General features: G+C 38.3%; 44 protein-coding genes (2 of these 44 cut by a window edge). 18 read left to right on the top strand and 26 right to left on the bottom strand.

Translation table 11 applies throughout. The features are described 5' to 3' along the window. The 3 genes from BGO84_RS16165 to kdsB all read right to left on the bottom strand — a co-directional run. A protein-coding gene (locus BGO84_RS16165; protein ID WP_291030758.1) for an acyl-CoA dehydratase activase crosses the window boundary here: on the bottom strand, nt 1-437 show its beginning. The gene continues 3,811 nt to the left of window position 1, outside the view; the window shows 437 of its 4,248 coding nt (coding positions 1-437); its start codon is at nt 435-437; its stop codon lies beyond the left edge, outside the window. A gap of 2 nt (nt 438-439) precedes the next feature. Next, on the bottom strand, nt 440-1,093 hold the full coding sequence (locus tag BGO84_RS16160; RefSeq protein ID WP_291030757.1) for a TetR/AcrR family transcriptional regulator: 654 nt from the start codon (nt 1,091-1,093) through the stop codon (nt 440-442). A gap of 102 nt (nt 1,094-1,195) precedes the next feature. After that, nucleotides 1,196-1,939, bottom strand: coding sequence for a 3-deoxy-manno-octulosonate cytidylyltransferase (gene kdsB, locus BGO84_RS16155; protein ID WP_291030756.1), 744 nt, complete (start codon nt 1,937-1,939; stop codon nt 1,196-1,198). 97 nt (nt 1,940-2,036) lie between these two features. On the opposite strand from kdsB, the gene BGO84_RS16150 reads away from it, so the two are divergent. Together BGO84_RS16150 and BGO84_RS16145 are read left to right on the top strand one after the other, a co-directional pair. Continuing rightward, a complete protein-coding gene (locus tag BGO84_RS16150; protein WP_291030755.1) occupies nt 2,037-2,408 on the top strand; it encodes a 2-amino-4-hydroxy-6-hydroxymethyldihydropteridine diphosphokinase in 372 nt (123 codons plus the stop codon). A 144-nt stretch (nt 2,409-2,552) separates the two neighbouring features. After that, entirely contained in the window at nt 2,553-4,688 is a 2,136-nt protein-coding gene (locus BGO84_RS16145) for a GH92 family glycosyl hydrolase (RefSeq protein ID WP_291030754.1), read from the top strand. Between the two features lie 42 nt (nt 4,689-4,730). Here BGO84_RS16145 and BGO84_RS16140 read toward each other — a convergent pair whose 3' ends face one another. From BGO84_RS16140 to BGO84_RS16120, 5 genes are all read right to left on the bottom strand, one after another. After that, on the bottom strand, nt 4,731-5,594 hold the full coding sequence (locus BGO84_RS16140; protein ID WP_291030753.1) for a beta-1,6-N-acetylglucosaminyltransferase: 864 nt from the start codon (nt 5,592-5,594) through the stop codon (nt 4,731-4,733). 89 nt (nt 5,595-5,683) lie between these two features. After that, nucleotides 5,684-6,826 (bottom strand): porin, encoded by a 1,143-nt coding sequence (locus BGO84_RS16135; RefSeq protein ID WP_291030752.1) that lies wholly within the window; start codon nt 6,824-6,826, stop codon nt 5,684-5,686. A gap of 98 nt (nt 6,827-6,924) precedes the next feature. Further along, nucleotides 6,925-7,578, bottom strand: coding sequence for an ElyC/SanA/YdcF family protein (locus BGO84_RS16130; protein WP_291030751.1), 654 nt, complete (start codon nt 7,576-7,578; stop codon nt 6,925-6,927). Further along, on the bottom strand, nt 7,578-8,444 hold the full coding sequence (locus BGO84_RS16125) for a nucleoside phosphorylase (protein WP_291030750.1): 867 nt from the start codon (nt 8,442-8,444) through the stop codon (nt 7,578-7,580). Before BGO84_RS16125 ends, BGO84_RS16130 begins: the two co-directional genes overlap by 1 nt. Nucleotides 8,445-8,697: 253 nt before the next feature. Continuing rightward, nucleotides 8,698-9,045 carry an MGMT family protein gene (locus BGO84_RS16120; protein WP_291030749.1) on the bottom strand — a complete coding sequence of 116 codons (348 nt, stop codon included), beginning with the start codon at nt 9,043-9,045 and terminating at the stop codon, nt 8,698-8,700. A gap of 141 nt (nt 9,046-9,186) precedes the next feature. Between BGO84_RS16120 and BGO84_RS16115 the strand changes: the two genes are divergently transcribed. Together BGO84_RS16115 and rlmH are read left to right on the top strand one after the other, a co-directional pair. Further along, the gene (locus BGO84_RS16115; protein WP_291030748.1) at nt 9,187-10,014 is read left to right on the top strand and encodes a sugar phosphate isomerase/epimerase family protein; all 828 of its coding nucleotides are present in this window, start codon (nt 9,187-9,189) and stop codon (nt 10,012-10,014) included. Nucleotides 10,015-10,093: 79 nt separating this feature from the next. Further along, on the top strand, nt 10,094-10,567 hold the full coding sequence (gene rlmH, locus BGO84_RS16110) for a 23S rRNA (pseudouridine(1915)-N(3))-methyltransferase RlmH (protein WP_291030747.1): 474 nt from the start codon (nt 10,094-10,096) through the stop codon (nt 10,565-10,567). Between the two features lie 4 nt (nt 10,568-10,571). Here the strand turns inward: rlmH and BGO84_RS16105 are convergent, their stop codons facing one another. Together BGO84_RS16105 and ruvB are read right to left on the bottom strand one after the other, a co-directional pair. Continuing rightward, nucleotides 10,572-11,816 carry an ABC transporter permease gene (locus BGO84_RS16105; RefSeq protein WP_291030746.1) on the bottom strand — a complete coding sequence of 415 codons (1,245 nt, stop codon included), beginning with the start codon at nt 11,814-11,816 and terminating at the stop codon, nt 10,572-10,574. A 12-nt stretch (nt 11,817-11,828) separates the two neighbouring features. After that, nucleotides 11,829-12,851: a Holliday junction branch migration DNA helicase RuvB gene (gene ruvB / locus BGO84_RS16100; protein ID WP_135106689.1), complete on the bottom strand. Its 1,023-nt coding sequence runs from the start codon at nt 12,849-12,851 to the stop codon at nt 11,829-11,831. A 150-nt stretch (nt 12,852-13,001) separates the two neighbouring features. Between ruvB and BGO84_RS16095 the strand changes: the two genes are divergently transcribed. Further along, on the top strand, nt 13,002-13,577 hold the full coding sequence (locus BGO84_RS16095) for a phosphatase PAP2 family protein (RefSeq protein WP_291030745.1): 576 nt from the start codon (nt 13,002-13,004) through the stop codon (nt 13,575-13,577). Nucleotides 13,578-13,584: 7 nt separating this feature from the next. On the opposite strand, the gene BGO84_RS16090 is transcribed toward BGO84_RS16095, so the two are convergent. The 5 genes from BGO84_RS16090 to BGO84_RS16070 all read right to left on the bottom strand — a co-directional run bounded on the left by BGO84_RS16090 (nt 13,585) and on the right by BGO84_RS16070 (nt 20,143). Then, on the bottom strand, nt 13,585-14,328 hold the full coding sequence (locus BGO84_RS16090) for a DUF3667 domain-containing protein (RefSeq protein ID WP_291030743.1): 744 nt from the start codon (nt 14,326-14,328) through the stop codon (nt 13,585-13,587). A 35-nt stretch (nt 14,329-14,363) separates the two neighbouring features. Then, nucleotides 14,364-15,134 carry an SDR family NAD(P)-dependent oxidoreductase gene (locus BGO84_RS16085; protein ID WP_291030740.1) on the bottom strand — a complete coding sequence of 257 codons (771 nt, stop codon included), beginning with the start codon at nt 15,132-15,134 and terminating at the stop codon, nt 14,364-14,366. A 4-nt stretch (nt 15,135-15,138) separates the two neighbouring features. After that, nucleotides 15,139-16,011 (bottom strand): YitT family protein, encoded by an 873-nt coding sequence (locus BGO84_RS16080; RefSeq protein WP_135106681.1) that lies wholly within the window; start codon nt 16,009-16,011, stop codon nt 15,139-15,141. A 13-nt stretch (nt 16,012-16,024) separates the two neighbouring features. Then, nucleotides 16,025-18,826: a leucine--tRNA ligase gene (leuS, locus tag BGO84_RS16075; RefSeq protein WP_291030738.1), complete on the bottom strand. Its 2,802-nt coding sequence runs from the start codon at nt 18,824-18,826 to the stop codon at nt 16,025-16,027. A 189-nt stretch (nt 18,827-19,015) separates the two neighbouring features. After that, the gene (locus tag BGO84_RS16070) at nt 19,016-20,143 is read right to left on the bottom strand and encodes an acyltransferase (RefSeq protein ID WP_291030736.1); all 1,128 of its coding nucleotides are present in this window, start codon (nt 20,141-20,143) and stop codon (nt 19,016-19,018) included. A gap of 124 nt (nt 20,144-20,267) precedes the next feature. On the opposite strand from BGO84_RS16070, the gene BGO84_RS16065 reads away from it, so the two are divergent. Continuing rightward, entirely contained in the window at nt 20,268-21,119 is an 852-nt protein-coding gene (locus BGO84_RS16065) for an AraC family transcriptional regulator (RefSeq protein ID WP_291030734.1), read from the top strand. Nucleotides 21,120-21,206: 87 nt separating this feature from the next. Here the strand turns inward: BGO84_RS16065 and BGO84_RS16060 are convergent, their stop codons facing one another. Continuing rightward, nucleotides 21,207-23,054, bottom strand: coding sequence for a 4-hydroxy-3-methylbut-2-en-1-yl diphosphate synthase (locus BGO84_RS16060; protein ID WP_291030732.1), 1,848 nt, complete (start codon nt 23,052-23,054; stop codon nt 21,207-21,209). A gap of 177 nt (nt 23,055-23,231) precedes the next feature. Between BGO84_RS16060 and BGO84_RS16055 the strand changes: the two genes are divergently transcribed. After that, nucleotides 23,232-25,184 (top strand): sialate O-acetylesterase, encoded by a 1,953-nt coding sequence (locus tag BGO84_RS16055; protein ID WP_291030731.1) that lies wholly within the window; start codon nt 23,232-23,234, stop codon nt 25,182-25,184. A 74-nt stretch (nt 25,185-25,258) separates the two neighbouring features. On the opposite strand, the gene xerD is transcribed toward BGO84_RS16055, so the two are convergent. Next, nucleotides 25,259-26,158 carry a site-specific tyrosine recombinase XerD gene (gene xerD, locus BGO84_RS16050; RefSeq protein WP_291030729.1) on the bottom strand — a complete coding sequence of 300 codons (900 nt, stop codon included), beginning with the start codon at nt 26,156-26,158 and terminating at the stop codon, nt 25,259-25,261. 132 nt (nt 26,159-26,290) lie between these two features. Between xerD and BGO84_RS16045 the strand changes: the two genes are divergently transcribed. Together BGO84_RS16045 and BGO84_RS16040 are read left to right on the top strand one after the other, a co-directional pair. Continuing rightward, a complete protein-coding gene (locus BGO84_RS16045) occupies nt 26,291-26,593 on the top strand; it encodes a septum formation initiator family protein (protein ID WP_135106667.1) in 303 nt (100 codons plus the stop codon). Nucleotides 26,594-26,609: 16 nt separating this feature from the next. After that, the gene (locus tag BGO84_RS16040) at nt 26,610-26,966 is read left to right on the top strand and encodes a hypothetical protein (RefSeq protein WP_291030727.1); all 357 of its coding nucleotides are present in this window, start codon (nt 26,610-26,612) and stop codon (nt 26,964-26,966) included. Nucleotides 26,967-27,073: 107 nt separating this feature from the next. Here the strand turns inward: BGO84_RS16040 and BGO84_RS16035 are convergent, their stop codons facing one another. The 6 genes from BGO84_RS16035 to BGO84_RS16010 all read right to left on the bottom strand — a co-directional run bounded on the left by BGO84_RS16035 (nt 27,074) and on the right by BGO84_RS16010 (nt 37,929). After that, nucleotides 27,074-28,318: a glycoside hydrolase family 5 protein gene (locus BGO84_RS16035; RefSeq protein WP_291030725.1), complete on the bottom strand. Its 1,245-nt coding sequence runs from the start codon at nt 28,316-28,318 to the stop codon at nt 27,074-27,076. Nucleotides 28,319-28,409: 91 nt separating this feature from the next. After that, entirely contained in the window at nt 28,410-30,800 is a 2,391-nt protein-coding gene (gene bglX, locus BGO84_RS16030; RefSeq protein WP_291030723.1) for a beta-glucosidase BglX, read from the bottom strand. 5 nt (nt 30,801-30,805) lie between these two features. Then, nucleotides 30,806-31,924: a family 16 glycosylhydrolase gene (locus BGO84_RS16025; protein ID WP_291030721.1), complete on the bottom strand. Its 1,119-nt coding sequence runs from the start codon at nt 31,922-31,924 to the stop codon at nt 30,806-30,808. Nucleotides 31,925-32,062: 138 nt separating this feature from the next. After that, a complete protein-coding gene (locus tag BGO84_RS16020) occupies nt 32,063-32,890 on the bottom strand; it encodes a hypothetical protein (RefSeq protein WP_291030719.1) in 828 nt (275 codons plus the stop codon). 29 nt (nt 32,891-32,919) lie between these two features. Next, a complete protein-coding gene (locus BGO84_RS16015; RefSeq protein WP_135106658.1) occupies nt 32,920-34,662 on the bottom strand; it encodes a RagB/SusD family nutrient uptake outer membrane protein in 1,743 nt (580 codons plus the stop codon). Nucleotides 34,663-34,671: 9 nt separating this feature from the next. After that, the gene (locus BGO84_RS16010; RefSeq protein ID WP_291030717.1) at nt 34,672-37,929 is read right to left on the bottom strand and encodes a TonB-dependent receptor; all 3,258 of its coding nucleotides are present in this window, start codon (nt 37,927-37,929) and stop codon (nt 34,672-34,674) included. A 1,260-nt stretch (nt 37,930-39,189) separates the two neighbouring features. Here BGO84_RS16010 and BGO84_RS16005 point away from each other — a divergent pair. The 9 genes from BGO84_RS16005 (at nt 39,190) to BGO84_RS15965 (ending at nt 51,695) form a co-directional block, all read left to right on the top strand. Beyond that, complete coding sequence (locus BGO84_RS16005; protein ID WP_291030715.1) at nt 39,190-42,048, top strand: triple tyrosine motif-containing protein; 2,859 nt, start codon at nt 39,190-39,192, stop codon at nt 42,046-42,048. A 181-nt stretch (nt 42,049-42,229) separates the two neighbouring features. Continuing rightward, nucleotides 42,230-44,218 (top strand): urocanate hydratase, encoded by a 1,989-nt coding sequence (locus BGO84_RS16000; protein WP_291030713.1) that lies wholly within the window; start codon nt 42,230-42,232, stop codon nt 44,216-44,218. Beyond that, complete coding sequence (locus tag BGO84_RS15995; protein ID WP_291030711.1) at nt 44,218-45,030, top strand: hypothetical protein; 813 nt, start codon at nt 44,218-44,220, stop codon at nt 45,028-45,030. Before BGO84_RS16000 ends, BGO84_RS15995 begins: the two co-directional genes overlap by 1 nt. A 112-nt stretch (nt 45,031-45,142) precedes the next feature. Beyond that, nucleotides 45,143-46,045 (top strand): glutamate formimidoyltransferase, encoded by a 903-nt coding sequence (gene ftcD / locus BGO84_RS15990; RefSeq protein ID WP_291030710.1) that lies wholly within the window; start codon nt 45,143-45,145, stop codon nt 46,043-46,045. Nucleotides 46,046-46,139: 94 nt separating this feature from the next. Further along, a complete protein-coding gene (gene hutI / locus BGO84_RS15985) occupies nt 46,140-47,387 on the top strand; it encodes an imidazolonepropionase (protein WP_291030707.1) in 1,248 nt (415 codons plus the stop codon). A 302-nt stretch (nt 47,388-47,689) separates the two neighbouring features. Then, nucleotides 47,690-48,220, top strand: coding sequence for a transglycosylase domain-containing protein (locus tag BGO84_RS15980; RefSeq protein WP_291030705.1), 531 nt, complete (start codon nt 47,690-47,692; stop codon nt 48,218-48,220). Nucleotides 48,221-48,239: 19 nt separating this feature from the next. Then, entirely contained in the window at nt 48,240-48,863 is a 624-nt protein-coding gene (locus BGO84_RS15975; protein ID WP_252637094.1) for a cyclodeaminase/cyclohydrolase family protein, read from the top strand. Nucleotides 48,864-48,867: 4 nt separating this feature from the next. Beyond that, a complete protein-coding gene (gene hutH / locus BGO84_RS15970; protein WP_283685657.1) occupies nt 48,868-50,370 on the top strand; it encodes a histidine ammonia-lyase in 1,503 nt (500 codons plus the stop codon). 191 nt (nt 50,371-50,561) lie between these two features. Continuing rightward, nucleotides 50,562-51,695 (top strand): acyltransferase family protein, encoded by a 1,134-nt coding sequence (locus BGO84_RS15965; protein WP_291030702.1) that lies wholly within the window; start codon nt 50,562-50,564, stop codon nt 51,693-51,695. A gap of 57 nt (nt 51,696-51,752) precedes the next feature. On the opposite strand, the gene BGO84_RS15960 is transcribed toward BGO84_RS15965, so the two are convergent. The 3 genes in view from BGO84_RS15960 to BGO84_RS15950 are tightly spaced (at most 37 nt apart) and all read right to left on the bottom strand, a layout consistent with a single transcriptional unit that may run on beyond the window. Then, entirely contained in the window at nt 51,753-52,979 is a 1,227-nt protein-coding gene (locus BGO84_RS15960) for a TlpA disulfide reductase family protein (RefSeq protein ID WP_291030700.1), read from the bottom strand. Nucleotides 52,980-53,016: 37 nt separating this feature from the next. Continuing rightward, nucleotides 53,017-54,555, bottom strand: a complete 1,539-nt coding sequence (locus BGO84_RS15955; protein WP_291030698.1) for a SusD/RagB family nutrient-binding outer membrane lipoprotein — start codon at nt 54,553-54,555, stop codon at nt 53,017-53,019. A gap of 14 nt (nt 54,556-54,569) precedes the next feature. Further along, nucleotides 54,570-57,671, bottom strand: the 3' portion of a protein-coding gene (locus tag BGO84_RS15950) for a SusC/RagA family TonB-linked outer membrane protein (RefSeq protein ID WP_291030696.1). Its footprint extends 96 nt past the window's final position; the window shows 3,102 of its 3,198 coding nt (coding positions 97-3,198); its start codon lies beyond the right edge, outside the window; it ends in the stop codon at nt 54,570-54,572.

Raw genomic sequence — 57,671 nt, 5'->3', positions numbered from 1 at the left:
ATATTCATCAGACTTGCCATCTGATCTATAAAAGCACCTGTCCCTCCGGCACAACTCCCATTCATCCGTATATCAGGGTGACGACCCTCGCTGAAGAATACCATTTTAGCATCTTCTCCTCCCAAGTCGATCAATGTATGAGCAGCAGGGTAAACATTCTTTACCACCTCCACGGCAGCAACAACTTCCTGCACAAATGAAATACCAACACGTTCGCCAATACCCATTCCCGCTGATCCTGATATATTTATTGTAAACTTTGCTTGGGGATATACTTCAATCACCTTTTGCAGTTCGGCTATCAGAGTCTGCTGTATATTCGCCTGATGCCTACAGTATGATTTGTAAATAATTGTATTATTATCATCCAAAACTACAATTTTCACGGTTGTTGACCCAACATCAATTCCCATTTTATATTGTTGTTCCTTACTCATAACTATTGTGTTAATTTATTTCGTTTGATCTCATTATCGCACGGTTTCAGTGCGTTTATAGTAAATTCTATCACATATTTTTCATGATTGGCTATCAGCTCATTGTAAACGCCTGACGGAATCTCCATCAATGTTTTGGCCAGATTTCCAAACATAAAAGGGAACATGCATAAAGACAATATATTCAATAAGAAATCAGCTGCCGGCGTTTCTCTTATTGTTCCCTTCTCCACTTCTTCTGCTATACGCTTTTCTATTTTACTGAAAGAACTATAAGGATTTTTATTCTTTATACGCTGGGTAAGTCCCTCCGGATTGAGGCTCACTTCATTTAGAATAAATGCTGCAATTTCAGGATATTGAAATAGAATTTCATAGTAAGTGTGTATCCATGTTTCGATTAACTCAAAAAATGGAAGATCGGAGGTTACAGTCTCGAATATTCTTTTAGTAAGCACATCCAATGCGTCTTCGAATATAATCTCAAATAAATTATATTTCGACTGAAAATAATAATTTACCATTGCCACATTAGTACCCGAAGCCTTAGCTATATCCCTGACACTGGTGCCTTTGTAGCCGTTCTTTATGAAAAGGATTTGTGCTTCACTCAGAATCCGTTTCCTTACTTCCGAAGAATCTTCACTATTAAACATGTGTTCTAAACGATTGTTTAAGAAGCAAAAATAAAAAATAAAATCAACTTAAACAAGTGTTTAGCTCATAAACAGAAATCTATATTGTCGTTTAAGGCTGACTTATTTCAGGAGCTTTATCGCTCTTTCCATATCTTCGGGAGTATCGATACCTATTGTTTCCACATCTGTATAACCCACTCGTATACGGTAGCCGTTTTCTATCCAACGGAGTTGCTCCAGCGATTCGGCTTTCTCAAGTGAAGATTGTGGCAGTTGGGTGATTTCTTTTAACACATCCACGCGATAGGCATACATCCCTATATGCTTATAAAATGTATGTTTATCAAGCCATTCTGTATGATGGGCATCTCGTATATATGGAACAATGGAACGACTAAAATAGATTGCTTCGTTCTCCTTATTTATAACTACCTTTGGAGAATTAGGATTGAACAAAACATCAAAGCCATCTTCTTTTTTGAAAGGTTTTACCAACGTTGCCAACTCCACATCTTTGCTATCAAAACACTCTTTCAGAGATTCGATTTGCTCGGGCTGAATGAACGGCTCATCCCCTTGCACATTGATAACCACATCAAAATCTTCCCCAATCTTAAAATAGGCTTCTTGAATACGGTCGGTTCCACTACGATGGTCTGTTGAAGTCATAACAGCTTTCCCCCCGAACGCCTTTACAGTTTCGAAGATGCGGGAATCATCTGTTGCAACCCATACATAGTGAACCGCTCGCTTCACCTGTTCATATACACGTTGTATCATCGGTTTACCCCCCATATCAGCCAGTGGCTTTCCGGGAAAACGAGTAGAGGCATATCGAGCCGGAATTATTGCTATAAACTTCATATTTTTACTATTATCCTACAAATGTATAAAAATGCCTCAGAAATAAAGTTTCGCCGTTCATCCTATTTCGAAAATGCAGCGTATATTTGCACCTATTATGAACAAAGCGCTTCTCTGCATAGGAACAAATGAAGATACAGAAACAAATTTAAGACTCTGTCATCAACTGCTCAACAGCTCTTTTGGAGGGATATCTTACTCCGACACTTCTGTCACTACTCCTTATGGAGCACACTATAAGAATGACTTCCTAAACCAACTGGCTGTTATATATACCGATCAAGACAAAGAAGAAGTCCGCCTGAAACTTAAGTCTATAGAACGGCAGATAGGACGTGAGTCTCACGACAAAGAAAAAGGAATTGTAAAAATAGACATCGACCTTGTTATCTGGAATGACGAAGTTCTGAAGCCTGCCGATATAAGTCGCAGCTATATTGTAGACCTACTACCCAGCTTAAAAAAATAAGCATCTGAGACAATCTAGTATACTTTTGTGACACACCTCCAATTTGTTCTTTAACAAATACATATAGATTATACAAACAAAGTATTTTTACATAAGGATTTTTTAATCCATAAAACATTTGTTATCACCATAATCTATTAACACATGAATAAATTTAATCTTATTATTATTAGTCTATTATTGGTTGCAACCGGTTGTGCCCAAAGACAACAAATAAGGTATACAGACTATGTAAACCCGTTTTTAGGAACAGCCACCTTATGGGATAGTATCGACTTAGGCTACAAGCCAACTCGCAGAACTTGGGGCGCCGAAGTATTTCCCGGATCATCTCTCCCCAATGCAATGGTTCAGGTAAGCCCGATAACATTGTTCAGAAGTGGCTCCGGTTACCAATATGAAGACACTGTTATATATGCCTTTACACATACCAATAAAGGTCATTGGAATCTTTGCCATATTCCGATTCTCCCCGCAACAGGGAATTTTACAGCAGATGATTATTGTTCGACATATAGTCACAACAACGAATCTGCCCATCCAGGGTATTATCAGGTTTTCATCCAGCGATATGGGATAAATGCAGAAATGACATCAACCCTGCGCTGTGCATATCACAGGTTTACATTTGAAGCCGGAAAGGATAAAAAGCTGATAGTAGATCTTTCTACATCAAACGAAAGGATTAAGGATTGGCAAATAACACAAGAAAGCGAAAACGTATTCTCAGGCTTTCAGGAGAATAGCGAAAAGATGTACTTCTACGCAGTTTCGAATCATGCAATAAAAAATATAGATTCGATAAGAGGTGAAAGCAAAAGCGTGTCAATAGTTAACTTTGCGAATAACAAAGAACCTCTAGAATTAAAAATAGGATTCTCTTTCGTTAACATCAAGAATGCAAAAGAAAACCTAGAGAAAGAAATAGGCAACAAAGACTTCGCCGAAATAAGGAATGAAGCTACAGAAACATGGGAAAATCTATTATCAAGAATAAAAGTCTCGGGTGGCACTGAAAAGCAAAGATGGATATTCTATTCCTCACTATATCGTTCCTTCTTATGGCCGGCACTAAGAAGTGATGCAAATGGAGAGTTTACCGATGCGAAAGGCGAAGTTGTAAACAAGGGCTTCCGCTATTATACCGATCCTTCGTTTTGGGATGACTATAGAAACAAACTGATCTTGCTCGGAATGATTTCGCCCGATGTTGCAGCAGATGTAATTAACTCCATCACCGACAAAGGAGAAAAGACAGGATTTATGCCTACGTTCTTTCATGGCGATCATGCCTCCACATTCGTTACTGGCTCTTATCTGAGAGGGCTAAGAGGGTTTGATGTCAACAAAGCATATCATCTCATCTTGAAAAATGCCACAGTAGAAGGAGGTCGTCCTCATCTGATGGAATATATAGCAAAAGGATATATTTCTGAGATGGACATCAAAAATCCGAAGATAGAAACCGTAGCGAAAGCAGCTGTTACAAAAACGCTCGAATATGCCTATGACGACTACGCTGTTGCTCTATTAGCCAAAGAGTTGGGAGACGAGGAGAACTACAATATGCTGATGAAAAGAACCGGCAATTACAAGAACCTCTTCGACCCTTCAACCGAATTGATGAGAGGTCGACTCGAAAACGGTGAATGGGTTACCCCATTCGACCCTGAATTCCCTTACTATGAATACCTGTACCGTGAAGCGAATGCCTGGCAATCATCTTTCTTTGCACCACACGATACTAAAGGGTTGATTAATCTATATAAAAGTAAAGATGACTTCGAAAAGAAGGTCGACTCTTTATTTACCATTCCATGGGGAGGATATGAAGCACATAACCTATCGGGATTTATCGGGCAATATTGCCACGGAAATCAACCTGATCATAGTTTCCCTTTCCTCTATTATTTTATCGACAAACAAGAGAAATCACAAGTCATATTAGATAGCTGCCTCAATCACTTCTACGGAATGGGCAAACATCAACTGGCTCTTGCCGGAATGGACGACGCCGGAGAAATGTCTTCATGGTATGTATTTAACGCCATCGGGCTTTATACATATTCCCCTGCCGACCCTTCGTACATCATATCAGTTCCTCTTTTCGACAAGATAGAATTCACGTTCGGTGATAGCACTCAGTTTTCTATAAGCAAGAGAAACTCAGGCAAGAAAATTACTGATATTACTTATGGAGGTAAGAAAGTTGATGGTTACTTTATATCACATAGCGATTTGAAGAAAGGGAAAGAACTGGTAATTACTACCAATCAATAACGACTTAGATTATATATATTTTTAGAAGAGGATTCTGCTGGACTAATCTTGTTTCCAAAGTACGGTACGAATCCTCTCTATAATGCTTTCACTATCATCATTAAACTTACGAGCAAAATAAGGGAATCGCCGCCCAAACTCATCATTGAATTCCATGCGAGTTTCTAACAGTTCAATATGACGCTGCTCTATTGTAGCAGGAGGATTAGGTCCATCCCAATCGGTATATGTAAGGTTTGCATGTATTCTATCTCTATAGTCAGAGTTACCTATAATTGTCTGGAAGAAAGCTTCATCCGGCACTAATGTATGACGAAAAAAATCAAAATATCTTCTATCATCCTTTACAGTATTCAGAATATATATAACGCATTCACGGGTAAGAGCAAACCATTGCGAACCGGCATATATCTTAAAAGGAACTTTTCTTTTTATCTTCAACTTTTTAAGCAACACCTCAATTAAGAACTTGGGGTTGTAATGCTTCAGATTGCGACGATTATAATCGAAGTAATAATACTCGTAACGTTCCGCAGGCTTGTATGGCACAGGGAGAGGTGCAATATCTATATACTCTTTTCTCTTTTCTAATAGCTTATGCAAGAAAGCTTTCGAACGAATAGGATAATCTACACCACTAAGCAATATATAATAGTCGGCATCAGAGGAATGTTGCACTCCAAACTCCAGCAGTGCCAATGTGGCCTCTACCATAGAAATTCCTCCCCAGTTTATATCAATGGAGGTGGGAATAATTGTAGCGTTACTCTTTTTAGGAATATAGTCCTGTTCTGCCTTCTTGTCTAAATGAATATAGAAAGTGCTATCTGCATCATCTAAAGCATCAATCAAGCGATCTAAATGCCTGAAATTATTATGAGCTAATATAAGGTAGCAGATCTTCATCAAACTATATTTTTTAAGATATCAATACAAATGTACTGAAAAAGGTTATTCCTTTCGAAATAACCTTTTCATATTTCGTGAATGTCTGATCAAAATACAATCTGCATTTGCCCTAATACAGCATTCGAATTTTTCTCACCCCAACTCTTTGAATAATCCGAGTAAGTATAATTTATCTGGAAACGGCATGCTCCGTAAAAATAATAGTTCAAGCCCAGTGTATAATCAATCACCTCCTTGCTTGTGTCTCTATTCTGATTCAGATAATCTACCTTTGCAAAAGCATTGAACTTTTTAGGAACAAAATAATAGAGCCCCATTCCGTGAAGACCTTCTTTGCTGATACCTCCATCATTGCCTCTTATCCATTCGGCACGAGCATACACTCTCTCTGAACGATAATCGGAGCTTGCAATCCAACGATTACGAACATGATCATTTTTTTCTGTTTCTCCAGGTTTTATATACTTAGCTTCTCCAAGATATACTCCTCCACCAATTCTAAAATTCTTTATGGGTTGAAGCATCAAGTTTGCAGCGAAGTCTTTTGAGTTATTATTTTCTGTAGTATTAATACCTGTCCCCTGAAACAAACCAACCTTATATTCGAGTAGGTCGTGCGTCTGCGTTTTTAACAAGTTACCGTATGCCATCACACCTGCATCACGTCCTGTATTATTCTTATTATTTTGTTGTCTCTGTACATCATCGCCCATTCCGATAAGAGCAGAAATAGAACGAGTGTTGAAAACCCCTTCAATATCGGTTAATGATATTTGATTTTCGAGTGAAAGAGGCGTTTTCATCTGTCCTAGCCTGATATTAAACTCTTTAGCCGGAGTCCATTCTCCCCAAAATTCGTACGGCATTGGGTTAACAAACTCTGCCAAAATAAAATATTTCAGATTTTTGGTCAGTTCGCCACGCATCGATAAGAATATTACTCTCGGTTCAAAATCATGCTTAACATTCGCTACGTCGCTATATCTGTACATGAATAATCCATATCCTCCGAAACGCATGTATGGAGTATTAAAAGCCTGCCTGATTTTTTCGGTAGTACCGTTTCCCAATGCACTTTTAGTAGGTGCATTTCCTCGTATCGAGTCGGCTTCACTTTGAGTCAATATATTTTTCTCTACTAACTTTTTTAACAGTTCACTATTTGAGTCCTGAGCATACACAAGGGTACATGCTACACATAGAGAGAGCACGAATAAGAGCTTTTTCATTAATATAATTTATTATTGTTTAAATTAACCTTATTTAAAGAAGCGACAAAATTAGTGTTTCCATCTAATATCAGCAAGACCCTAATTCTTAAAAGATTTCAGATTTTAATCTTTTCTCCCAGATACTTTGGTTCTTTACCTGTAGCGATATCCACAAAGACTTTTACCCTTGCAAACAATTCCCTTATTTTTGTTCTGTATGACGATCGGTTAAGCGATAAATCTTTTGCATTATATCCATAGGCTGTCATCCCGTAATTCTGAGCCAAAAACACAGCCCGTTCGTTATGAAACTCTTGCGACACGATAATAAACGAATCCTGACCAAATATTTCATTCATCCTCACCACCGAATCGAGTGTGCGCAAGCCCGCATAATCGCAATGTATAATACTGTCGGGCACGCCGGCATGGACAAGAGCGGCACGCATATCGTCTGCCTCATTATAATCTTTGCGGCTATTGTCTCCGCTTACAACAAAAACCTTTACCTTACCGGCATCATATAATTCTTTAGCAGCCTGAATGCGGTAAGTGAAGTATAAATTGGGACGATTGCCTATATTCTTAGCAGCACCCAAAACCAACGCCGCTTTCTGTGCGGGTATGCTATCTACTTCATCATATACAAAACCTTTGGAATCGTGAGGGATTTTCCAGTTAGCAAAAAGAATTGCTAAAACCGCTAAAATAAGCCCGATTGATAATACCCAAAACATCCGCTTGAGCCTCTTTTTTGTTTGTGCCTTCATTAAATACGCTCTAATACCTTCTTTATTAAATCTTCTATCGAACCCTTGTAATTTGAATTTGATTCTCCTGCCAAACGATTGGCTATTATTGTACATACAGTCATGGCCTTATGCCCCATCAACCGGCCCATTCCTGCCAACGGTGCGCTTTCCATCTCGTAGTTGGTAATCGAATCTTCACCAAACCTGAACGACTCTATTTTAGTATTCAGGTCGGGATTAGCCAACGGCATGCGTACATATCGCCCCTGTGGCCCATAGAAACCAATGGCAGATATGGTAACTCCTTTTATCATGTCATGTCCTATACGTTCTACCAATTCCTCATCGGCCTTTACAACATACGGAGCGCAGTGCTGGGGATTCCAACCCACATGTTTCTTAAAGATATCCTCAAAATCAGCCAATGTCACTTTATCACGATTTGCATAATAGTTGAGTACTCCGTCGAAACCGATCGACTTTGCAGCAACCACATACGAACCGATTGGGCAATGAGGCTGCAATCCTCCTGATGTTCCTACACGCACCATTGTGAGCTGTTTGAAGTCTTTCTTTACTTCACGTGTCTTGAAATCGATATTAGCCAACGCATCCAATTCTGTAATTACAATATCTATATTGTCGGGGCCGATACCATGCGAAAGAGCAGTAATGCGTTTCCCTTTATACGTTCCAGTAATCGTATGAAATTCCCGGCTTTGGATATCACATTCTACACTATCAAAAAAAGATGCGGTAAGGCTCACTCTGTCGGGGTCGCCCATCATTATTATTTTGTCCGATAATTGTTCCGGCTTTAGATGTAAGTGAAAAACACTGCCATCACTATTTATAATCAGTTCTGAATCGGGAATTATTCTCATATCGTTTATTTGTGTTTATTTACAAAGATATAAATTGTTTTACTTGGTTCTATTCTTTAGTTACTATTCATATAAAAAGTGACAAAACCCGAAAAACACGCAGTACCCTATATCAGCAGTTTACAGCCAAAAGGTGACAAAAGTGACACTTTTTGAAATGTTTTTTGTTGTTACCTTTTTCTTTGATTTTGTATATCAAAGTCTACTCTATTAGATAATTTTATTCTTAGAAAGCGAATTGCTATAAAGGAAATCATTCGATAGTCAATTCTTGGGTAGGATCCCAGAATACTTTCTCCCAATTGATGATTCTATCATTTACAACGCCAACTCCTTCCTCTTCTAAGAGCTTCTGCATTTCGTTCGAGTTTCCGAATGCTTCTTTGGCTGAGAGTACTCCCTGACTATTTACTACCCTATGTGCCGGAATACCGGAAATGACAGAATTGCACTCTCCCATCACCCGACCTACCAAACGTGACATATTCGGATAACCGATAGCCTTAGCGATTGCGCCATAACTTGTAGCCCGACCATACGGAATACTCCTCACAACATCATACACTCCTCGTCTGAAATCTTCTTTATCCAAATGTGCCATTCTCCTTTTATTATAAGCTCTATTTAATAAAATATAAAGATATAAGCTTTAACTATAAGGATATATTATTCTATGAGAATTGTTATATTTGTACACCGTGATGATCTTAAATAAAAATCTAAATATCTAAAAAAGTAACCCATGAGTAAAACACTAAGATTATTCCTACTTTTAGTGTGCGCGCACACAACAATTCTTTTTGCCAATGAACCCGAGAAAACGCAACGAGATGATGGCGAATCATTTAAGGTAGCCATAGCCGGATATACATTTGTAAATTTCAATCTCGATGAGACCCTCAAAATGATGCAAGAGGTAGATGTGCATTATCTTTGTATCAAAGATTTCCATCTTCCGCTGAATAGCACCGACGAAGAAATTGCCGCATTCCATGCTAAACTGGCAAAGTATGATGTTACAGGTTATGCTGTAGGTCCTATCTATATGAAGACCAAAGAAGAAGTGGACAAAGCGTTTGATTATGCCAAACGTGTTGGCGTAAAACTTATCGTAGGTGTTCCCAATCATGAACTACTACCTTATGTAGACAAGAAAGTAAAAGAATATGATTTCAAATATGCCATTCATCTTCATGGTCCCGACATCGAATTATATCCGCATGCAGCTGATATCTATGAACATGTAAAAGACCTAGACCCTCGTATCGGAATGTGTCTCGACATTGGTCATGATGCACGTGCAGGACATGATCCGATTGCCGACCTAAAAAAATACAGCGACAGAGTGTTCGACATCCATATGAAGAATACAACCGCAGCAACTAAAGCCGGAAAGACAGGTGAAATCGGTCGGGGCATAATAGACATTCCTGCTTTTGTGAGAATGCTTCGCGAAGTAAAATACTCAGGAGCTTGCAGCCTCGAATACGAGCGAAACATGAAAGCCCCTTTAGCGGGAATAGCCGAATCTATAGGTTATTTCAGAGGTGTAATCGATGCAACGAAATAAGTAAAAAACTTATTTTTTATATAACAGGATAGGCAGCAAGAAATTGTTGCCTATTTTTGTAATGAAAAAACTAGAAAATATGAAAATCATTCTTCTTGCTATAGGCAAAACCGATGCAGGCTATTTTGTAGAGGCTATCAACGAATACCAGAAAAGGTTGGAGCATTATATCCCTTTCGAAATACAAATTATACCTGACATAAAGAACACCAAAAGCCTTACGATGGAACAGCAAAAGGAGAAGGAAGGTGAATTGATATTAAAAAACGTACAGCCGGGAGATTATCTCGTTCTGCTGGATGACAAGGGAAAAGAATATACCTCGATGCAGTTTGCCTCCTATATAGAAAAGAAAACACATACGGTAAGCAAGCGGCTCATATTTGCCATCGGAGGCCCTTATGGTTTCTCGGAAGCAGTATATCAGAAGGCGAATGAAAAACTAACTTTATCACGCATGACTTTTTCGCACCAGATGGTACGTCTTATATTTGTGGAACAGTTGTATAGAGCAATGACAATCTTAAACAACGAACCTTACCATCACGAATAATCTCTTATTCGAAACGAAGTGATTTTGCAGGAGATATTTTTGCTATCAGATAAGAAGGCCCAACCATAGCCAATACCGACAAGGTTAAGGTAGCAATGTTGATAAGAATAATGTGTAATATATTTATATCCACCGGCATTTCGGATACATAGTAAGTATTGGGATCTAGCTTTATCAAGCCAAAATACCGTTGAAGCAACAGCACAGTCAAGGCTATAATATTTCCCCACAACATCCCTTTCAGTATCAGGAATGAAGACACATAGAGAAATGTTTTACGAATATTAAAATTTCGTGCACCAAGGGTTTTAAGTATACCAATCATATTGGTGCGTTCCAAGATTATAATAAGCAATCCCGATATCATCGTAAAAACGGAAATAGCAAACATCAAGATCATGATTACCCATACATTCATATCCAACAGATCGAGCCAACTGAATATCATCGCGTTCATTTCTTTAATAGAGCGGGTCAGAAAAGTATTCCCATCCACATCCCGATAAGTCATCATATCTAAATAGATATTTTGTGTAAGCTGGTCAAGTTGCTCAAATTCGTTTACGAGCAGCTCTATACCGCTTACCTGATCGGGTTGCCACTTATTAAGCCTTTGTATAAGTCGGATATCTGTTATAACAAATAGTTTGTCGTAATCTTCAAAATTGGTACTGTATATCCCCGTGATGTTAAACTTACGGGCACTGCGTTCCTGAACAAAATACGAAATAAAACTATCGCCTGTCTTCAGATTAAGTTTATCCGCTATATTCTTGGAGATAATAACCTGATTGGTGATTGTGGTATCATCAGGGTTGATGATCTTACCGTCAATCATATTCTTCTTGAAAAAGTCCCAATCGTAGTCTTTCCCTACCCCTTTTAGAATTATCCCCTGAAATGCACTATCTGTTTTTATGATACCCGGTTTTGTGGCATATACCTGTGCATGTGCTATACCCGTCTCATGGCTCAATGTATCTAAAAGACCGGGAGTAACAGCTACCGGCAATGTTTCGTAAGAAGTGGTGTTATTCAGATTGGTAATCTGAATATGAGAGCCGAAGCCAACAACCTTGTTGCGTACCTCTTTCTTAAAGCCGATAACAATAGACAATGCCAGAATCATAGCTGCCAATCCTATTGCAACACCTGCAATAGCTATTTTAACAGCAGGTGAAGACGCTTTTTTCTCTCCTTCGCCTTTACTAAAATGAATCCGCTTGGCTATAAATAATTCTAAGTTCAATGTTTTATTCTTTTAAAATAGAAATCCTTGCTCACTTTCTCTTTTCCTTCCCAGATGCTTGTAGGCAAGGTCTGTCACTTCACGTCCACGAGGAGTACGCTTCATAAAACCTTCCTTGATAAGAAATGGCTCATATACCTCTTCGATCGTCCCTCCGTCTTCTCCCAATGCGGTTGCTATTGTAGAAATTCCTACCGGCCCCCCTTTGAATTTATCGATCAGGATAAGCAATATCTTATTATCTATCTCATCCAATCCATACTTATCTATATTTAATGCTTCGAGAGCATAAGAAGCGATATCTTTGTCTATCTTACCCGATCCTTTTACCTGAGCAAAGTCACGCACACGGCGCAGCAAGGCATTCGCAATACGGGGCGTACCACGACTACGTGAAGCAATTTCTATAGCAGAATCTTTCGAAGCAGGTACATTCAGTATATCTGCCGATCGTAAGATAATATGCACAAGGGTATCTATATCGTAATATTCGAGGTGCATATTTATCCCAAAACGGGCACGCAAAGGGCTTGTAAGCAAACCACTACGAGTAGTTGCACCAACAAGCGTAAACGGATTGAGTTCTATCTGTACTGAACGAGCGCTAGGCCCTTTATCTATCATTATATCGATGCGATAGTCTTCCATCGCACTATACAGATATTCTTCCACAACAGGCGAAAGGCGGTGTATTTCATCTATGAAAAGAACATCGTTCGGTTCGAGCGAAGTAAGCAGTCCGGCCAAGTCTCCGGGCTTATCTAATACAGGGCCTGATGTGATCTTAAACCCTACACCAAGCTCATTGGCTATAATATTCGACAGGGTTGTTTTACCAAGCCCGGGAGGGCCATGCAACAGAGTATGGTCGAGCGATTCGCCACGCATTTTTGCAGCTGTCACAAAGACTTGTAAATTTTCTACAACTTTACTCTGTCCACGAAAACTCTGGAAGGTGAGAGGGCGCAACGCATTCTCAAACTCCTTCTCATTTTCATTTATATTCTCCCTGTGTATATTAAATGTTCCTTCCATAATGTATGGTTGCAAATTTACATCAATATATTCAATTTACAGACAGATACCGATTGATTTGCAATTACTAAAAATATAAAAGATTTAAATATTCTTCATTTTAATCGTAAAATAATATTTCTTTGTGGTTCATTTTCAAGATATACGCCAATGCTTCGCAAAATTATAGAATGGGATAAAGAACTCTTTTTGTATCTGAACAGTAAACATATCGGTTGGCTCGACCCTGTTATGTTATTTTTCAGTTCGTACCATTTTTGGATAATTATGTGTATCCTGATGGCTGTGTTTATCTATTACAGATTAGAGGTTTGGAAGAAAACGAGTGTTATATTTTTCTTGCTTTCTATCGGTGCAAGTGCATTATTAACCAATATTATTAAGATGATGGTAGAACGTCCACGTCCGATACATAATCAAGATTGGACAGGTGTTATACATGCAATAGAAAGATACAGTTCGAGTACCAGCTTCTTCTCGTCTCATTCTGCAACAACGTTTACGATGGCTACTTTTTTCCTTTTATTATTCCGTAAGATCGGCTCTAAGTATTACGGTTATCTGGCAATAATTTGGGCTACAATTGTCGCATATAGCCGCATCTATCTTGCCAAGCATTATCCTATCGATGTTGCTTGCGGTATATTATTCGGAATCACAATTGGGATTATGGGATACAAGCTCCTTGAATATTATAAAAACAAGAAGACAGGATTAAACCCTTAAAATATCTCTACCGATGGTTGATAAAAATGAATACAAATGTAACTAAAGAAGAAGCTATCACAACAAACAAAAATGATAAAACCATACTTATCGACGTCTTACATACAGTCTTGATAGGTGAACTCTTTCCAAACAATTGTATATATACCCAGAATTGATATAAATAGCAAAATAAGAACGTCAGCAATACGCCCCATATGGAGAGGGTGAAATAATAAATAGGATAAGTCAAAATAAGAATTAGGATCTGCATTCCTACTATATATGAGTTTATAACCAGAAACTCCACGAAATTGTAACCTGACTTCTTAAATACTATATAGGATGCTAATGCATAAAATGGAATAAAAGCCAGCATAACAAAAGAATAATGCCCATACATCCAATCGAAAACCAATTGACTGTAATTATTGGCTGCAGCATCTGTCTGAAGATAGGCAAATGAGTTTTCAGGATATACTTTTAGGAAAAAACATATAAATCCGTATATAGTCCCTAAAATAAGAATAAATGAAAAGGGCTTGAAATGGGTGATTCTTTTACCCGATAAGTATTCGCGAATAGAGTCACCGGGTCTCGTAATGAGTTCTTTTATTGTGTGTAAAATTCCTCTATCTACATGAAAAATACTATGTTGTATTTCGTGTATAATATAATGGAAATTAATACGTGCAGTAGCTGTTGATTGTCCACAGTTTGAACAATATTTTCCAGAGACAGGAGTACTACAATTTTTACATATATCTGACATATTATTATTTACTCTATTAGATTTAAATTCTGTAATTACAACCATTTCCCAACTTTCCGCTTTTCCAATCCGGAATACATTTTCAGGAAAATAGGGAAAGCTCTTCCAATAGGAAAAAAGAAACGAAACAACAAGGATGGGTAAACATTCTCCTTCCCTTTTTCGATCCCTCTGATAATTTTTTTTGCTACAGTTTGCGAGTTTTGTGTAGGAAATGGCAAAGGTGTACTATCTTCTCCGGTTGCCTTATCAAAAAATTCTGTACGAGTGGCAACAGGATAAACTGCTGTTATCTGTATGTTTTCAGACTGCTCGTACCTATAGGTTTGCACAAAATGGTGCAGTGCGGCTTTTGTAGAACAATACAATGAGTAAGCAGGCAAAGAAACCAAGCCTGCGCCCGATATAGTACAAGCAAATGCAACTCTTTTATTATTACTGCCAGCGAGGAGTTTCTCTAGTGAATAGATAGGGGAAAATACGTTCAGATTGAAAATATTCTCTATATGCTGCCAATCGGAATTATTTATTTTTTCGAGGTAAGCAAAACCAGCATTAGCGATAAAGACATCAGCCTCGCCGTCAAATACTTCCTGAGCATAATTGAATACATTATCAACTCCATCTTTACTGCTTACATCAGCAGCATAAGGGTATACAATTCCTTCTTTTTGAAGGATACGATCAGCATGACGGGCAACAGCTACAATTCTGACATTCGGATATAAGGCTAAAATATCGAGCATATCTCTCCCTATTCCTGAAGAGGCGCCTGTGAGAATGATATTTTTACCTTTTAAATCCATGATTTTACGTCCTTATTTTATCAAAGCCCTCGCCGTAAACTCCCCGAACAGTACTTTGTGAGATAAATGCTTTCTCGTCAATACTTTTAATCAGGCGGAATATCTCCAGTGCTTCGTTGCGTTTAGCTAAAACAATCAGAACCTTTGTAGGCTTCTTCGTATACCACCCCATACCATCCAGAACGGTACAGCCCCGGTGCAATTCATGGTTTATCGCAGTGGCTATAATCTCATATTTTTCGGAGAAAACAAGTATCTGAACCGACTGACGAAATCCGTTGATAACCATATCTATACTATATGTCATCACACCCATCACAATAAGCCCGTATATAATGGTCTGATAATTCTGGAATACAAAATACGAACAACTGATTATCACAAAGTCGCACAGAAGCATTCCTCGCCCAAAAGCTATATTTTTATACTTATTGATAAGTGCTACAACGATATCAGTGCCTCCCGTACTACCATTCGAACTGAATACCAAACCTATCCCGACTCCGCACATCATCCCTCCGATAACACCTGAAAGAAGCGGCTCATTTTTTACAATGGGTTCGGTTATCATGGACTGACAAATAGTAAGCAGAAAAGTGAGCACAACAACTCCATAGATGGTCTTTATCATAAACTTAAGACCAAGAACCTTAAGAGCCACAAACAACAATCCACAGTTTACAAGAAAATAGGTATACTGCAAAGGAATCTTCGCATTTGTAGCGTATTCCACAAGCAGGGCTATCCCTGTTAACCCTCCGGTAACGATACCTCCGGGTTTTATAAATCCAATAAGCCCTACGGCATACAGAGCCAGACCAACAAATATAGTTGCGTAATCCTTCCAGTAAAACTCCTTTAAATATCTTTTAGGCATGGATTGTTATTGATTACAATACGACATTTATCATTTTCTTGGGAACAAAGACGACCTTCTTCGGTGTTTTTCCGTCAAGCCATTTCTGAGCCAGTTCATGACTTAACACCGCTTTCTCAACATCAGCTTGTACAGCATCTGCCGAAAACTCAAGTTCGAAACGAACCTTACCGTTAAAAGCAACTCCATATTTGAATGAATCTTCTGCAAGATATTCTTCATTAAAAGCAGGCCATTTTGCATCACAAACAGATGTTGTATTACCCAATGCAGACCAAAGCTCTTCGGAAACGAATGGAGCAAAAGGAGCAAGCAAGGTAACCAACTCTTGCAAAATCGCTTTTTTACTGCATTTTAAAGAAGTCAATTCATTCACACAAATCATAAACGCTGAAACAGATGTATTGAATGAGAATGATTCGATATCAGCAGACACTTTCTTTATGAGCTTATGCAATGATTTTAGCTCTTCCTTTGCTGGCTCTTCATCGGCAACAACAAACTCATCACCTTTATAGAACAGACTCCACACTTTACGCAAGAAGCGGTGAACACCATCGATACCATTCATATCCCAAGGCTTGGACTGCTCCAATGGCCCAAGGAACATTTCGTACATACGCAGTGTGTCTGCTCCGTACTTTTCAGCTACATCGTCAGGATTTACGACATTGTGATATCGTTTACCCATTTTCTCGATATTCCATCCGCAAACGTACTTCCCATCTTCAAGTATAAATTCGGCAGTCTCGTATTCAGGTCTCCAAGCTTTGAATCTATCTATATCAAGCACATCATTATGCACAATATTTACATCCACATGGATTTCTGAAGTTTCATATTTGTCTTTCAGGTTATAAGATACAAATGTATTTGTTCCATTGATACGATATACTAAGCTGCTACGCCCTTGTATCATACCCTGATTAATCAGTTTTTTGAATGGCTCATCTTCACATGAAACGCCTATGTCGAATAAAAATTTATCCCAGAAACGGCTATATATCAAGTGACCTGTAGCATGCTCTGTACCACCGATATACAAATCAACATTGCGCCAGTATTCATCTTTCTCTTTCGAAACTAGTTCCTGATCATTATACGGATCCATATAATGCAGATAGTACGCAGATGAACCGGCAAATCCCGGCATTGTATTCAGCTCGAGAGGGAATATTGTTTTGTGATCTATCTTAGATGTATCTACAACCTTTTCATTGGCTTCATCCCATGCCCATTTAGTTGCACGTCCTAATGGTGGTTCTCCCGATTCGGTAGGCAAATACTTATCTACTTCAGGTAACTCAAGGGGAAGTTTATCTAATGGCAACATGTAAGGAAGACCCTCTTTGTAGTACACAGGGAATGGCTCTCCCCAGTAACGTTGGCGAGAGAAGATAGCATCACGAAGACGGTAATTTACTTTTACACGTCCTAGTTTGTTTTCTCTTACATATTCTTTTGTTTTCTCAATCGCTTCCTTAACAGTCATCCCATCCAAGAATCCTGAATTCATCATGATTCCTTCTTTTGCATCAAAACTTTCTTCCGAAACATCACATCCTTCAATCAAAGGTATAATCGGCAAGTTGAAGTGTTTAGCAAAAGCATAGTCACGGCTATCGTGTGCAGGAACAGCCATAATTGCACCTGTACCATAACCGGCAAGTACATAGTCAGAAACCCAGATCGGTATTTCTTTGCCATTAAGAGGATTTATAGCATACGAGCCGGTGAATACTCCTGATATTTTTTTATCCATCAGGCGGTCACGCTCAGTCCGGCGTTTTGTAGCATCCAAATATTTTTCTATTTCGGCTTTTTGCTCGGCAGTTGTCACCTGAGGAACATATTCGCTTTCGGGAGCAAGTACCATAAATGTAACTCCAAAGATGGTATCGGCACGGGTAGTAAAGATTTCGAATTCAACATCCGAATCCTTTACTTTGAATTTCATTTCTGCACCTTCGCTACGTCCAATCCAGTTGCGTTGTGTTTCTTTGATAGAATCACTCCAGTCTATTTTATCCAGACCTTCGAGCAAACGCTGTGCATAAGCCGACACACGCAAGCTCCACTGGCGCATCAAGCGTTGTTCTACCGGGTATCCCCCACGCTCCGACAAGCCATTTATAACCTCATCGTTAGCCAATACAGTCCCTAAAGCCTGACACCAGTTTACAGTTGTTTCGCTGCGGTAGGCTATACGGTAGTTTAGCAATATTTCTTGCTTTTGTTTTTCGGTATATGATTTCCAGTCGGCAGCGCTAAATTGCAATTCTTCGCTGCAAGCTATATTTAAACCTTCTGTGCCAACTTGTTCGAAAGCTGCGATCAGTTCGGCAATCGGGCGTGCCTGGTTCTCATCATAGCAATAGTAGCTGTTGAACATTTGGATAAATGCCCATTGCGTCCATTTATAATATCTGGGGTCGCAGGTCTGAATCTCACGGCTCCAATCGTATGAAAAGCCAATCTTATCCAACTGCTCACGATAACGGTTTATATTCTGAGCCGTAGTAATGGCTGGATGCTGCCCTGTCTGTATAGCATATTGTTCGGCAGGAAGTCCGTAAGCATCATAACCCATTGGATGGAGAACATTAAAGCCTTTTAGCCTTTTGTAGCGAGAATATATATCGGATGCGATATATCCGAGCGGATGCCCTACATGCAGCCCTGCTCCTGATGGATAAGGGAACATATCAAGGACATAATATTTAGGTTTGCTTTTATCCTCTTTTACTTTGTAAGTTTTATTATCAATCCAATATTGATGCCAACGTTTTTCTATTTCTTTAAAGTTGTATTCCATAGCCGAATATCTTGCAATTTTTTATTGGCGCAAATATAGTTATTTCTTCAGATTTAAACGAATTAATAACGATGCTTTCAGAGCATAATTTGTTCGAACTGCAAGTCTTAGATAAAGATAAAGCAATTAAACATGCCTATTGGCTATTGTTTAATTGCTTTACGAAGCATGATACTTATTTTGAAATTATTACAAAAACTTCTTGCGCAACCACTCCCGAATAGGCAGATCATAAAACCTCATAGCAAGATATGCTGTAGCAACAGCAGCTATTACAACAAGTAAACTATAATGCCATGACTGTTCTAAAGTTAGATTATTATTTGTTACCCATGCCATGTATACATATGCAATAGGGAAATGAGTAATATAAATCGGATATGAGATATCACCGAGGAATTTGCATACTTTAGAAGCCTTATATCCTTGCACTTTGCCTCCTGCTCCTAGCCAAATTATAAAAGGAAACATAATAATGAGACAGAAACATTCGTATAGCCCGTTTAGCCAAAGACTATCCGCATCGCCTAGCCGTGGCACGGAAAGCAAAACAACCAACAATAAAGCCGCAGATAGAAAAGCATTTTTCGTATAACGAAGTTTACCCATTCTGGCCAGCAGAAGCCCTGCTAAGAAAGGGAATGCCAAACGAATAAACCCGATTTTCAATTGAGTAGAATCATCGATAGACCATCCTCCTATAATATCTCCATTGGGATTGGTTAAGGCGTAGTGAATGGTAAATCCGGCAGCAACCACGACTAAAATAGCGAGTACAATTTTTGATACCCGACGTAAAACAAGCGCATAAACAATATTAGCGATATATTCGAAGAAGAGAGACCATGCCGGTCCATTGAGCGGATGCATTTCATTCCAACCTCTTATATCCAAACCTTTTCCTACTGGTATTAGGGTGAAACCAATCAGCATCACTAACAACATCTTCCAAACCGGAACTTCGTTTATTCCACCCCATCCTAATGCCGGTGAATCCTGAAAATAAAACAATAATGCTCCAATAATAGACCCTATAATAATCATAGGCTGCAGACGAATAATACGACGCTTAAAGAAATCTTTCAATGTCATTTTGCCCCAGCGATCGTCATATGCATACCCAAGGACAAAACCCGAGAGCAGGAAAAAGAAATCGACCGCTAAATAACCATGATTGATAATTTGTTTACTATGGTCGCCATGTGAATGAATCTCAAAAACATGAAACAAAACCACTAACAACGCAGCAACGCCTCTTAAGCCATCAAGTATTTCATAATGGGGCTTGGAGCTTTTAATATCTATTGCTTCTTTCATTTACCTTTACAAATTAAAATTCTATTATAGGCAACAAAAATATACCAAAAACAACATACTCAATTGTTTTATATTTTATTATACTTGTCTTATATTTGCCTTTTTCAAACCGAATACATTAAAAATGCTCAAAAAAGTAAAATATGCTCATATACCTGCACAACGTGAATATTCATTTCATTTTGACCATGTAAAAATCAAATGGAATGAACAAATAACACTTCACCAACAAAAAACATGGGAACTCTCTTATGTTATAGTTGGGAGTGGAACACGCATTATAGGGGATACTATAGAGCCATTTTCAAGAAATGAAATCATACTGATACCACCGAATATCCCTCATTGCTGGTCATTCGACGAATTAGATGCTGATAAAAACGGAGAAATAGAAAACATAACCGTCACGTTCTCCGAACAGTTATTGGAGAAATGTTCTTCTGCTTTTCCTGAACTGGAGACCTATATAAAAAAAAATCAAAAAAATACTGAAGCCCTTTCTTTCAAGGGGGAGACATTAGTTCGATTGCAGAGCATTTTACTACAAATGGCAAAAGAGACAACAATAGACCGACTGTCTTCTTTCATCAAACTGTTATCAATAATCTCATCTGTAGAAAATACGAGTGCAGTAGGCAGACCCATAGTTGAAGACAAGAAAACAAAGAGGATGCAAAAAATATTGCTTTATGTAATGAATAATTATCAGAATACCATAACATTGGAAGAAATGGCTCAATTGGTGCAGCTTGATAAATCTTCTTTTTGTATTTTCTTTAAAAAAATGACAGGGAAAACATTTTTTTCATACCTGGCAGAATACCGCATCGAGTCTTCGTGCCAAATGCTAACAAAAACAAATATGGCAATTGCCGAAATATGTTTCGCTTCGGGATTCAAAGATATCCCCTATTATAACCGGGTCTTTAAGAAAATCAAAGCAGTTACCCCAACTGAATATAGGGAAAGAATTTAGGTATATGGAATGTGATTTTTATTAATATATTATTCTGTTCAACCAGACAAAACAATAGGCATCACATTCCATATGTTCAATGTTTTTTTAGTTTTCGGGCTCTACCCAATCACCATTCTCTTTTATAAGCTGAACAAGACGTTCTACAGCTTCGGCCGAAGAAATATTTTTCTCTATAAGGTTCTTCTTTTTGTAAAGAGAAATTTTTCCTTTCTCTGCGCCTACATAGCCATAGTCGGCATCAGCCATTTCTCCGGGACCATTGACAATACATCCCATCACACCAATTTTAAGATGTTTCAGGTGCGAAGTTGCCCCCTTTACCAATGCAACAGTTGTCTGTAGATCAAATAAGGTACGTCCGCAGCTCGGACACGAAATATATTCAGTTTTGCTTGTACGCACTCGTGATGCCTGCAAAATACCAAACATATAAGCATCAATATTCTTTAGAGGAATTGTACCTTCGTTCTGCAACATAATACCGTTCCCAAATCCATCGAGATACAATGTTCCGAAGTCTGCTGCGGCTTTTATCTGAATATCTTCCGACTCATTTTCTGTATAGTGGCGATTGAAGACAACAGGCGTATCGCAATCATTATTCATCAATGTATGAATAAAAGCCCGCTGTTCGCCTACTCCGTTAATATGATCAGTAGAAACAATGACAACGATAGACTTATCATTCTTCAACAACGCTAAAATATCTTTATCCAACTCAGGATAAGACAAGCGGAGGAATTTGATAGCCGAATCTGTTTTATTGATTTTATCCCAATTCGATTTATCAAACAACGGATAAGTATTTTTTTCACCTTTCCAGCCCTCAACGTCTATAATAGAAGGAATTGCCCGAGGTGCAGCAGCAGGAAGTTCCTTGCCTACATATAAATAGTCGGGCAAGAAATGACTATTTAACTCAAAATTACCTTGCGAACGATCTGAAATGACAACAGGAACACTATCACCTCCTATATTTCCTACTACATACGTCTCACGTCTGTCAGTAGAAAAAGGAGAGAACTTATCACTTGCTGTGGCTACTATTTCAGGATGATTTTCTTTTTGCTTAATGTATGCTATCAGCTTACGGGCAACCGGCACTTCATATTCTGGATCTTCACTCAACGACACACGAATCGTGTCTCCGATTCCATCCGATAGGAGTGAACCTATACCAACCGCTGACTTGATGCGCCCGTCTTCACCGTCTCCGGCTTCGGTTACACCCAAATGCAGAGGAAAATTAAGCCCTTCTTTTTCCATACGGGCAATCAGCAGACGTACAGCCTTTGACATAACCACCGTGTTTGATGTCTTCATCGAAATGGCAATATCCTTAAATCCTTCTTCGAGACAGATATGTAAAAATTCCATACAGGATTCTACCATTCCTTCAGGTGTATCACCATAGCGGCTCATAATACGATCGGAGAGAGAACCGTGATTTACCCCGATACGGATAGCCGTCTTGTGTTCTTTACAGATATCGAGTAGGGGAACGAGTTTAGCTCGTATTTTTTCTATTTCCTGAGCATATTCTTCGTCAGTATATTCAAAGGTTTCGAACGTTTTTACCCTGTCTACAAAGTTTCCCGGATTGATACGTACTTTTTCTACAACCTTAGCTGCGGCCTCGGCTGCACGAGGGTTGAAGTGTATATCGGCAATGAGCGGAGTATTATATCCTCGCCCACGCACCACTTCTTTTATATTTTTCAGATTATCGGCTTCACGAACTCCCTGTGCGGTCAGGCGCACATAGTCGGCTCCGGCTTCTACTATTCTTATTACCTGTTCGGCACTTGCTTCTGTATCGTTCGTATTGGTGTTTGTCATCGACTGCACCCTGATAGGGTTATTTCCGCCCAGTGGAGTATTCCCTATTCTGGTTTCGGATGACAGACGTCTTTTATAATTAAAGTAATTCATATGAATTTTATGTTGTTTTTTAGTTGGGATCCGAATATTATAACAAAGATAAACTTTTTTTGTTTCACTGATAATGAATCCCTGTGAGCCTTAATAAGGCAAGAGAAAAATACTTGTTTCTCATTTGCTTTAAAAATAAATTTTTAATGTTTATTTTTACAAAAAATATTTAATACCATGACAAAAAGAACATTACTCTTACCCTTTTTCTGCCTTTTGTGCTTTACTTCAGCACTTCACGCAGAAGTAAAACTAGCTAACATCTTCTCCAACAACATGGTTCTTCAGCGTGACAAACCTATCAAAATATGGGGTTGGGCTGACAAGAATGAAGCTGTAGAAGTACACTTTCTGAACCAAATAAAAAAAGTAAAGGCCGATAAGAATGGAGCTTGGATTGCAACACTCAATCCTGTATCGTATGGTGGTCCTTATACAATGGAAGTAAAAGGAAAAAAGAATAGCATCACATTAAATGATATCCTCATCGGTGAAGTATGGCTATGCTCGGGACAATCGAACATGGAAATGGCTGTACACGGATGGGGATCAGTCTATAACTATGAGCAGGAAATAAAGGATGCCAATTACCCTCAGATACGTGCATTCAACGTAGTGAAAGATATCAGCATGAAACCCAAAGACAATTTAAGCGGAACATGGCAGGTATGTTCTCCTCAAACCGTATCAGAATTCTCTGCCGTTGCATACTTTTTTGCTCGCAAATTAAATAAAGAATTAAATATCCCTGTAGGCATTATCAACTCCTCGTGGGGAGGTACAGATATAGAAACATGGACAAGCAGCGATGCATTTAACAGCCTTCCCGAGAAATTCAGAGAAAGATACAAAGATTTTAAGGTTGACAACTTTGATGAGTTTGCCAAAACCAATGAAGAAAACAAAGCCAAATATCTGAATGCACTGAATAACGATCCGAGCATCAGTGAAAAATGGTACGAACCTTCATTCAACACCTCAGCGTGGAACAAGATGCAATTGCCACAAATGTGGGAAAATGTGATTGGCAATGTTGATGGTATTATATGGTTCAAATATAACATTTCGCTACCAAAAGAAAGTGAAGGGAAAGCTGCAACAATAGATTTAAGCGTGATAGACGATAATGACATTGTATGGATAAACGGTATAAAAATTGGAGAAACAGAAGGTTACGGAGTGAAGAGGAGCTACAAGATACCGGAAAATGTACTGAAAAGTGGAAACAATACCATTGTAGTAAAAATCACCGATAACGGCGGCGGCGGCGGCATATATGGAAAAGCAGAACAAATGTATCTGCAAGTGCAAGGGAAGCAATACCCTTTGGCCGGAGAATGGCAATACAAAGAAGCCGTAACCAACAAAATGTATAAGTTTATCGATATTTCTCCTAATATGTATTACTCGCTGCTATACAACGGTATGATAAACCCTATAACCGGATTGGCGATCAAAGGAGCTATTTGGTATCAGGGAGAAAATAATGCATCGCAGGCTTACAATTACCGTACCCTATTTCCCACAATGATAAACAACTGGCGTACAAAATGGGGCTACGAATTCCCATTCTACTGGGTACAGCTGGCCAGTTATACGGCAAAGGACGACAAGCCGGTGAATAGCGAATGGGCAGAATTGCGTGAAGCCCAAACAATGACACTCTCTCTTCCTCAAACAGGTGAAGCTGTGATTACAGATATAGGCGATGCAGACGATATTCACCCTCGCAACAAACAGGATGTTGGTCTTCGCCTTGCTCTTATCGCACTCAATAAAGATTATGGCAAGAAGGATATCGTATATTCAGGCCCTACCTTTAAGGAAATGAATATTGAAGGTAATAAAGCAATCATTTCGTACAACAACACAGGCAAAGGGCTATGTGTAAAGAATAAGTACGGATACGTTGAAGGTTTTGCCATTGCAGGAGCAGACCAAAAATTTGAATGGGCAAAGGCTTATATCGACGGAGATAAAGTAGTGGTTTACTCAGAGAAGATAGCTAACCCTGTGGCTGTACGTTATTCTTGGGCAAATAATCCTGATGTGAATCTGTTTAATCAAGAAGGATTGCCTGCCGCACCTTTCAGAACCGATAATTGGAAAGGAATTACACAGCACGATTAAAAGAACAGAAAGAATAGAATAGGCTGTCCTAAACGTAGAAATTACGTTTAGGACAGCCTATTTTATATAAGTCACTATCGCCTATTACGTGGGTGATGTTCTATGATCTCCTGACGCAGATACTCTCTGTCCATATGCGTGTAAATCTCAGTAGTGGTGATCTTTTCGTGTCCGAGCATCAATTGAATGGCTCTGATATTTGCACCACCTTCAAGCAAGTGTGTCGCAAACGAATGGCGGAATGTATGCGGACTGATCGTTTTCTTTATACCGGCCTGTATAGCGTATTCTTTAATAAAATGAAAGACCATAATACGGGATATCGCAGTACCTCTGTTGCTCAGAAAGAGGGCATCCTCCGAACCTTTCTTTACATTTATTTCCTTGCGGTATATCAAATATTTTTCTATTTCGTTGATTGCCGTATGCGATATAGGGACAAGACGCTGCTTACTCCCCTTACCTTGCACTTTGATAAAACCTTCATCAAAAAACAGATCGGAGAATTTGAGTGTAGTAAGTTCTGATATACGCAAACCACAACTATAAAGGGTTTCTAAGATTGCACGATTGCGTTGTCCTTCTTTTGTTGACAGATCGATTACCGACATTAATTTTTCTATTTCGTCGAGAGCAAGTACGGTTGGCAACTTCAATCCGATCTTCGGACTATCGAGTAATTCGGTCGGATCGTTTTGCATATAGCCATCCAACACTAAGAAATCATAAAAAGACTTTATTCCTGAGATTATCCTTGCTACAGAACGTGCATTTATACCGATATCATACAATTGGGCTACAAACTGTTGCAGATTATCGAGCGTAACATCTTCTACTTTCAGATTCTCATTTTGCAAAAACCCCGATAGTTTAGCCAAATCAGTCATATATGCATCAATGGAGTTGGGCGATAATGATTTCTCCAACAATAGATAATTCTTGTATTTTCTGACTATATTATCTTCTTTTGCCATCCTGCTATATTGATAAGCCGATATCCATAAAGAATATCTTTTAACCTTATTTCATTTATTTATAACTACAAATATATATCTTTGTAGACGGAGTATAGTACATCCGGATTATCTTAATTGTTTTTAGTTTTTATGAAGATTTTCAAATCTATATTCAACTATCTTATTACCAGATATACAAAAGTACAATTACTTATTATGCTGGTAATCATATTTTTTGCATTCTTCATCAGCGACAGTAATATATTTGCTCGCTTTGGATACGATGCAAAAATAATGGAGTTGAATAGCCAGATAGATTATTACCGTGAAAAAACGGAACAAGATAAGGAAAAATTGAAGTTGCTGGAATCAGATAAAGACCAGATCGAAAAATTTGCACGCGAAAACTACCTGCTTAAAAAAGACGATGAAGATGTCTTTGTGGTAGAATAACATATCTAACTTTGTAATGAAGCAAAATCCTAAGCTTAAAAACATCCTGTTTCAAGTATCAGCTATCCTAATTCTCTTAGCTGCAATTATTTATTATTTTCAGCCCGAAATAGCCAAATATATACTGATAGCCGGAGCTGTGGGGTATACAGCTATTACCTTCACAACGCCTTATCCGGGAAAGAGCATTCGCGGAAAGCGACTCTTCAATATAATGGTGTTTGCAGCACTACTGATGTGTGTATCTGCCTATCTGATGTTTGTAAATATTACAGGATGGGTAGTCACCATACTTATTGCCGCTATACTTACTTTGTATAGTACCATTGCCATGTCGATGGAGTATAAAAAAGAACAAAAAGACGAGAAATAAAAATGAAAGGGATTACTAACACTACTATAACGTAATCCCTTTCCCAATCTCTATTTACAATAAATGCTTAATCACTAAGCGAGGAGATTATATTTTCAGCTTCAACATCAGGGCTTCATACCCAATGCGGAAATGTATCCTGCGTTCTTGGTGCAATGTTTAAATTTCATATTTTCCAGCAAATCAGTCATCGCTTTTTTAACAACCTCTTGGTTGGGTCTTGCTGCTCGTATTTTTGCAAAATTTCCTCTGTCTTGCTTGGTGTACTCAACTATCAAATCCCAATTTTCGGGTTTAGGTATCGTTACCATACAGCTATTAGGAACCATTTTCTTATATGGCCAGTAATGCCATCCTATATTGTTACGCTCCATCAGGCGTGTCCATCCGGCAATCCATTGATCTGTATTTTCGCCCGTTTCACCCATATATATCGGTAAATTAACACTGTCTCTAAACTGTACAAAATCCTGAATATTAGACTGTAATGTGTCGCACCAATAGCGATGGCAGGTATACATCAGTTTATCATCAAATTTAGAGTCTTTAAACACCTTGAAGTTTCCATTCCACTGTGCTCCGCCAAGCAACACAATATGATTCTTATCTACCATGCGGATAGTATCTACACATCTTTTGTATAGCGGCTCTAACGAATCATTCAGATGAGCATATTCTTCTAGAAAATAATGTGCTATGGGCTCATTCAGCAGATCATAACCCTGTATAATCGTGTCATTCGCATAATGCTCTGCTACTTTTTTCCATATATTACAAAACAATTCTTTGCTCGGCTCACTTTCCATCAGCCAAGGATACCCGTAGCTATCATCAATATTATCACCTGTTTGCCCCCCCGGAGCATCATGCATATCCAGTATAACATACAAACCTTCTTGACGGCACCACTCTACTACCTGATCTATCATTCCAAAACCGTCATGATCAGAAGCCTGTCCCATATAATCCTCATTCGTAAAGAGTTTATAATGAAACGGTATCCTCACTGAATTCATACCGGTTTGTTTGATATATTTTATATCTTCTTCGGTTATATAATTCTTTTTAAACTCATTCCAAAACCAATTTGTAAAATCAGGCCCTACCATTTCACAAAAAGCCTCAGTGATCAGGCGATACGAGCTTGCATCCTGAAAGAAAAACATATATCCTTCGGGATTGAGCCAGTTACCCAAATTGATCCCTTGAATAAGAAATTTTTTACCATCGGGCTTTATCAAATTAGGTCCCTCTACACGGATGAAACGATCGGAAGATTGTTTCTCTTCCATCTTCGATTGACAGGATAGAAAGATTATAAGCAAGGGCAATAAGTAAAATAATTTTCTCATAGTTTTTATATTATAATTGCGTTTTGACATAAGAAGAGGCTGTCTTAAAAATCAGTAACTATTCTTATATAAGACAGCCTCTTGTTGTACTTTATTCTGTCACAGAGAAAGTACCCTTTAGGGTAGCGTTGCTATGACCGCCTACCCAAACATTAAAATCACCTTTTTCAGCCTTCTTTACTAAATTTCGACCGTAGAATGCTAAATCATCTGTTGTAAGTTTAAATTCAATTGTCTTTGCTTCTCCTGCTTTCAGTGCTACTCGTTGAAAGCCTTTCAATTCTTTCACAGGGCGTACAACCGAGCCTACAATATCCTGTACATACAATTGGGCAACTTCTGTTCCATCTACACTTCCTGTATTTTTAAGAGTTGCTTTTACTGTCAGTGTACCATTCATAGGAACAGTTGAAGCGGAGAGCGTTATATTTGAATATTCGAATGTCGTATAAGAAAGTCCATATCCGAAAGGAAATAGCGGATCTTTACCCGAATCTAAGTAAAAGGATGTATTACCTAGAGAGGTCTGCCCTGCTTCGAGTGCAATATCATCAAGTGTCATCACCTTCTCAGGAGCCGGACGCCCCGTATTATTATGGTTGTAATACATCGGTATCTGTCCCACCTCACGTACAAACGTTGCAGGAAGCTTTCCACTTGGATTGGCTTTCCCGAATAATAGATCGAGAATAGCAGGCCCTCCCATTGTTCCGGGATGGAAGCTAAATAATACCGCATCAGCATACGGAAGATCCCGCTCTATTGTTAGCGGACGACCTGCCATAATGATTAATACTACAGGTTTTCCTGCACTTTTTACCGCCTTCAGCAAATCTGATTGTAATCCTATCAGATTAATATTGGACAAAGAGTGTGCTTCACCTGAAAGGATGGCTTCTTCTCCCAAGAAAACTACAGCCACATCTGCCGAAGCAGCAGCTTGTTTTGCCTTCTCAAAATTAGCAGTACTCTTATCACGGGAATATGCTAATCCTTGCTCGTATACATAATTAACATCTTTATATTCGCCTTTCAGTGCAGCAAGAGGAGTTACCGTGTAATTCTTATCACCATCAAAAACCCATGTTCCCATCTGATCGTGTGGCGCATCTGCCATCGGCCCTATAATAGCCACCTTTTTGCCTCGTGACAATGGTAATGTATTATTATCATTCTTCAACAAAATAGCAGACTCTATAGCAGCCTGTCTTGCAGCTTTTAGATGTGCATCAGCATATAAGACAGATTCCTTTTTGGTATCTACATAAGGATTTTCGAACAGCCCCATCCGGAATTTGATACGGAGTATATTACGCACCGCATTATCTATCGTTTCTACCGAAACTTTTCCTTCTTTTACCAATTGCGGCAGATACTGAACATATGAACCACTAACCATTTCCATATCCAAACCCGCATTGGCTGATATTTCAGCTACCTGCTTGCCATCCTTAGCAAATCCGTGAGCGATCATCTCCGTCATGGAGGCCCAATCGGAAACCACAAACCCATCAAACTTCCATTCGTCACGCAAAATCTTTTTCAGTATATAGCTATTCCCCGAAGCAGGAATACCATCATTATCGTTGAATGAAGTCATAAGTGTTGCAGCACCTGCCTTAATTGCCTGTTGGAATGGAGACAGATATACATTATGCAACAAAATCGGAGGTATATTTGTACTGTTATAGTCACGTCCGCCTTCGGCTGCGCCATATCCCACAAAATGCTTTACACATGCAGCCACAGAATTAGGATCATTGAGATTTCCATTTCCCTGAAATCCCTTTACCATAGCAGCCCCAAGCACACCTGCCAGATATGGGTCTTCACCCAAACTTTCGGCTATACGTCCCCAACGTGCATCACGAGATATATCAAGCATCGGAGCAAATGTCCATGTCACTCCTGTAGAACGAGCTTCTACGGCAGCAACACGTGCCCCCTCTTCCACTATTTGCGGACTGAAAGAAGCTGCCTGCCCCAATGGAATTGGAAATATTGTTTTAAATCCGTGAATTACATCACGTCCTATAATCAGAGGAATACCCAATCGGCTGTTTTCCATCGCTTCTTTCTGAAGCTTGTTAACCATTTCCGGATCGGTAACATTCAGCAAGGAACCTATTCCACCCGCCTTAACTGGCTGAATGATGCTATTATCTAACATCTGTGCCGCAGCTTGGCGGATGAGAGCAACCTTTTCAGCCTTGGTCATTTGCGAAGGCTTTTTCTGCCCCTGACCACCGGCAATGCCCATCCTTTCGAGGAAGGTATTCATATCATCTTCGCTATATTGAGCGATAGCCTTATCGTCTACAGCGAAGAAGCTAACCTGATTCATTTGCCCTATTTTTTCTTCAAGGGTCATTTTTGAAATAAGGTTTTCAATACGCTTCTCTACATCGTCTTGAGCCAAACATGTTGAATACAAACCAAACAATACGGATATACCTAATAATCCTAATTTTTTAATTATCATATATTTTATTCTTTTTGATATACTCTTACATAATCAATCTCATAAGTAGCCGGCAAAGCTGATTCGTCAACACCCTGAGCTCCTCCCCAGTTGCCTCCCCATGCAAGGTTTAGCTTGAGGTAAAACGGAGCATTAAACGGCCAGGTATCTTTGTTTCCTTTTTTATCATTTTCAAAAGTAAAAACAACTTTACCATCTATATATGTCGTTATTTTATCTGCCGTCCATTCAAGGGCATATACGTGAAACTCAGTCTCAAGATCCGCAACCGCTTTTTCTGCCTCTTTTTGGGTATTTATACTATGGTTATAAGATTTAGTATGAATCGCAGAGTGTGTCACATCTTTTTGATAACCTACATATTCCATAATATCAATTTCGCCATCATCGGGCCAAGCCGTGAAATTTTTTGGCATCATCCAGAAAGCAGGCCAAGTGCCTTTTCCTCCGGGAAGCTTCAGCCGTGCTTCAAAATAGCCATACTGCCAGCTTTTATTTGTATTCACACGAGCAGATAATATCTCTTTTCCAATCTTTTTAGCAATTATTTTCAGTGAACCATCGTATATCATGGCACAGGTATCTGTTCCTCTATGGCCTGCAATATAAGTTTGCAACTCATTGTTTACCCAACCCGGAGCAGCCGTTTCATAAAACCATTCGGTTGAATTGGGTAATACTGCTTTTCCTTCATTTGTTCTTGGGTCATTAAATTCATCTTGCCAAACAAGGGTGTATCCCGAAGGAACATAGTTGACCTCTTTTCCTGCCTCTTGCTTGATGATGTATTCTTTTTTGTCAGCACCTCTACTAAAGGTTAAGGTAGCTGTACGTTCTGATGTTGTGTTATTGGTCGTTACATTTACTTTTATAGTTGTAGTTTCATCGGCATAGCCTACCGTAGGTGTGATTGTACACCACGATTGGTTCGACGAAATTGTATAGTACCTGTTTGATTGTATTACTATTTCTTTCTCTCCAACATCGCTTGTAAAAGTCAATTGAGCCGGCTCAAATGTTATATCAAACACAGTAACCGGTGTGGGATCTTTCTCTGAATCTCCACAAGCAAAAAGAAATATGGGTATTATTGCTAGTAGTGTAATATAATATCTTATCATCATTATTCGCTTTTTCTAAAAAAATAGGAAGATCTCAGAGTTAGAATATATAAAGAATAAGAAGCCTGCTTTCAAGCTATACCCGAAAACAGGCTTCTATCAACTTATTCTCATTCCACTCTTATCTTAAAAGTCTGAGACTTATTTGTTCTCTTGTGGTTTAAAGACCCATATCCAACCAGTTCCTCCAGATGCATTTGGAACCCATAGTTTCATTTTAGAGCTGGTAAGTTCAAGTATCTGGAATTCTTTATTATTGCCTGCGCTATCAACAGAACCTAAGATATTAGTTTCACCTTTGATATATAACTTCGAAAAATCAGCATTGAAGGTATATGATCCTTTTTGAGCACTTGCAGTAGGCGATGCATAAGCAGCAAAGTTAAGCCCTCCTGTAACATCGAATGTCATATGCCCACCGGCATCAGATGGAGGACAACATGTACCACCCGCATTCCACCAAACTGCACCAGAATTAGCAGGATCTGTCATTGCCCACCAAACTCTTTCGTCACCACCTTTTCCATCAAAAACCCATGTTTTTCCACCCAAATCTTCTCCAACCAATGCATAATAAGCAGCAGGTAGAGGTGTATCTAGTTGTGTGATATTTATTTTTATAGTTTTTCGAATATACTCCGGATTATCAATTCCAGAAGATATATAAGGAGTAGTTACATTGTATGTCAATGTATGCTCACCAGTGAAAGGAAATATAATATCCTTAATCTCATCTGTAAATTTTTGATCGAGTATATAGTCCCAATATCCGGTAACCCCTGGAGTTTTCATTTTTATAGAAACCTTATTACTTCCGGGAGTAGCTTGTGTTGTCTCCAAAACTATATTATCAGGAGAAAAACTATTAGATAATTCGTCTCTATCTTCAATTGGAGAACAAGCAGATATAAAAATCAACAAAAAAACTATAGAAGCTGATTTTATCATTTTAAAAATATTCATGTTCATATTCATCTCTTTTTAAATTGTATTAAAAATCACCATCCAGGATTTTGTGTATAAACCCCATTAGACAAGCGAATTTCAGACTCAGGAATAGCAACCAGACCTTTAGTTTCAGGACGATATGAAACTTTATATTTAGCAGGAACTCCTGAATTCTTTATGTCAATTTCAGTACCGAAGTAATTTTTATCTGTTTTTGCCACGTCACCCCAGCGAACTAAGTCAAACCAACGGATTCCTTCAAAAGCAAACTCACATTTACGTTCGTTTTTAAGAGCATCCAAAGAGTATGCAACAGCAGGTAAACCAACACGTGCACGAACTGCATTAATTCCATCAGCTGTTTCAGTTAGTTCTGAATGCATCAAATAAATATCTGAAAATCTTAGATAGAAAAAGTCTTGAGCAGCCCATAATTGCATTGGATCACCATTTTTCATATTATATAGGTAGTAAAATAATCCTTTTACTCCATCCGGTCCATTGTGCTGAAGAGTTATATACTTTCTGTTTACCAATCCAGTTTCGTCATCACCTTTTCCTGCAGCCCATCCGGTAGTACCTTCATCAGCATTTGGTTTATTTAGATTGATAACTGAAGCTTCTTTTCTTATATCAGTATCAGACCATGAATTATAAAATGCAGTGTGAACTGTTCCCCATCCCCATCCTTCACCGAATGGTACCATTGAGTTGCTGCGAATTCCAAAAAATAGAGGGATTCGGTTATTATATTTTTGTCCATAGCTCCAATCTCCCAAACCATAGCGTAAAGCAAACATAACTTCTTTGTTTCCTGTACCTATTGTTGATTTTGGACCATCTTGGCCAACCCATTTTAAACCCAGCTTTTCAGCCCAAGGCAATGGGGGTTTTGCCGGATCATAACTTGCATCAAAATTCTTTGCATTTTCATTTACATAAGCATACGGCCACAAGTTTCTATAATTAGGCGTTAATTCATAACCACTATTATCTCTCACATCCTCAATCTCTTTTATCACTTGAGCTTTTGTAAGACTTCCTTCGGCTAGAGGAACTTCATTAGTCGCAGTGCCCTCTATATTGGTCATATAACCGGTATAGAAAAGATAGGTACGGGCTAAATAAGCTTTAGCAACCCAGATATTAGCGTGTCCGTAATCATCTAAAGAAATATCCGTTCCTTTAACTTTCGGTAAATATTCTATGGCTTTCAAAAAGTCACCAGTAATAAATGAAAAAGTTTCTGTGAATGACGAACGTGGAACTTTTCGATCAGATTCTGTAGTCGGAATTAATGGGATACCTCCAAAAAATCTGGCAGCACGGAACATTAAGAAACCTCTCATAAAATAAGCTTCTCCCAAAGTATTATTCAAGAATGTTTGGGCTTCTTCTTTTGTTTTAAAATAAGCCGAAAAATCATTCTTTTGCACAGCCTCTATAATAGCATTCGCTCTGTAAACCCCGTTATATGTCTCTACCCAAAGAGATTTGTAAGTATCTTCTGTAGGATCAAGAAATTTATCAACATTCTTCGCGCCCACATCATCCGGACCACCACCACCTAACATGGCGTCATCAAGAAGGTTTGCAGCACAATGTTCTTCACTGAAAATCCCATCTACAAAAAGTGAACTATAAACACCATTCATAGCCTCTTGTATATCCGTAGGAGTTTTATAAAAAGTATTTAAGTCTTTATTATATAGATTTTCTGTATCTAACTGACTCTCACAGCTTATTATAAAAGCCGGCAACAATGCGTATATTAGATATAATATTTTTTTCATATTCAATAATTATAAAGTTATATTAATACCAAACATTACCGTGCGAGGAAGAGGGAACAAGCCCAAATCTATACCGGATGCCCATCCATATACATATTGGCCGTTTTCTTGTGTATCATTACCCATCCATCCTCTTTCCGGATCCATACCATCATATTTGGTAAATGTGTATAGATTGTTTACAGCTACATAAACAGAAGCTCTTTTTATAATTTTGGATTTTTTCAATAGCTTATCAAAATGATATCCAAAAGTTAAATTGCTTACTCTTACATAATCTGCATCGTGCATATATATATCTGAAATTAAGTTGGTATTAGCGTTTGATGTGTAAGTCAAACGAGGCAATTTGTTAGATGTACCTTCCCCATGCCAACGATTAAAGATTTGAGTAGTATAATTTTGAGTCAAGATATCGGCAAACGAACGATATGATTGCATTACCTGTAAACCCAACTTACCTGTCAATGTAGTATTTAGGTAAAAGCCTTTATACTCTGCATTCAGTTGTAATCCTAGTTCAAAATCCGGAGAAGGCTTACCCAACATAACTTTATCTTTTTCATCAATTACACCATCTCCATTTTGGTCTACAAAGCGTACATCTCCAGGCTTACGAGCTATACCGGATTCGCTACCAATCACTATTGGCTTACCATCTTTATCTACGTATGCATCTACTTCTTGTTGATTTTGGAAAATTCCGGCGGTCTTATATCCGTAAAAATATCCTATCGGATGTCCAACTTCCACACGTGAGACATAAGAAGTTCCTTGAGATAATATATCACTAGCTCCCAGAATAACACCTTCAGCATTAGCCAAACGGGTAACTTTGTTTTTATTATAAGCACCACTTGCTGTAACACCATACTTGAAGTCATTAAAAGAATCTTCCCATGTCACTGCAATCTCAAATCCTTTATTTTCCACATCACCACCATTAATGTAAGGAGCTCCGGCACCATATGTACCTAAAATAGGGGCTCTTACAAGCCAATCTTTAGTAGTCTTTACATAATAGTCGAAAGTTAACCCTAGTCTGGAATTTAAAAATTTAGCATCCAATCCAATATTCAGTTGTTCTGAAGTCTCCCATTTTACATCCGGATTTGGAACATTTGCTGGAACTGCAGCAACATCAGGTATTTCTTTATTCGGTCCAAAGAAGTAACCTTGATTGTTATATGCAATATTCGAAGTATATACAAAATTCGGTATACTTTGATTTCCGTTTTGTCCCCAGCTAGCTCTTAACTTACCATAAGTAAGCCATGTAGATGTTGGTTGCATGAAGCTTTCTTCTGAAAAGTTCCAACCGGCCGAAATAGATGGAAAATATCCCCAACGGTTACCTTTTGCAAAGTTAGAAGACCCGTCGGCACGGAATGTGAAATCGACCATGTATTTTTCTTTGAAGTTGTATGTCAATCGTGCCATATAAGACATCAATCCTCCGCCTCCGGCAGACCAATCGGCACCCCATAAACTCATGTCCGAAATACTTGTTGCAGGTTTCGTTCTATCCAAATATGGATATTTTGATAGATCTGAATATTTAGAACCATTTCTGGAACCTCCAAGTACTTCATTTGTCATATTATCCACTAATTCTGTACCTACTAATCCCGAAACCTTATGCTCATCTATTTTAATTTCGTATGAAGCTGTATTTGTCCATGTCAAAACGGCTCCCATATTCATCTCTTGTCTTGCACCTTCAACATTGCTCTCATGAAGTTTTCCTAAATGATACGTAGGTGTATATGAACGGCTCTTACCAAACCATGAATTAACTCCAAGTGAAGATCTTATTTTCAATTTACTAATAGGTTCAAAAACAGCATAAACATTCCCTACAATTGTATTACCGCTTCCGTAACCATAATTATGACGGAAAAACATGCGAGCTAGAGGATTTATCTGATTATTGGAAATACCTTCCATAGCAGGTCCATATCCGTATGTAGATGACAGTACGTTTTCATTTTCAGTCCAACGCGCCGGCATAAGAGGAGTAGCAGTCATAGCATCATGCATATCATTCCAATAGATATTCCCATTACCAATACCCCTGTTTACAGTGTTAGTATAAGTTAGATTTTCTCCAAGAGTCAACATTGGATTATTCCCATTCTTCATAAGTACAAATTCAGTATTAAGCCTACCGGTAAAACGTCTGTACCCTGCATCTGTAACATTCCCTCCAAGAATACTTTGTTGATCAAAATATGAGAATCCTGCAGAGTAAAGAACATCTGTCCCTGATCCTGTAATACTGATAGTGTGGCTCTGAACAGGGGCATCCTTTTGTGTTATTTCATCAACCCAGTCAGTACCTTTCCATCCAGATTGTAGTTTATCCCAAACATATTGACCATACTGTTGTCCAACACCATTACCAAAGGTTGTATTAAGATAATTGTTCCCATTTACAATCATGTTTTGCCAATCGAATAAAGGAAGACCTTCATTTGAACGGGCTTCATCAAAAATATACATATATTCCTGAGCGTTAAGAGTTGGCAGCTTTTTGTAAATATTTTGAACACCATAATATCCATCGTAACTAATTGTAGGAGCTGCACCCTTCTCTCCTTTTTTTGTGGTAACTATGATCACACCATTGGCAGCACGTGAACCATAAATGGCAGCCGACGCCCCGTCCTTGAGTACGTCAATAGACTCAATATCAGAAGGGCTTAAGTAATCGATACTTCCTACTGATACACCATCAACAATGTAAAGAGGATTAGCATTTCCAATTGTACCCATCCCACGTATCGTTACCTTTGTTCCCGATCCAGGAGCTCCATTGTTACGCGTAATGCTAACACCAGGAGCTACACCCTGAAGCGCTTCCATTGCCGATGCCGATTTAAGCTCTGTTATTTTTTCCCCTTTTATATTAGAGTTTGCTCCCGTTAAAAGAGCTTTCTTCTGTACACCATATCCAACAACAACAACTTCATCAAGTTCTTTTGCTGATTCGATCAGAACAACATTTATTTGTTTTTGATTTCCGACTTTTATTTCCTGACGGATATACCCTACATAGGAAAATACAAGCACATCGTTGCTATTGTCAACTTTGATTGAATATTTTCCGTCAATATCGGTCAATGACCCAACCGCTTTACCCTTAAGGGCAACAGTGGCTCCGATGATCGGTTCTCCTGTATTGTCAGAAACTACTCCTGTAATCTCTTGTGAAAACAATTGAATGTAACAGGATAATGTTAATAATAATAACAAAATTTTTCTCATGCTTAATTAATTTTGCTGAATTCAATTTGCTGATTAATGCTACTAAATTCTGTTTTGTTTATAAATTCTTTGACTGAAGTGAGATGATTCGTATTTTTCTAGAGTCTTATATATAGACTTATGCTATCGGTAAATAAGTTCTCTAGTAAAATGAGGTAAATTGTATTTATCTTATGATATAATGAAATAAGTTTGTTTGTTTTTCTCACTCTTATGCAATCGGTTAATGTTTTTCATACTAGATTTTCGTTAGCCATGTCTATAAGGTTTTTTGTTTAGTTACAATGAGTTAAATATATAAGAATCATAACCTCTTTATTCTTTCAGTAAAAGGGCGGCTTCTTTTCCCTTGAAAACCAAAAGGCTTAAATATTTACGATTCTGTATCATTTGATTATGAAAATTTTAAACTGTTTGAGAACAATTCAGGAAAAAACATCCTTCATATTTGCTAGGTCTCTATAAAGTTTTATATATAAAAATATGTATTCTGGGAATTGGTATTTATAAATAAGGTAATTAGATTAATTGGAAAACGGTATAAAGGATAATCTTCTTCTCTCCTTTTACCACATAGATATTCTTAAATTATTCTACCATGATCAGATTTAGGATTAAGTTAACATGTAAGAGAAATAGGTAACTCTTGTTTTTATTCGTTAACACAAAAATAGGGTTGATGTTTTTGTTTTTACATATTTTCACTACAACAAAAACTCAAAAAAGAACTAAATTAAACACTACATCAGTACTACACATAAAATATAATTATCTATATATAAGATATATATAAAATTTAATAAGATTTGTATAATTTCCACATAGATCAAAAAAGTATATCCAAGTCGTCCGAAAATAATATAAATAATAACTCCTTGCCCAATTTTAAAATCTAAAATAGTAGTAGTATTAGAAATATATTGGTTATTTTTTCTAATCGATTTAAGCTAAATACATAGCACTTTCACTACTACAAATAATATATATAGCACCTGTATATCAAACTATTAAAACAAAAACAAACTTTACACCCATTTTTTATAATTATATTTGTATATTTGATACCAATAGGAATATAAATGTAGAGATCCAGAAGAAAACATTAACTTCATATGATATCAACTGCCCATTTGAAATTTCGATAGTTAACCATATTTTATAAAAAAATATAACAATAAAAATTAAATTCAAATATATAAGAGGATTTATCTAGTAGTAGCGCAACTCGATTGATCATATGATAAACACATCGTTGGGAAGATGAATAAACACATAATATCTTTTATATTTTCAGTAATAATTGGAATATCACTAGTTGTTCCTGCACATTCCACGTCTATCTGGCAGCGTAAAATCACGAATTATGAACGAAGCCAGTACAAAGCCGGATTTCAGAACTGGATGATAACACAATCAGACAAAGGATGGATATATTCGGCAAACTCAAATGGCTTGTTAGAGTTCGATGGAGTAAACTGGACATCATATCCAATAAGAAATAATGTGATACGGATTATTAAAATTATTGATAACAATATATATATTGGCGGGAGTTCCGAATTTGGCCTTTTTAAACCAAATGCAATCGGTCAGCTAACATACCGCTCCCTATCAGACAAAACAAAAAATTGGGGAGGAGAAGTTTGGAATATAGAAGATGGGGGAGATGTGATCTACTTTATAAGTGAACGTTATATCCATACATACCATAAAAAGGCAGGAAATGTCAGCATGATAGATTCCGATACAAAAATAGACTGTTCTCTTTTACATGAAGGAACATTGTATCTGGCAACACCTAATGGAATCTTTTATCTAAACTCAAATAACAAACTAACATTTCTGGAAGCATCCGAACCATTGAGTGGGCATAAAATTGTAAGCCTATTATCATACAATAAAGATATATTAGTAACATCGGCGAAGAAAGGTTTATATCTGTTAAATAAAAACAACATACAACAAATTAACTCCATAGCTGATAGCTTCATACAGAAGAATCAATTATTTAGCACAGCCATATCAGGATCAAAAATCGCTATTGGATCAGTCCAAAACGGCGTCATCATATTCGACCTAAAAGATCCGTTCTACAAAGAAGAGTTTAATATTAATAATGGCTTAAAGAATAATACAGTTTTAGGGTGTTTTTTTGATAGTAACCAAAACTTATGGCTCGGACTTGATAAAGGAATAAGCTATATAAGTCTCAATTCTCCGATCAGGCCATTATTTGCAACAGTATCACCGATCGGCACAGGATACAGTAGCGCCATGTACAATAATGAACTATATTTTGGGACTAACCAGGCTCTTTATAAGCTGGATAAAGATAATCGGTATCAATTAATAAAAGGCTCGGAAGGGCAAATCTGGTCTACCAACATAATAGATAATACGCTCTTTAGTTCGGGGGATAATGGTATAATGGTAATAACCCCCACAGAGACGTACAAAATAGACCTTCTAGGAGCTTGGGAAACTCATGCCCTAAGCGAAGACAAGAATAAGCTTATGGTTGCTACCTATTCGGGATTCTGTATTCTGAAGAGGGAAAATGGACGTTGGATGTTTTCACATAAAATCCCCGAATTTAGAGACTCATTCCGGGGATTTATAGAAGATGACGAGCCCTATAATTTTTGGGTGGCAAATGCTAATGGTACCATGCGCCGACTAACTTTCGATAAAAATTTTGAAAAAATAATCCGATACAAGACCTATACGCTAAATAATAATGCTTTCGATTCCAATATTATTATCAGAAAGATAGAGAACAATCTAGTTATATGTACCCGCAACGGAATACTCCAATATAGCCGGATAACAGACTCGTTCGATCATTATACTCAACTCGAGTTGATGCTGGAAGGACCAAAGTATTATGAATTTCTCTATGTAGATAAATACAAAAACATTTGGTTTGTTGCCGATCGCAATCTAAAAGTTTTAGCATATAGCGAAGGTAAATACCAAGAATATATACACAACTGGGGGCTTTCGAACGAACTGATAGACAGCTATGAAAATATAAACATGATCGATCCCGAAACGGCTATTGTAGCCGTCGATAATGCCTTTGCAAGAATAGACATGTCAAGAAAAAATGGGAAATTCTCAACTATAAATACTTACATCCGAGAAATAACTTGTAGTAAAAACGACAGTATCTTAAGCTATGGCAGCAGCGAAAAAAGACTATCATTGCCATACTCATTAAATTCTATAAAAATAAATTTTGCAGCAACCTTCTACGATCATTCCTCAGATATATTATATAGCTTTAGGCTGAAAGGAATAGATGACGATTGGAGTATCCCCTCAACCAATACTGTTAAAGAATACACAGGTCTTCACGAGGGTAAATATGTTTTCGAGGTAAAAGCATTTATTGATGGCAACCCCGATTCTTCGAGCATTACATCATTTAGTTTTACAGTCCACCCCCCTTGGTACAGATCGGTACTAGCTTATTTGCTTTATTCATTAGCTATAGTGATTTTAATACTTATCATCTATAAAAAAACAATCAGTAAGCAAAAGAAAATTATACATCAGAAGGGTGAGGAGCTAATTGCTCAAACCAGACGCTATGAAGAAGAAACAAAGCTGAAAGATGAAGCGATATATGAGCTACAAAACGAGAATCTGAAAAATGAATTGAAATATAAGACGCAAGAGCTGAATGGTTATATGCTGAATGTGATCCGTAAAAACGAGATGCTCGAAAATGTGAAGAGAAACGCATTAAATATATCCAAAGCCATTGATGAAGAAAAACAAATAAGTACAATCAAACAAAAGGTGATGAGCCTAATCAGTCAGATCAATACCAATATTGAGCATGACACTGACTTCGAAATATTCCAATCAAACTTTGATCTGATACATCAGGATTTCTTCAAACTGCTTGACGAACGATTCCCTAATCTGACACGCAATGATAAAATATTGTGTGCATACCTCAATATGAACCTTTCCTCGAAGGAAATAGCGCCGCTGCTCAACATATCGATACGGGGTGTAGAAGTAAACAGATACAGATTACGAAAGAAAATGGATCTGGATAGAGATGTAAATTTATCAGACTTCCTGCAAAGTTTGAAGCAATACGTCTGACATTTTGATAACAACAGGTAGACTAACAGACGCTGAGAATATTCAGACCTATTCGATTTTCACTATTTAACTTACAGATATTGATATTTTGTCGTAAAACATATTGAGAAATATACTCAATATATTTTAGGATAAAAATATAAATCTTATCTTCGAGAGATGTAACCAAGAATCAAACATCATGGACATCAGACTTGATAATAGATTACCCGAATATCCGTCTTTTGTTGAAGGGATACGCCGTGCACCCGATAGAGGCTTTAGGCTCAGTGCTGCTCAGACAATAACTGCACTTAAAAATGCTTTGCGATATATCCCCGTCGAATTACATGAAACCTTAGCTCCTGAGCTTCTCAAAGAGCTTAAAACCCGGGGGCGCATCTATGGATACCGTTTTCGTCCACAGGGAGACATCTTCCCGAAGTCTATCGACCAATATAAAGGAAACTGTATCGAAGGAAAAGCCTTTCAAGTAATGATAGATAATAACCTTTGTTTCGATATAGCATTATATCCGTACGAGTTGGTTACGTATGGCGAAACAGGGCAAGTTTGTCAAAACTGGATGCAATATCAATTGATAAAAAAGTACCTTGAAGTACTTACGAGGGATCAGACCTTAGTTATTGAGTCCGGACATCCTCTTGGTCTGTTCAAATCGAAGCCTGATGCTCCGCGAGTCATTATCACAAATTCTATGATGGTGGGCATGTTCGACAATCAGGCTGATTGGGAAATTGCTGCACAGATGGGTGTTGCCAATTATGGACAAATGACAGCCGGAGGATGGATGTATATAGGACCACAAGGTATAGTACATGGTACATTCAACACATTACTAAATGCCGGACGGAAAAAACTAGGCATTCCTCAAGATAAGAACCTGGCAGGCTATCTGTTTGTTTCATCAGGGTTGGGAGGCATGAGTGGAGCACAACCCAAGGCTGCCGATATAGCGGGTGCTGTTTCTATTGTAGCCGAAGTAGATCTCTCTCGTATCGAAACACGTTTCAGACAGGGATGGGTACATCATATAATATCCGAAGCAAAAGAGGCTTTTGATATGGCTAAACAGGCCCAAAAAGATAAAAAGCCTTGTTCCATAGCTTATCATGGCAATATTATTGATCTGCTGGAGTATGCAGAAATAAATCAAATTCACATAGACCTACTTTCAGACCAGACCTCCTGTCATGCAGTATACGAAGGCGGCTATTGCCCTGTTGGGATATCATTTGAAGAGAGGACAAGATTATTAAAAGAAGATAGGCAAACATTTCACAAGCTAGTAAACGATTCTCTTAAACGTCATTTTGAAGTTATCCGCAAACTAGTTGCTAAAGGCATATATTTCTTCGATTATGGTAATTCTTTCATGAAAGCAATATACGACTCGGGTATAAAAGAAATATCTAAAAATGGCGTCGACGAAAAAGATGGCTTTATCTGGCCTTCGTATGTGGAAGACATTATGGGACCCGAATTGTTCGATTATGGATATGGGCCTTTCCGTTGGGTTTGCCTCAGCGGAAAACACGAAGACCTCATCAAAACAGACCGTGCGGCAATGGAATGCATCGACCCTACACGAAGGGGACAAGATAAAGACAATTACGAATGGATCCGCGAAGCTGAAAAAAATCAACTTGTGGTTGGTACACAGGCACGTATCTTATATCAAGATGCGCTGGGGAGAATGAATATTGCCTTACGTTTCAATAAACTGGTTAAAGATGGAGAAGTGGGCCCGATAATGTTGGGGCGCGATCATCATGATGTAAGCGGTACAGATTCTCCATTTCGGGAAACAGCAAATATAAAAGATGGCAGCAATGTAATGGCAGACATGGCTGTACAATGCTTTGCCGGAAATGCAGCAAGGGGAATGAGCCTCGTTGCGCTTCACAATGGAGGAGGCGTTGGCATTAGCAAAGCTATTAACGGAGGATTTGGATTAGTTTGCGATGGTAGTGAACGAATTGACGAAATTATACGTTCATCTATGTTATGGGACGTGATGGGAGGAGTGGCACGCCGTTCGTGGGCACGAAACGAACATGCAATTGAAACTTGCGAGTCTTTTAATCAGACTCACAACGATGGTTATCATATTACTATACCCTATATTGCAGACGATGAATTAGTAAAGAATATTATAGAAAATAATTAATGAAGAAACTTATCACAATTATACTTCTGCTTTTATCAGCTAATGTTTTTAGTCAGAATATAGACCTAAAAAAGATAGCCGATCAAATTACCGATGAAGGAAAATACCTTTACCGTCTCGAAATTACAGCATGGCATGGAACAGATATTTTTACAAAAAGCTTCAAAGAGAAAGAGCGCATCGGTGGATATTTCTCCTATATCGATAATGGAACTGCAAAATGTTTGTTCTTTTCAAGAAGCGCAAATCCAAAAGTAATTGGAGTCGTTTCGTTCGGAGATATCAAAATAGTAGAAACAGCAACTATAGACTTCAAGGAACGAGACTTCAAGGAAGATGAAAAGCAGCTGTTTACTATACGGCAAAAAGCTTTAGCCGAAATACAGGAAGACAGCGTCTTATTCAAGACATATAGCAATACAAACTTCAATCTTATCCCCTATATCCGCAATGGAGAAAAGAGAGTATATGTATTAACCGCTCCAAAGGTTACCGGAGTAATGCTCTTCGGAAACGATTATCTGCTAACGTTTGACGAACAAAACAATGTGAAAGAGAAAAAAGAAATTCACAGAAATCTAATTCCTATCGACTTTGACGGAGGAAAAGATGCCGTAGTCTCTGTTCACTCTCATGCTCCTGAAACAGGTGACTTTATTACTCCTACTGATATTTGTACGTTGATGCTTTATGCACAATATGCCGGATGGGACACACATATCGTACTTTCAGATAATTATGTAAGTATATGGGATTGTGATACCGAAACACTTACCTTGGAGACAAGAGCAGATTATGATAAAACGAAATAAGCAGGATAATAAGTAAAATTAAAATCTGTCTATCATCCTGAGTTACGAAGGTTCTCCAAAAATATCTGCACGCTATAAAAAAGGTAGTAACAAGTCTTAATAAAATAATATCATGAGCTCAAACAAAATCGTTGAATGCGTACCAAATTTTAGCGAAGGACGCGATCTTGAGAAGGTAGAAAAGATCGTAAATGCTTTCCGTGCCAAGGAAGGAGTTAAGTTGTTAGACTATAGCACAGACAAAGACCACAACCGTATGGTAGTAACCGTTGTGGGCGAACCCGATGCTCTAAAAAAAGCAGTGATAGAAGCTATAGGCATAGCAGTACAAGTAATAGACCTTAACCACCACAAAGGACAACATCCCCGTATGGGCGCTGCCGACGTAGTTCCTTTCATCCCTATCCGCAATGTAAGTATGGAAGAAGCCGTCAATCTCTCGAAAGAAGTAGGACAGGAAGTCGCTGAACGCTATGGATTGCCGGTATTCCTTTACGAAAAAGCAGCATCAGCACCTCATCGCGAAAATCTGGCTACAATCCGAAAAGGAGAGTTTGAAGGACTGAAAGAAAAGATGAATCTACCCGAATGGAAGCCCGATTTTGGACCCGATCAGCCACACCCAACAGCCGGAGGTGTTGTTATAGGGGCACGCATGCCGTTGGTAGCATACAATGTAAACCTGAATACCAACAAGCTCGAGATAGCGGACGCAATAGCAAAGAAGGTGCGATTCTTAGGTGGTGGATTACGCTTCTGTAAGGCTATGGGTGTGGAACTGACAGAAAGAGGAATCGTACAAGTATCAATGAACCTGACAGATTTTACGAAAACAGCTATCTACCGTGCTCACGAATTAGTAAGAATAGAAGCAAATCGCTACGGAGTATCTGTTGTAGGAGCGGAAATCATCGGTCTCGTTCCGATGGATGCCCTGATAGATACGGCAGCTTACTATCTGGGGCTTGAAGATTTTTCGACAAAGCAGGTACTGGAAACACATTTGATGGAGTAGACTTTCCTTGTCATTCTGACCAAAGGGAAGAATCTTTTGTCTCAATAGAGTCGAGATGTTTCGTTACACTCAATATGACAATAATGGATAACACATGAAAAAAGGAAACATCATTATAAAAAACGCAGCACAATTAGTTACTTGTTCCGGCTTTTCGGCAAAGAAGGGAAGAGAAATGTCTAACCTATCAATCATCGAAAAGGGATCAGTCATTGTCACAGGAGGTATAATCACATTTGTTGGCAAAAGTGCAAATTGCCCTCCGCTGTCAGATTTTCCCGAACATACAATCATTGATGCTACAGGTAAAGCTGTACTCCCCGGATTTGTGGACTCTCATACACATTTTGTTTTTGGAGGCTATCGCGAGGAGGAATTCTCATGGCGCATGCGGGGCGACAGCTATATGTCTATCATGGAGCGGGGCGGGGGAATACACAATACAATGACAGCAACCCGCAATGCTTCTTTTGAAGAACTGAAAGAGGCCGGACGCAAAAGACTTGACAAAATGTTCGCTATGGGTGTAACCACTATAGAGGGTAAGAGCGGTTATGGAATGGACAAAGAGACAGAGCTTAAACAACTGGAAGTAATGAAATCTCTGGACGAAGAGCATCCTGTAGATATCGTAAGCACTTTTATGGGAGCACATGCCACACCTCAGGAATATAAAGGCAGAGAAGATACTTTCTTAGACTACCTGATAAAGGAAGTGATACCTTTAGTAAAGGACAAGAATCTGGCAGATTGCTGCGACATATTTTGCGAAAAGAATGTATTTGACATACAACAATCACGAAGATACTTAACAGCAGCAAAAAATCTTGGCTTTAAACTAAAAATACATGCAGACGAGATCGTGACACTCGGTGGAGCTGAACTGGCTGTAGAATTAGGTGCATTATCGGCAGACCATCTGCTACAGGCATCAGACAAAGGAATTGCAGATTTAGCAAATAGCAATACTGTCGCTACCTTATTGCCATGCACCGCATTTTCTCTGAAAGAAGATTATGCACGAGGCCGATATATGATAGACACGGGCTGTGCTGTCGCTTTAGCCACAGACCTCAATCCGGGAAGTAGTTTTACGAATTCCATACCTCTGTTATTTGCTTTGGCATGCATTTATATGCAGCTTTCGCCCGAAGAGGCTGTTAGTGCGCTCACTATAAACGGGGCGGCAGCTTTGGGAATAGCGGACAAGATTGGTAGTATAGATGTGGGCAAGCAGGGCGATTTAGTGATATTGGAATATCCTTCTTACAAGTTTCTGCCTTACCATATAGGAATGAATATTGTAGAAAAAACAATTAAAAATGGAGTTATTTTTAATTAAAAATTAATTTTCGGGTTTAAATTTATCTATTATAGAGTATTTTATATTAAGTTAGAGGGATAAAAAAGTAACAACCGAAAACATCAAAAAACTGTTACTTTTGTTACTTTTTAACAATTAAGCGTTTTACTATGCAGAAACAATAAAATCTATTATAAAAACTATCTTGGTTCTTGTTTTAATATGTTTTATCATACTGCCGGTAAGAGACATTCCATATACTAATGGAAAAGGAAATGACAAAAAGAAAGAAAAACATATTGCTAATAATTTTTATCTTTCCGATAATTATCATTATTGGTATGTTGTATTTTGTCAAACTGGGTGGATACTTTATTCTAAATAAAGCGGAGACAGGTGTATATATAAATGATATTAAGAATAGTCCCGAGCTGCCAAATAGATTCTATGAGATATACAATATAATCTATCCGGATGCTTTAGATAACAACGCTTGGGAGCATTTCTTAAATAAAACGTTAGAGAAAAATGATTCCCCGTGTGCATGTGAGAAAGTGATCTACATAAGCTGGTATCCCCTACACACAAAGACATCTGAAGTAATATTACTCACTTCTTTGACAGAAGATTACGCATCACAAAAAGAGTGCTTGAGATATTATGCCTCAAAATTTGTATTCCCTAATAAAATAATAGGGGTGCGGAATGCTGCTGTACAATATTTTCATAAACAAATTTATTTCTTGAGTGATTCAGAGTTTACAGAACTCATATTAATAATGAAAAATCCATTCATTTATAATAAAAAACGCTATCCGAATAGAGTGCGAGCAGACATAAATAATATTCTTAAGAAATTACATAATTCTTAACCTTTTAAATTGTAGTACCATGCTAGTAAACCTATCAGTTAAAGATTTTTTAGCAAAGACAGCAGGAAATGACCCTGTACCCGGAGGAGGTAGCATTGCAGCATTAAATGCAGCAATAGCATCAGCATTGACAGAAATGGTAGCCAATCTTACCATTGGTAAAAAAAAGTATGAAGACAAAGAAGGATTGATGAAAAAAATTGTCGCTATAACAGAAAACTATAGGGCAAGCTTTATGAAAGATATAGATGCCGATTCGGAAGCATATAATAATGTTTTCGCCGCATTCAAACTCCCCAAAGAAACAGACGAAGAAAAAACAGAACGCAACAACCAGATACAGGAAGCAACCAAGATTGCAGCAGAAATACCAATGGAAGTAGCACGCAAAGCCGTGGACATAATGGATGTTATAGCACAGGTAGCCGACCAAGGCAATCAGAATGCTATAACGGATGCCTGTGTAGCTATAATGACAGCCCGCACTGCTGCAATAAGTGCCATACTGAATGTAAAAATAAATCTTTCTTCGATCAAAGACATAGAATATGTAGCGCTGATGACACAAGAGGCAAACTACCTGGAGAGCGAAGCCATCATGAAAGAGCAGGAGTTATTGAGTAGAGTAAGCAAAATACTATAAGTTTATGAAGAATGTCTATTATATCGGTTCCGGAGAGTTGGACTTCGAGATCATTGAACAAATAATCAACAAAAACCTTAAACTAGAATTAGCTGCTGAGGCTAAAGAACGTATACAAAAGTGCAGGGATTATCTGGATCAAAAAATAGAGTCGCAAAAAACACCGATGTATGGCATTACCACAGGTTTCGGTTCGCTCTGCAACAAGAACATATCTCCGGATGAACTTACACGCTTGCAGGAGAACCTTGTTAAATCGCATGCTTGCAGCGTAGGTGAAGAAATCTCTCCTGTTATTGTCAAGCTGATGATGCTTCTCAAAGCTCACGCCTTATCATTGGGGTATAGCGGAGTACAAGTTATTACTGTACAGCGGATAATCGACTTTTTCAATAATGATATTATTCCCATCGTTTGCGATCGTGGTTCACTGGGAGCATCAGGCGATTTAGCGCCACTGGCAAATCTATTCTTACCCCTTATTGGTGTCGGCGATGTTTATTATCAGGGGCGTAAACGTGAAGCGATGAGCGTTCTCGATGAGTTTGGATGGAAGCCAATCCGCCTGATGAGCAAAGAAGGGCTGGCTCTGCTGAATGGAACGCAGTTTATGAGTGCCAACGGGGTATTCGCTATGTTGAGAGCATTCAAACTATCTAAAAAAGCGGACTTAATAGCAGCCCTTTCACTCGAAGCTTTTGACGGCTGCCTCGATCCGTTTTTAGATTGCCTCCACCAGATGCGTCCGCATAAAGGACAAATAGAAACCGCCGATAATTTCAGAAAACTACTTGAGGGAAGTGAGCTTGTCGCCAGGGAAAAAGATCATGTACAAGACCCTTACTCTTTCAGATGTATTCCTCAGGTACATGGAGCAACAAAAGACGCTATAAGATATGTAGCCTCGGTGTTGTTGACAGAGATAAACTCAGTAACGGATAACCCGACCATCTTCCCCGACGAAGATAAAATTATATCGGGAGGAAACTTCCACGGACAGCCCCTCGCTATTTCATACGATTTTTTGGCAATTGCCTTAGCCGAATTAGGTAACATTTCGGAAAGACGTGTGGCTCAGCTAATTATGGGGTTACGCGGACTGCCTGAATTTCTCGTGGCTAATCCGGGAGTAAATTCGGGGTTTATGATACCTCAGTATGCTTCGGCTTCGATGGTTAGCCAGAATAAGATGTATTGTTATGCTGCATCGAGCGACTCTATTGTTTCATCCAATGGACAAGAAGACCACGTGAGTATGGGAGCCAATGCTGCGATTAAGATATTCAAAGTAATGGATAACTTAAATCATATACTCGCCATCGAATTAATGAATGCGGCTCAGGGAATAGATTTTCGCCGTCCTGCAAAAACATCTCCTATACTCGAAAACTTCCTGAAAGAATATCGCAAAGAAGTAGCCTTCGTAAACGACGATATCGTTATGTATAAGGAAATACACAAGACTGTAGCTTTTCTGAATAGGATATCACTTGAGTTTATGGACTGAGAATTTGTTGTTTAATATAAAATCCATAAAAAAATATAGTAAAGTAAATATTTGCATTACAGTACTGTCAAGATCAATAAGTTAAAATAACTTCATAAAAATCTCTTTAGTATGTGATTTTTAATTGGAAAGATTGTCTTATTAATATAACATATTACAATCTAATATTTGATACTTAATCTTCTCATGCTATGCGCAGATATGACATTGACAGTTTACGAGTAATCGCCTTTGCTCTATTGATTTTCTATCATGTGGGAATGTTTTTCGTTCCGTGGAGTTTTCACATAAAAAACTCAGTGATATATGAAGGAACTGTTTTCCCGATGCTTTTTCTCAACCAATGGCGGTTGGCTTTGCTCTTTGTAATATCAGGAATGGGAACTTACTATGCTCTGACAAAACGAAGTGCTATCCAGTTTGCGATAGAGCGTCACAAAAGGCTTCTTATTCCCCTTATCGTAGGTATGATCTTTGTCGTTCCACCACAAGTTTATTTCGAACGATTAGACAAGGGGCAGTTTAGCGGCAGCTACTTCGATTTCTGGCCTAAGGAAGCATTCATCGGATCATATCCCGAAGGAAATATATCGTGGCACCACCTATGGTTTATACTTTACCTACTGATATTCTCTATGGTAATGCTTCCGGCTTTTCTTTATCTGCGGAAGCATCCCGAAGCATGGCTGATAAGAAAACTGAAAGCCATCGTATCAAAAGCTTTTGGATTCTATATATTCATCATACCACTCTTCTTGTGGCAGTTATTTCTAGCACCTTATTTTCCACAGACAAACGGGCTAATAAATGACTGGTACAATCTTGTTAATTATTGTACATTCTTCTTTTTTGGTTATCTGTTAATTTCATTGAAGGATTCCTTTTGGGATGCAGTAACTAAAAACAGGCTGAAATTTCTGATTAGTGGTATCATTGGGTTTCCTCTGTTGATGTGTCTTTGGTATGTGATCGGCGATTTTCCCTTCAAGGGGGAGGTGCAAGCTTTGGTCAAGGTTTTTAATGCCTGGTCGTGGATTTTAACGTTGATTGGTTATGCTGCTATATACCTCAACAAACCAAGTAAAATAGTGGCATACGGAAATGAAGCTGTATATCCATTTTATATCCTGCATCAAACAATTATTATTGCTCTGGGATATTACCTGAAGTATGTCGATATAGGGTTCTTTCCTAAGTTCTCAATCATGGTGATAGGAACATTTACTATTACATGGGTGATATACGAATTTGGGATAAGACGCTATTCTATCATAAGGCCTTTGTTTGGGATGAAGCCTAAAAATAAGAATAAGGCAGATATATAAAAAAACGGCTAAAGGAGTTCATATTATCTTCCTTTAGCCTATCTTTTATAGTTTTTTTTATTTCTCTGCCAGCAAATCGTCTACTACTTTATTGAAGTCTTGTTTAAACTCCTCATAAAACAGTCCGGTAGCAGGACCATTAAATCCGGTGTGTATCTTTCTTACAATACCTTTCTTATCGATAAAGATAGTAGTAGGATAACCCATGATTTTACTCACCTGCGGAAGAGCCTTAGCAGTAGCATCATCACCCAGCTTGCCTGCAAACAGGATTTCATAATCTACATTATAACGCTTAACCAAGCGGGAGAGCACAGTCTTTACATATTCCGGATCATCTTTACGCTCAAATGCCAACCCGATGATTTCAACGCCTCTCTTACTGTTTTCTTTATACCATGGAGATAGGTATTCCATTTCGTCCAAGCAATTTGGACACCAACTGCCAAGGATAGATACAATTACCACCTTGCCTTTGTAACGAGGGTCGGATAAAGAGACTTTCTGACCTTCTACATTAGGGAATGTGAAATTGAGGCGATCCTCTCCTTTCTTCATATAAGCTAAACTATAAGGATCGGCAAGAGCAGCTTCGGCATTGCGCTTTCCAACAAGTTTTGTTACACCTCGTGTGGTATAGAACTCCCCTGTAAAACTATCATTTCCTTCAAACTTTCCTTTTATCAGATATGGACTAAGACCCGCAAATGCAGAAAACTGAAAACCATCGTTTGTCAAAGCTCCTTCGAGATAACGAAGGTCTCCTGCATTGGTAAGAATAGAGCCGGTAAGAATATTTTTATCCTGACTGAAAATCCCTACATTATGAGCAGTATCTCCTTTTTGTCCTATAAACTGGATATCCCATTTACCGGCAAGAGAAATCTCTGTAGCTTTGTCCGCAACTTCAAAGCGCGGAGCATCACTTTTTTCTGCCGAGAAAGACACACCCTCATCGTTATCTATAAATAGCTTTTTGAATTTCCCTTCAAATTTACCATTGGCTATTTTACCTGTTAATACAGCATCATAAGCTAATATCGGAATAGTTACGGTATCGTTTGAGTAAACCACACCTTTGAGCGGAACACGCTCTGCCCCATTTATCAGATACACAGTTGTTGAGTCTGTTGCAGAACCTTCGACGTCAAACAAGAATGGAAATTTCTGATCTGAAATAGAGAATTCACCTCTCCATTTTCCGTCTGTCAGCTTATGTTCCGATACCTTATTACAAGACATTAGTACAAATGCAGCAGCCATCATTATTAAATATTTCTTCATATCTTTATTATACTTTTGTTTGAAGTAAAGCTACAAACTACTTTTTAAACACCCACAATTTTGTTTCTATTTTATCATTACCCTGTGCAGACAGAGCTTCTTGATAGTTGGCTTTATTCACATTCTGTTCCTTAGTAGGGTAGTATAAACGTCCCGGAACACCTCCATCTCCAAACAACGGATCGAAACGATATGTTACTCCTGCGCCATCTATCGTCCCTTGAAATACAACATCTCCTTCTTTTACCAAGAATGAAGGATAGCCTGTACGGCGATATTCACTCCATGATTCGAGACCTTGCATATAAAGAGCGATATACTTTTGTGTCAAAACATTCTCTTTACTAGCAGCAGGAAGAGACTCCAAATAAGTATTCACATTGTCGGCTGAGACTCCCCACTTTTCGAGAGAAGCCCGAACACCTGATGCATAATCAGCCTGAGACCAAGAATTATATTCTGAGACCAAGAATTTTACTTCGGCGTATTCCATCAATACCTCAGCATAGTTTGCCGCATTGATAACCGCTCCCGGCAAACTCACTCCTGTTGCTGCGAATTTACCCGCCTGATCGTTTGCTAAGCCATAAGGAAGTCCTACATAAGTATTAGTAGCTGTTGCCGGTAAGGCATATATCGGTAAACGAGGATCAGAAACGGGCAAAATTGCATTCTTCCCTTGAAGCAGATCCACAAAGATATTAGATATCGCAAAGTCTTTCCGGTTGGCTGTAACCGTAGCTCTATATAAAGGAGCTTCGTTAGGGGAAGTAGCAGAATACTTGAATGCTGCATTATCAGCATTACTTGTAAACACACCTTTACTCAATGCATCCTGAAAGTGTTCTTGATACAAAGCCTGATTCTTATCTTTTATGCGTGTAGAAAAACGTAGGCGCAGCGAGTTTGCAAACTTTACCCACTTCTGATTGCTACCTGCATAAATAATATCGGCCTTGCCAAAAGTTGTTTCCGATTGATATTTGATCAATGTATCTCCGGCTGCTTTCAGCTCATTCAATATGTCTGCATAGATTTTCTCCTGCGACGCATACTTAGGAGTTATATTCTCAGGATTTTGTTGTAATGCCTGAAAATCTTCATCTTTATTACCGTAAGATTGATAAGGGATATTCCCAAACACATCGGTAAGAGCATAGAATGCATACGATTTCAATATACGGCTTATTGCTATCTGAGTAGCATTGCGTCCTGCACCATTAGCAGTTGCCACATCTTTTGTTAAAGGATCAGTATTCAACTTTACTACCTCCTCCAGATTATTTAATGTTTTATATAACCCTTTCCAGTAATCATCAGAATAACTGAAAGGAATATCATATCGCGATTGGGTAGTATATGTATTTTGAGAAAAATACTGAACAAACAACATGGAACCTCTCAACGATGCCTGTTCGCTACGGAGATTATCAATCAGCAATTTCTCAGCAGAAGTGATCAAAGAGGTGGTTGGCACTGACGTTGGGCGGTTGGGATCTTCATTTATATCATCAACACAAGAGGACAATAAAACTGAAGCAAATAAGCCTAATATATATAGTTTATTAATTTTCATACAGATAGTTTATTTTAAAATTTGAAACCAAGATTTATACCGTAGGTTACAGGAGTAGGTAGGTTACCGCCTTCTATACCTTGTACATTACCACTACTATTGGTCAGTTCGGGATCGATATCCTTGCTCTTGGTATAAATATTCCATAAGTTGCGGGCATAAGCCGTTACGTTTATACTCTTAACTTTCCATTTTGGAAGATTGAATGTATATCCAAGAGTTAACTCACGAAGCTTAATAAATGTAGCATCAAAAACGGTATATGCTGTTGGCCCGTTATACTGATTCTGTGCCCATGCCTGAGCAGTTACACGCTTGTCGTTTGTCGCTGTATTAGAAACAGTATATGTTCCGTCGGCATTGAATACAACATTACCGGTAACGCCATCAAGAACAATACCATCTTCACGAATATTATTCGCTGCTGTAGATTCTAAGATACCTGAGTACATACCCACTTTGTAAGTCTGAGAGAAGAACTTACCACCAACACGGGAATCGATCAGGAATCCGAATGTAAAGTCTTTGTATCTCAACTGATTCTGGAAACTCCATAAGAAATCAGGCAATACGCTCCCTAGCGAAGCAAACTGATCGGTACGCATATATACGCCATCACTGTTTACTACCTTCTTTCCATCAGGTGCATATACAAAATCATAGCCTTTTATCTGTCCGTAACTCTCACCTTCTTGTGCGACAAGCGAAACCAAAGTATTACTCAACTGTAATGTATTGACTGCATCCGACAATTTGATAATTTTATTACTGTTTTTTGAGAAGTTTGCAATTGCTGTCCAGTCCCAATCCTTTTGACGGATCGGATTCACGGTCAACGTAGCCTCAATACCCTTGTTGTTTATCTTCCCTGCATTGATCAGTTTATAACTATATCCGAAAGCATCTGATGTAGGTAATTGTATGATCTGATTACGACTATTATTATTGTAATAAGTAACATCCAATCCGATCAGATTATTAAATAATTGCAATTGCAATCCGGCCTCCCAAGATGATGTAATCTCAGGCTTTAGATTAGGATTATTTAATTTATCTGATAAAGTATAAGATATATTTCCTTCAAATGCATTCAAAGCCTCATAAGTCTTATACAACTGATAAGGATCAGTATCATTACCAACTTCTGCCCAACCCAAACGGACTTTACCGAATGACAGCCAGTTCTGATCTTTAAATGCCGGAAGTTCTGTGAATACAAAAGATGATGTAAGAGATGGGTACAAGAACGAATTATTATCTGTAGGTAAGGTCGAAGACCAGTCATTACGGATAGTACCATCTAAGTACAACATACTTTTCCATCCATACGAAACACTTCCGTATACTGATGATATTGCTTTTTTGTAAAGACCTGTAGACGGGTTTATAATGACAGAGGAAGCGTTATTCAGGCTATAATATGCCGGAATCATAAGCCCACCCGATGTTTGTATATCGCTTACTCGTCTGTTACGTCTCATATAATTCGCACCAAGGTTAGCGATTAAAGAGTGATCACCCCAACGGTTATTTGATGTTGCCAAGAATTCATAATTAAACTCATCAAACTTTTGGGAATATTCCTGATACATCGACTGCGAACGAGAGTAATATGCAATACGATCTTGCGAATTGTATTGATACACATCACCATTTATACGTCCTGTCAGACTCAACCATTTAGTCGGGGTAATCACTAAACCTATATTACCATACAACCTGTCTCTGTTCTCCTTCAGATAACTTTCGTAGGCTGACCAATAAGGATTATCTATATATTTTGTTTTCTCGGCAGCTGTTGTATTTTCCCAGCTTGTACGATTCCATGCACGAGGCGTACCATCGGCACGTTTATATTCACTTAGTCTCTTATAATCTACCTGCACTTGTCCCCATTGATATGCTTCGAGGATAATATTACGGTTCGAAGCTCCTGTCCACGGACGACCTGTAGATTTATTATTTATATAGTTTACATTTCCGAAGAATGAAACCAGATCCCCTTTTGTACTCCCCGATATATTCACTGCATTTCTGCTCAACGAAGAATTGGGAACTGTACCTTTTACATTCTTATTGGTAAATGATACACGAAAAGCACTACTTGATGAATTCTTTGAAAACGCTATATTATTTGTATTCGACACTCCGGTACGAAAAAAATCGGTAACGTCATTCTTTGGATAAACCCAAGGCTCAGGATTCAGGTAATCATTGGCATACTCAGGATCGAGATTATACCAGTGTAATACAGGTGTCCCGTCAAGCTTTGGACCCCAGCTCTCATCAGCTGCATAATCTACGACATTGTATTCTTTTCCGTCTATAGTTACTTTTTGGAACGAAGTACTATATCCACCACCATATAATTTCTGGCGTTTGGGCAGTCTTACTACATTTTCGAGCTCGATACCCGTATTTACTTGAATATCTAAACGATCTGTATTGCTACTGCCTTTTTTTGTTGTGATCAGTATCACACCATTTGCGGCACGTGTTCCATAAAGAGCTGCAGCCGAAGGGCCTTTCAATACATTTATATCTGCTATATCGTCCGGATTTATATCCTGTATTGTACTTCCCACATCTTTTCCTGCGCTACCATTAATTGTAGAAGAGGTATTCATGTCAGTATTATCGAGAGGTACTCCGTCGATAATATACAATGGCTGATTATTTCCTGTAATCGAATTTATACCACGCAGTGTTACACGAGAAGATCCTCCCATATTTCCTCCACTAGATATAACTTGCAAACCCGATATTTTCCCCGAAAGGGCACTCAATGCATTGGTTGGCCTTGTCTCCAGAGCTTTCCCCGATACGGCTTGTACGGCATAACCCAAAGCCTTTTTTTCGCGAGGGATATTTAACGAAGTCACTACTACTTCATCCAGTTCGGTACTATTTTCTTTCAAAACTACATCTATTGGTTTATTCGATAATACTTCAACCTGATGTGTTTCAAATCCTAAATATGAGAATATCAGAATTTCGTTTTTTTTCACTGATATGGAGTAATGACCATCTATATCCGTCAGGGTTCCCGACTGAGCATTACCCTTCACTTGTATTGTCACCCCGGGCAGGTCTGTACCTCCAGCATCTGTTACATG

This window comes from Dysgonomonas sp. 37-18, from assembly GCF_001899125.1.
Taxonomy (GTDB): Bacteria; Bacteroidota; Bacteroidia; order Bacteroidales; family Dysgonomonadaceae; genus Dysgonomonas.
This window is presented reverse-complemented; position numbering and strand designations above follow the sequence as displayed.

Coding starts and splice junctions, on each gene's coding strand:
- BGO84_RS16035 (WP_291030725.1), bottom strand. CDS start 28,318: ATGAGAAAATTATTTTACTTATTGCCCTTGCTTATAATCTTTCTATCC.
- BGO84_RS16120 (WP_291030749.1), bottom strand. CDS start 9,045: ATGGCACATTTGGATAAAGAAGATTTCAGACGAGGAGTGTATGATGTT.
- BGO84_RS16020 (WP_291030719.1), bottom strand. CDS start 32,890: ATGAACATGAATATTTTTAAAATGATAAAATCAGCTTCTATAGTTTTT.
- BGO84_RS15960 (WP_291030700.1), bottom strand. CDS start 52,979: ATGAAGAAATATTTAATAATGATGGCTGCTGCATTTGTACTAATGTCT.
- BGO84_RS16160 (WP_291030757.1), bottom strand. CDS start 1,093: ATGTTTAATAGTGAAGATTCTTCGGAAGTAAGGAAACGGATTCTGAGT.
- BGO84_RS16045 (WP_135106667.1), top strand. CDS start 26,291: ATGAAGATTTTCAAATCTATATTCAACTATCTTATTACCAGATATACA.
- leuS (WP_291030738.1), bottom strand. CDS start 18,826: ATGGAATACAACTTTAAAGAAATAGAAAAACGTTGGCATCAATATTGG.
- BGO84_RS16000 (WP_291030713.1), top strand. CDS start 42,230: ATGGACATCAGACTTGATAATAGATTACCCGAATATCCGTCTTTTGTT.
- BGO84_RS16145 (WP_291030754.1), top strand. CDS start 2,553: ATGAATAAATTTAATCTTATTATTATTAGTCTATTATTGGTTGCAACC.
- BGO84_RS16085 (WP_291030740.1), bottom strand. CDS start 15,134: ATGGATTTAAAAGGTAAAAATATCATTCTCACAGGCGCCTCTTCAGGA.
- BGO84_RS16115 (WP_291030748.1), top strand. CDS start 9,187: ATGAGTAAAACACTAAGATTATTCCTACTTTTAGTGTGCGCGCACACA.
- BGO84_RS16150 (WP_291030755.1), top strand. CDS start 2,037: ATGAACAAAGCGCTTCTCTGCATAGGAACAAATGAAGATACAGAAACA.
- BGO84_RS16060 (WP_291030732.1), bottom strand. CDS start 23,054: ATGAATTACTTTAATTATAAAAGACGTCTGTCATCCGAAACCAGAATA.
- BGO84_RS16070 (WP_291030736.1), bottom strand. CDS start 20,143: ATGAAAGAAGCAATAGATATTAAAAGCTCCAAGCCCCATTATGAAATA.
- BGO84_RS15980 (WP_291030705.1), top strand. CDS start 47,690: ATGTTGTATTTTGTCAAACTGGGTGGATACTTTATTCTAAATAAAGCG.
- BGO84_RS16055 (WP_291030731.1), top strand. CDS start 23,232: ATGACAAAAAGAACATTACTCTTACCCTTTTTCTGCCTTTTGTGCTTT.
- BGO84_RS16125 (WP_291030750.1), bottom strand. CDS start 8,444: ATGAGAATAATTCCCGATTCAGAACTGATTATAAATAGTGATGGCAGT.
- BGO84_RS16005 (WP_291030715.1), top strand. CDS start 39,190: ATGAATAAACACATAATATCTTTTATATTTTCAGTAATAATTGGAATA.
- bglX (WP_291030723.1), bottom strand. CDS start 30,800: ATGATAATTAAAAAATTAGGATTATTAGGTATATCCGTATTGTTTGGT.
- BGO84_RS16015 (WP_135106658.1), bottom strand. CDS start 34,662: ATGAAAAAAATATTATATCTAATATACGCATTGTTGCCGGCTTTTATA.
- BGO84_RS16025 (WP_291030721.1), bottom strand. CDS start 31,924: ATGATGATAAGATATTATATTACACTACTAGCAATAATACCCATATTT.
- BGO84_RS16010 (WP_291030717.1), bottom strand. CDS start 37,929: ATGAGAAAAATTTTGTTATTATTATTAACATTATCCTGTTACATTCAA.
- BGO84_RS16095 (WP_291030745.1), top strand. CDS start 13,002: ATGCTTCGCAAAATTATAGAATGGGATAAAGAACTCTTTTTGTATCTG.
- hutI (WP_291030707.1), top strand. CDS start 46,140: ATGAAAAAAGGAAACATCATTATAAAAAACGCAGCACAATTAGTTACT.
- BGO84_RS16040 (WP_291030727.1), top strand. CDS start 26,610: ATGAAGCAAAATCCTAAGCTTAAAAACATCCTGTTTCAAGTATCAGCT.
- rlmH (WP_291030747.1), top strand. CDS start 10,094: ATGAAAATCATTCTTCTTGCTATAGGCAAAACCGATGCAGGCTATTTT.
- BGO84_RS15995 (WP_291030711.1), top strand. CDS start 44,218: ATGAAGAAACTTATCACAATTATACTTCTGCTTTTATCAGCTAATGTT.
- hutH (WP_283685657.1), top strand. CDS start 48,868: ATGAAGAATGTCTATTATATCGGTTCCGGAGAGTTGGACTTCGAGATC.
- BGO84_RS16080 (WP_135106681.1), bottom strand. CDS start 16,011: ATGCCTAAAAGATATTTAAAGGAGTTTTACTGGAAGGATTACGCAACT.
- BGO84_RS16130 (WP_291030751.1), bottom strand. CDS start 7,578: ATGAAGGCACAAACAAAAAAGAGGCTCAAGCGGATGTTTTGGGTATTA.
- BGO84_RS16065 (WP_291030734.1), top strand. CDS start 20,268: ATGCTCAAAAAAGTAAAATATGCTCATATACCTGCACAACGTGAATAT.
- xerD (WP_291030729.1), bottom strand. CDS start 26,158: ATGGCAAAAGAAGATAATATAGTCAGAAAATACAAGAATTATCTATTG.
- ftcD (WP_291030710.1), top strand. CDS start 45,143: ATGAGCTCAAACAAAATCGTTGAATGCGTACCAAATTTTAGCGAAGGA.
- BGO84_RS15965 (WP_291030702.1), top strand. CDS start 50,562: ATGCGCAGATATGACATTGACAGTTTACGAGTAATCGCCTTTGCTCTA.
- BGO84_RS16090 (WP_291030743.1), bottom strand. CDS start 14,328: ATGTCAGATATATGTAAAAATTGTAGTACTCCTGTCTCTGGAAAATAT.
- kdsB (WP_291030756.1), bottom strand. CDS start 1,939: ATGAAGTTTATAGCAATAATTCCGGCTCGATATGCCTCTACTCGTTTT.
- ruvB (WP_135106689.1), bottom strand. CDS start 12,851: ATGGAAGGAACATTTAATATACACAGGGAGAATATAAATGAAAATGAG.
- BGO84_RS16135 (WP_291030752.1), bottom strand. CDS start 6,826: ATGAAAAAGCTCTTATTCGTGCTCTCTCTATGTGTAGCATGTACCCTT.
- BGO84_RS15955 (WP_291030698.1), bottom strand. CDS start 54,555: ATGAAAATTAATAAACTATATATATTAGGCTTATTTGCTTCAGTTTTA.
- BGO84_RS15975 (WP_252637094.1), top strand. CDS start 48,240: ATGCTAGTAAACCTATCAGTTAAAGATTTTTTAGCAAAGACAGCAGGA.
- BGO84_RS16140 (WP_291030753.1), bottom strand. CDS start 5,594: ATGAAGATCTGCTACCTTATATTAGCTCATAATAATTTCAGGCATTTA.